We start from the raw sequence: 56,584 nt of genomic DNA, 5'->3' as shown, positions 1-56,584 counted from the left end.
GGACTGCAGCTGGGTGTGCCGGCGGATGCAGTCCTTGACGATGTCGACGAGTTCGGCGGCCCGGCGCTTGTTCTCCGCGTCCTCGATCTCGTCGCGTGCCTTGCGGATGTTGGTGAGGATCGCGTTCTCGTGCCGGTAGCGGTCGGCGACGTGGTCGAGGGCCTCGGCGATCATGTCGGGCACCGCGTTCAGCCAGTCCACCGCGCGCACGTTGCGACGGGTGGCCTCCAGAGCGCGGCGCAGCGTCTCCGAGTACTGCACGGTGCGGTAGCGGGCCTGTTCGGCGGCGAGCTGGGCGTCGGCGAGGCGGCCGCGGCGGACGAGCACCTCCAGCTTGACCTCGGCGGCGATCTGCGCGCTGGTGACGTCCGTGTCGAGGGCGCCGACGAGCACGTTGACCGCTTCGTCGGTGGTGCGCAGATAGACGGCTCCGCCGTATCCGGGGACCTCCTCGATCAGCTTGAAGTCGTAGTCCCGGCGCACATAGGTGCCGTCCGACGCGAACATGCCGTAGACGGCGCGGAAACCGCGGTCGACGCTGCCGACGTTGATCAGGTTCTCCAGCACCCAGCGGGCCACCCGCTCGTGCTCGGCGACGGGTCGCTGCGGGGCCTGAGCGGTGATGCGGGGCAGCAGGCGGGCCACTATCTGGTCGTGGTCGGCGCCGGTGTCGAAGTCCATGTTGAGCGTGACGAGGTCGATGGCCGCAAGGGCGATCTCCGCCATGCCGTAGACCGAGTACTCACCGGCCAGGTTGGCCTTGCGCGCGTCGAGGTCGTGGATCGGCGCCGTGCAGGCGAGCGCGCGCAGCCGCCGCGCCAGCCCCTCGTCGGCGGCCGGGCCCTGAGCGGGGCGCGGCCCCGCGCTGAGCTGGGGCGGAACACGGTCCGTCGAAGCAGGCGAAGTCACGATGCACAGACTAGGTCCTCGGTCTGACATCGACCCAAACGACGCGGATCGCCTCCGGCGGCCGAGCGGGGCGACCACCAGCCGCGTTCCGCCTGCGGGCGGGCGCCGACCGGCCGGGGAGGGCTCGTCGCGCGCTACTGCGTGCTCCTGAGGGCGCGGTCCTCCCCCACCCTTCGCCGGTACGCCTCGACCACCCTTTCCAGGGAGTCGTCGAGGTAGGTCGTGAGCAGTCGCTCGGCCCCTGCCTTGTCGCCGGCCTCGAGGGCCTGGAGGATCTGGCGGTTGCGCTGGAGGTACGGCTCGTGCAGCCGGCGCGGTTCGTCGACGAGGTGGAAGGCCAGGCGCAGCTCGGCGAAGACGCTGCGCATGAGTTCGTCGGTGCGCGCGCTCGCGGCCAGCGCCACCAGTTCCCGGTGGAAGTGGATGTTGGCGGTCCCCAGCTTCTTCCAGTCGTTCTCGACGGCCGCCAGCTGCCCCTCGACGACGCTCGCCCGCAGGCCCTCCAGCGCGTACGGCGGCTCCCCGAGTCCTCGCACGACGGCGCATTCCACGAGGGTGCGGGTGCGGTAGATGTCCTCGACGTCCTCCACGGTCAGCACCCGGACGAAGACGCCCCGGTTCAGCTCGTGGACGAGCAGACGCTCGTGGGTGAGCAGCCGGAACGCCTCGCGCAGGGTGTTGCGCGACACGCCGAGCGCACCGCCGATGCTGTCCTCCGCGAGCCTGGTCCCGGGCGGGAAGTACCCCTCGGCGATACGGCTCCTGAGGATGTCCGCCACCCGCTCGGCCGTGCTCGTGCGGCCCAGGAGGGCGCGGTCGTCGGCCAGTCCCGCCAGCTGCTCTGCCATGCCCGGAATTCAATCGCAGACCTGAGAACGAGACAACGGGGGTATTGAAGGATCGTTCAACGATCCTCTACCTTCGATTCCAGGCGCTGCCCGCCCCCGTCGCGGCGACCCGCCTCCCGCACGCCCACAGCTCACTTCCAGCACCCTCCGTCCTCCCTCAGCGAGGTGCCCATGAGCACTCCTCCTCCACCGCAGGCCCCGACCGCCGAAGACGGCCGGGCTACGACCGGACGCACCCGTGACGACGGGGCGCTGTCCTGGCTGCGCGCCCTCGGACCGCAGGGCCGCCGCGCCTTCGCCGGCGCGTTCGGCGGCTACGCCCTCGACTCCTACGACTACTTCACGCTGCCCCTGAGCATGGTCGCGCTGGCGGCGTACTTCGGCCTGGACAGCGGCCAGACCGGCCTGTTCACCACCGTCACCCTGGTCGCCTCCGCGGTCGGCGGCGCCGTCGCGGGCGTCCTGGCCGACCGGATCGGCCGGGTCAGGGCCCTGATGATCACGGTGATCACCTACGCGGTGTTCACCGTCGCCTGCGGCTTCGCGCCCAGCTACGAGACGCTGCTGGTCCTCCGGTCCCTCCAGGGCCTCGGCTTCGGCGGCGAGTGGGCGGTCGGCGCGATCCTGGTGGCCGAGTACGCGAGCGCGAAGCACCGGGGCCGTACCCTCGGCGCGATCCAGAGCTCGTGGGCCGTCGGCTGGGGCCTCGCCGCCGTCGCCTACACCCTGGTGTTCTCGTTCTTCGGCGACGACATGGCCTGGCGGATCATGTTCTGGACGGGCGCGCTGCCCGCCCTGCTCGTCGTGTGGATGCGACGCCGGGTGCAGGACGCGCCGCAGGCCACGACCGCGCGGGAACAGAGCGCGGAGAAGGGCTCGTTCCCCGCGATCTTCAAGGGCCCGCTGCTGCGGACGACGCTCTTCGCGGGCCTGCTCTCCACCGGCGTGCAGGGCGGCTACTACACCCTCGCCACCTGGGTGCCGACGTACCTGAAGTCGGAGCGCGGCCTGTCCGTGGTCGGCACCGGCGGCTACCTGACCTTCCTGATCTCGGGGGCTTTCCTCGGCTACCTCACCGGCGGGTATCTCACCGACCGGCTGGGGCGGCGCCGCAACATCTGGCTGTTCGCCCTGCTGTCGGCGGTGTGCATCCTGGCGTACGCCAACATCCCGAGCGGCGCGGACACCCTGCTGCTCGTCCTCGGCTTCCCGCTCGGGTTCTGCATGTCGGCCATCTTCAGCGGCTTCGGGTCCTTCCTGAGCGAGCTGTATCCGACGGCCCTGCGGGGCACGGGCCAGGGCTTCACGTACAACACGGGCCGCGCCGTGGGCGCGGTCTTCCCCACCACGGTCGGCTTCCTGGCCGACAGTTGGGGGGTCGGCGGCGCACTGACCTTCGGCGCGATCGGCTACGCGATCGCCGCCCTGGCGCTGCTGGGCCTCCCCGAGACGCGCGGCAAGGAGCTGGAGTGAACCGTCCCGTCCTGAGCCAGGACCGTCGTCCGCCCCTGGGCGAGGACCGTCCCGTCATGCTCGCCGAGCAGCACGCGCACGCGTGGAGCCCCGAAACCGCCCGGACCCGTTTCCGGGCGGGGCTGGCCGGCCCCACGGCCGGGGTCGCGGCGGGCCACACGCAGGTCAACCTCATCTCGGTGCCCGCGGACTGGGCGTACGACATGCTGCTGTTCTGCCAGCGCAACCCGAAGCCCTGTCCCGTCCTCGACGTCACCGACGCGGGCTCCTGGACGACCGTCCTGGCCGAGGGCGCCGACCTGCGCACCGATCTGCCGCGCTACCGCGTGTGGGAGGACGGGGAGCTGGTCGACGAGCCGACGGACGTGCGCGCGCACTGGCGCGAGGACCTGGTGTCGTTCCTGATCGGCTGCAGCTTCACCTTCGAGTGGGCGTTGGCCGGGGCGGGCGTCCCCATCCGTCACCTCGAACAGGGACGCAACGTCCCGATGTACGTGACCGACCGTCAGTGCCGTCCGGCGGGGCGGCTGCACGGGCCGATGGTGGTGTCGATGCGCCCGGTGCCGCCGCGGCACCTGGCGGCCGCCATCCGGGAGAGCAGCCTGCTCCCGGCGGTGCACGGCAGCCCCGTACACTGCGGCGATCCGTCGGGGCTGGGCATCGACGATCTCGGGCGGCCCGACTTCGGCGACCCGGTGGACGCCGAGCCCGACGACATCCCGGTGTTCTGGGCCTGCGGTGTGACTCCGCAGGCCGCGGTGACGGCCTCGCGCCCGCCCTTCGCCCTCACCCACGCCCCGGGACAGATGTTCCTCACCGACGCCCGCGACGAGCAGTACCGCGTGGCCTGAGAAGGAGATGCGAAGAAACCATGACCGCGACGACAGCGATCGACCTGAACGCCGACCTCGGCGAAGGCTTCGGCCGCTGGCGGCTGACGGACGACGAGCACCTGCTGTCCGTCGTCACCAGCGCCAACGTGGCCTGCGGCTTCCACGCCGGGGACGCGGTCACCATGCGGCGGGTGTGCGCGCTGGCGGCCGAGCGGGGTGTGACCATCGGCGCGCAGGTCTCCTACCGGGATCTCGCGGGCTTCGGCCGGCGTGCGATGGACGTGCCGTCCGCGGAGCTGGCCGCCGAGGTGGCCTACCAGATCGGCGCCCTGCAGGTGTTCGCCCGGGCGGCGGGCGCGCGCGTGGCGTACGTGAAGCCGCACGGCGCGCTCTACAACCGGGTCGTGCACGACGAGGAGCAGGCCGGCGCGGTGGTCGCCGGGGTCCTCCTCGCGGACGACGCGCTGTCCGTGCTGGGGCTGCCCGGCTCCCGTCTGCTGGAAGCGGCCCGCGAGGCGGGACTGCCGACCGTGCCGGAGGCGTTCGCGGACCGCGCGTACACCGAGCAGGGCACGCTGGTGCCGCGCGGTCGGCCGGGGGCCGTGGTCAGCGATCCGGACACCGTCGTGGCGCGGTCGGTGAGCCTGGCTCGCCTGGGCCGGGTCGAGACCCACGCGGGGTCGTCCATCGAGGTGCGCGCGCGTTCGCTGTGTCTGCACGGCGACACGCCGGGCGCGGTGGAGCTGGCGCGCCGGGTCCGTCGTCGGCTGGAGGAGTCGGGCGTTCGGGTGGAGGCGTTCGCATGAGCGTCCGGGTGCTGCCCGTCGGCGACGACGCCCTCCTCGTCGAGGTGGCGTCGGGCGCGCAGGCCGAGGCCCTGCACGCGGAGCTGCTGCGCCGCCGCGAGGCGGGGCTGCTGAGGGCGCGCGAGATCGTCCCGGCGGCCCGTACGGTCCTCCTGGACGGCCTCACCGACATCGCACGGGTGGCCTCCGAGCTGGCCGTGGCCGACGTTCCGCCCGCTCCCCCGCGCTCGGGGGAGATCGTCGAGATCCCGACCCGCTACGACGGCCCGGACCTGTCCGAGGTCGCCGCCCACTGGGGCGTGCGGGAGCGCGAGGTGGCCCGCGTCCACGCGGCCGCCGAGTTCCGGGTGGCCTTCTGCGGGTTCGCGCCCGGCTTCGGCTATCTGACGGGCCTGCCCGCCCGCTACGACGTCCCGCGCCGGACGACTCCGCGCACCGCCGTGCCGGCCGGCTCGGTGGCCCTGGCGGGGCCGTACACCGGCGTGTACCCGCGCTCGTCGCCGGGCGGCTGGCAGCTGATCGGCAGTACGGACGCGGTGCTGTTCGACCCGGCGCGCGAGCCGGCGGCGCTGCTGTCGCCGGGCACGCGCGTGCGGTTCGTCCCGGCCGGTCCGGTGGGAACGGCGTGAGCGACCGCGCGCTCGTCGTCGTCCGGGCCGGGGCGCTCACCACCGTGCAGGACCGGGGCCGCCCCGGACACGCCCATCTCGGGGTGCCCCGGTCCGGTGCGCTCGACGGCCCCGCGGCGGCCCTGGTCAACCGGCTGGTGGGCAACTCTGCCGACGCGGCGGTCCTGGAGACCACGCTCGACGGCTGCGCCCTCGGGCCGCGTACGGACGTGACCGTCGCGGTGGGGGGCGCGCCGTGCCGGGTCGCCGTGGACGATCGGCCGGTCGCCTGGGGCGCGCCGGTCCGGGTGCCCGCCGGAGCGGTGCTGAACGTCGGACCGGCCCTGCGCGGAGTGCGCGCCTACGTCGCCGCGGCCGGCGGCATCGCCGTGGAGCCGGTGCTCGGCAGCCGTTCCACGGATCTGCTGTCGGGCCTGGGCCCTGCGCCGCTCGCGAACGGCACGGTTCTGCACCTCGGGCGCGCACGCGCCCGGTACGCGCGCGTGGACATCGCTCCCCAGCCCGCGCCCCCCGCCGAACTCGTCCTCCGGGTGACGCCCGGCCCGCGCGCGGACTGGTTCACCCCCGAGGCCGTCCGCGTGTTCACGTCACGGACGTTCCGTGTCTCCTCGGCGAGCAATCGCATCGGACTGCGCACCGAAGGGCCCGTGCTGGAACGGGAGGTGGACGGGGAGCTGGCGAGCGAGGGCATGGTCCTGGGCGCCGTGCAGGTGCCGCCGGCCGGCCGGCCGGTGGTCTTCCTCGCCGACCACCCGACCACGGGCGGCTACCCGGTGATCGGGGTCGTCCGCGCCACCGACCTCCCGGCGGCCGCGCAGGCCCCACCGGGCACACCGGTCCGTTTCGTGGCCGTACGCAGGCGGTGACGTCCGCCGGACCGGGCAGGCGCGTGGTGCACGGGGCGGCGCGCCTGCCCGGCGAACGACGCGTCTCGTGCGCGGCCGCCGGGCTCGAACGGATCCGCAGGACACCGCACGGGATGCACAGGACCGTCCGGCAGCGGCCGGGACCGTCGGCAGAGGCGGAGGCGGAGGCGGAAGCAGAAGCGGACGCGGAAGCGGACGCGGAGGTGGAGGCGGAAGCAGAAGCGGAAGCAGAAGCGGACGCGGAGCCGTGCAGGTGCAGGTGCCGGTGCCTTTGGCGGGGGCCGCTCCGGGGCCTCGGGCCAAGCCGCCCCGGGTCGTGGGCGCCGCCGCGGGCCGGGACCACCGTCGCGTCGTGCGCCGCGAGGCACGCGTCGACCGCCGTCAGTGAGCGTTGCGCTCTGCGGCCGCAGCCCGGTCCCCGCACATCCCGCAGATCGGACGCTCCGTGCCATCGGCCCCGGCGGCAGCACGCCGCTCCCCGTCGGGGGGCCGCCACCGGGCTGTCCTCGGGCGGCGGCCTGCTCCCCAGGTCACATGGCGGAGGCCGCGTCGGGTCCGATCCGGCTCCGCACGGCCGTCTGGACCTCGGCCTCCTCGGCCGGGTCGGCGGCGAGCCGCCGCAGGCGCTCCACGACCCGGGCGTCACCGGTCTCGGCGTGCCGGGCGGCGATCTCGCGGGTGCCCTCCTCGCAGTCCCAGAGGCACTCGACGGCGAAGCCGGTGGCGTAGGAGGGGTCGGTGGCGGCGAGCGCCCGGGCGCAGCGCCCGCGCAGGTGCGACGAGGCCGTCTCGCGGTAGATATGGCGCAGCACGGGCGCCGCGCAGACGATGCCGAGCCGGCCGGCGCCGTCGACGAGCGTCCACAGGGTCGGCGCGTCGCAGCCTTCGCCGCGCACGGCCTCGCGCAGGGCGGCCAGGACCAGTTCCTTGTCCCTCGCGCCGCCCCGGCAGGCGAGCATGCGGCCGGCGGCGGCGCCCAGGGCGTCGGGCCGGTGGACCCAGCCGCGGGCCCGGTCGACGGCGGCGACGCTGCGCATGCGCTCGAACGCGCCGACGGCGGCCTCGACCACGGTCGTAGAGCCGGCCGCGACGGCCTGTTCGACGAGGAGGAGGGCGTCGGGGTCGTTGCAGTCGGCGAGATAGCGCAGGGCGGTGCACCGGGCGCCCTCGGGCCCGTCCTTGGCCGCCTGCACGATCTCGGGGCGGTCCTCCGGTCCGGCGACGGCGGACAGGCAGCGGGCGGCCGGGACGTGGAGAGCGGCTCCGCGTTCGACCCCCTGCTGGGCCCATGCGAACACCGCCTGCACGCTCCACCCGGGCCGCGGACCGCTGGGACTCAGCTGCCGTTGCCAGCGGTCGAAACAGCCGACTTCCTGAGCGGCACGCACACGCGTGGAGACGTACTCGCGGGGATCCTCGGCCCACAGCCGCCAGGGCCGTGGCTCGAAGGCGTCCCGCACGGCGACGGCGAGTTCGGCCTCGCCCTCGGCGTCCGCGGGGAATCGGGCGAGCACCGGTGCGGCCAGGGCGCGCAGGCCGGCGTCGTCGTCCCGCAGGGCGAGCTCGTCCAGGGCCCAGGCCCAGTTGGCTCCCGAGGCGGCGTATCTGCGCAGCAGTTCGAGGGCGTCCCGCCTGCCGTAGGAGGCGAGGTGGCCGAGGACGGCCAGGGCGAGGCCGGTGCGTGACTCCTCGGTGTCGAAGACGTCCTCGACGTCGAAGAGGTGGGCCTCGATCTCGTCCAGCTCGCCGTTGAGGTCGAGGTAGAGACGGGCGTAGTAAAGGGAGCGGTTCTCCACCTGCCAGTCGTGGCGGGGATCCCGCAGCACACAGTGGTTCAGCGCCGCGAGCGCTTCGGCGCGCGGTGCGGTGAGCGCGTGCAACGTGCCGTCGCCGCGCCCCCTCTGGAGCAGGCCGAGCAGCGTACCGCTGGGCGCTATGACCGGATCGAACATGGGAAACAGCCTCACATCAAGCGTCGACGCAACCGGGGACGTGCATTACCTGGCCGCGTGACAACACGTCGGGGCGCCCGCCGTTTCCTGCTTGCTGTAGACCATCTTCCTCTGCCTCTCGTCGGTGGCCCATGCGGACCGCATCACGGCCCGCGCGGTGCGGCGACACCTGCCCGGCCATCGCGTCCGTGAATCACGACGTCATGATGACCCGGCTGTTCTGCCTGCCGCGACCGAAATTTCCGGCGGCCTGGTACCGCCTCCCCCGTGGTCGTGGATTTACCTGGTCAGGATCTTCAGTGGACCTGCTCAGGACCGTCGGCTCAGTGCGCGCCGAACAGGCCGAGCAGCTCCCTCTTGCCGAACATGCGGGCCGTGTCGACGGCCGACGGCGTGCCCTGGGAAGGGTCGGCGCCGGCCTCCAGCAGGACCCTGACGACGTCCGTCTCACCCTTGAAGACGGCTCCGGCGAGCGGGGTCTGGCCGCGGTCGTTGATCCGGTCGGCCTCGGCGCCACGGGCCAGCAGGGCCCGGACCGCGTCGGCGTGGCCGTGGTACGCGGCGAGCATCACGAGCGAGTCGCCGCGGTCGTTGGTGAGATCGGCCGGGACGCCCGCGTCGACGTACGCCACGAGCTCCTCGGTCTGTCCCTGACGAGCCAGATCGAAGATCTTGGTCGCCAGGTCCACGACCTCGGGGTCGGGGGCTTCGCTCATCGGCCGGACCGCCTCTCGCTACAACCGTTCAGGTGAATCGCCAGCGTACTGGCTCGTCGGTCACGTGGGTGGTGCCGTCCGCGGCAAAGATCACGTACGACCCTGTTCGCCGCGATTCTCCTGCTCGGGCGGCCCACCGGAGCTGCCGCCGACTGGGGGAAAAGAGCCTCTTTTCACCCAGTTGCACCTTTTATCGTATGGATACATCCTGTGAGCCTGGAAGTACTCATGGTGACTGTCCCCCGCGAACCAGGAGAAACCAAATGATCCTGTCCATGTCAGGCGTGGTCCTGCTCGGCATCGTCGTCTTCCTCTTCTTCCGCAAGGACGGGCTGAAGGGGTCCCACGCCATCGTCTCGGCCCTGTTCGGGTTCTACATGGCCAGCACGGCCATCGCCCCGAGCATCAAGGCCGGTGGCGAGAGCCTGGCCAGCCTTCTCGGCGGCATCAAGTTCTGACGCCGCACGTCCCGTCCGCACCACCTCCAGGAGACAGCAGTGGCCCGGCGCCCCCTCCCCCGCATCCTGAGCACAGGCAGCGCGCAGATCGCCCGGAGTCGGGAGCTGGCCCGGACGGCAGCCGACAGCGCCACCGATGTCCTCCATCCGCTGATCACGACGACCCGCGGACTGCGCCGGCTGGCCTCGGCCGGGCGGCGCAGATGGGCCGAGACCCCCAGGGACAGGCGCGGTCCGCTGCTGTTCCTGGCGGCCTCGGTGGTCCTGGTCGTGGTGCTCGTGCCGTACGGCCCGCTGCTCGCCGTCGTCACCCTGATGGCGGCGGCGGCCTGGCAGGGCAGGGACCGCACCCCACCGGATCCCGAAGGCCCTGACGAATCGCAGATCGAGCGACTCCAGGTGCTGTACGACGCCCTCGTCCCGTACTTCTCGGCGGCCGAAGACCCGTCTCCCCTGTACGCCCACGGCGGCGACTGGGAGACGGTCTTCCCCACCCAGGAGTTCGACGACTCGGGCCGCGTGGCCCACCTGGTGATCCGCTATCCGGCGTATTTCCCGGACGGCGAGGCCGCGTCCCGCGCGCGGATCCAGCAGTTGCTCGCCGCCAAGTCCGGCCGCGGCCGGGAGTACCTCTTCGACTGGGACGAGGAGGGCAACGAGCTCACGGTCAGCGTCCTCTCCCCACTGCCGACCGACATCGCGGCCCAGCGCTTCGTCACCGCACCCGGCGAGACGGTCCTGGGCTTCACCGACCCCTCCCGGGTGCGGCGCACGCTCCCGCTCGCCTTCGGCGCGGCCCGGCGCGACGTCCCCCCGGTCGTCTGGCGCACCGGCATCCGCTCCACCGAGCCGCACCTGCTGGCCGTCGGCCAGCCGGGCAGCGGCACCTCGACCCTGCTGCGCTCCATCGCCCTCCAGGCCCTGCCCCACGGCGACGTGCTGATCATCGAGGGCGGCGGGACCGGCGAGTACGCCTGTCTGGCCGGCCGGGACGGTGTCCTGGGCGTCGAGATCGGCCTCGACGGTGCGCTGGCCGCCCTGGAATGGGCGACCGGCGAGACCGAGCGCCGGCTCGTCGCGGCCAACCGGGCCCGCCAGGCCGGCGACCCGGCGCCGGAGGACACCAAGCGCCCGCTGTGGATCCTGCTGGACCGCCCCACCGCCTTCACCCACCTGGCCGAGGCCGACGGCCGCGAGGACCCGCAGTCCCTCCTCCAGATCCCCCTGCGGCACGGTCGCGCCGCCGCGGTCACGGTGGTCGTGGCCGAGCAGTTCGACGCCCTGGACTCGCTGAGCGAGGCGGTGCGCCGGCACACCCGCGCGCGGGTCGCCCTCGGGCCGGCGTCGCCGGCCCAGCTGGAGGCGGTGCTCGGCGCACCCCCGCACACCACCCCGGTCGACGACGTCCCGCCAGGACGCGGATACGCCCGGCTGGGCTCGGCGCCGGTCCACCGTCTCCAGGTGCCGGCCACGCCCGACCCGTACGACGACGCGACGAGCGACGCGCACCGGCAAGCGGTCCTGGACCTGCTGCCGCCGCGCTCCACACCGGCCGACACGCAGACACCGGCCGCCGACGGGGACACACCTGCCGTGGCGGACACCGCGGTCGGCCCCGAGCCCTCGGCCGACGGCGAGACTACGCCGGCGCCGGTCGAAGCCTCCCTCCCGAAGATCGTCCTCACCAAGACCGCGACCCCGCAGGACCCAGGCCGACAGACGGCGACTCCGCAGACCGCGACTCCCCAGGCCGCGTCGCCGCAGACGACGGCCCCGGAGACCGCTCTCCTGGAGAGACCGGTCCTGGAGACGGCGGTGCCGGACGCAGCCGTGGCCGAAGCAGCCGTGGCGAAAGTGGTGGCCGCGGAGTAGGCGGACGCCGCACCCGGCCCGCGGCCGTCGGCTCCGAGGCGGAAGTGGCGGCCGCGGAGCAGGCGGACCCCGCACCCGGCCCACGGCCCCCGCCTCCGAGGCGGAGCGCCACCGGTCCACCGGTCCACCGGTCCACCGGCAGCACGCGACCGGACGGCGACACCCGGCACCCAGCTCACCCAGCACCTAGCACCGCGAGGCCGGACCCGACCGGACGGACGTCACCCGTCCCCCGGTCGGACGGTGGACCGGCGCCCGCCCGCCGTCCGCCACCCCGTCCGACGCCCGACCGGTGCCCAGCCCGACGCACACCGTGCCCAGCCACCGACGGGGAGGCGACCGACTCGGGAACCGAAGCAGGTGACCGACACGGTGACCGAAGCGGACGGCCCCAGGCCGCCCACGGCCGCCCTACGCCACGAACGTGCGCGGCCCCTCGCCGCCCGCCGTGCCCCCGCTCTCCACGATCCGCGCGGCCGCGGCCAGACGCGTGGCCGCCTCCTCCGCCAGGGCGCCGCCCACGGTGAACGGCAGCCGCACATATCCCTCGAAGGCGCCGTCGACGCCGAACCGGGGACCGGACGGCACCCGCAGGCCCACCCGTTCCCCGGCCTCGGCCAGCCGTGACCCGGACAGTCCGCCGGTCCGCACCCACAGGGTCAGCCCGCCCCCGGGGACGGAGAACTCCCACTCCGGCAGCTCCCGCCGCACCGCCGCGACCAGGTCGTCCCGGTTGCCCCGGGCCTGGCGGCGCCGCAACTCCACGGCCTGCTCCCAGCCGCCGGTGCTGAACAGCCAGTTGACGGCCAGCTGCTCCAGCACCGGCGTGCCCAGGTCGGCGTAGGCGCGGGCCGCCACCAGGCTGCGGACGACGTCCGGAGCCGCCCGCACCCATCCGATGCGCATCCCGGCCCAGAAGGCCTTGCTCGCAGAGCCGACCGTGATCACCGTCGAACCGCCGGGGTCGAAGCCGCACACGGGCCGCGGCATCCGGACGTCGTCGAGCCACAGTTCGCTCATGGTCTCGTCGGCCACCAGCACCGTGCCGGCCGAGCGGGCGGCCTCCACGAGCCGGCGGCGCTGGTCGTCGTCGGCGAGCGCGCCGGTCGGATTGTGGAAGTCCGCGACGACGTACGCGATGCGCGGCGCCGCGTCCCGCAGGACCTGACGCCAGCGGTCCATGTCCCAGCCGGCCAGGCCGTCGGCCATCGCGACGGGCACCAGCCGGGCGCCCGCCTCCCGCATGAGCTGAAGGATGTTGGCGTAGGAGGGCGACTCGACGGCGATGCGCTCGCCGCGCCCGCCGAAGAGGTGGCAGATGGCGTCGATGGCCCCCATGGCCCCGGTCGTGACCATGATCTGCTCGGGCATCGTCGGGATCCCGCGCGCGGTGTAGCGCTCGGCGATCATCGCGCGCAGCGCCGGCAGGCCCGCCGGATAGTCGCCGTGCGTGTGGGCGTACGGGGGCAGCTCCTCCAGCGCACCCTGCACGGCGCGGGTGAGCCAGGGTTCGGGAGCGGGCAGGGCCGCACAGCCCAGGTCGATCATGGACCCCAGGGTCTCGGGCGGCAGGGGCTCCAGACCGCGGGCCGGGACCGGGTTGCCCGCCGGCACGGCGGTCCAGCTGCCCGCGCCGCGTCGCGACTCCAGGAAGCCCTCCGCGCGCAGCGCCTCGTAGGCCGCGGCGACGGTCGTACGGCTCACGGAGAGGGAGAGGGCCAGCTCCCGTTCGGCGGGCAGCCGGGCGGCGCCGGGGACCCGGCCTTCGAGCACCAGCAGCCGGATCCCGTCGGCGAGCGCCCGATAGGCGGGGGGACGCCGGGCGCGGGGGCCGGCCGGCCGGTCCTGCTGGGACTTGAGCAGCCGGGCGAGTTGTGCGGCCCCCACCGCAGAGGTCCACTGCGCCATGGATACCAGTCCACCTTCCCCGAATTGGCCATGGATGACGTGCGCTTCCAAGCCACAGAGTGTCACGAGTCAGGCCACTGCCACCACCAGGGGGACACCTTGTCCGAGCCGTCACCGCAGGAACCGTCCTCGCGGGAGCCGAACGGCCGTCTCGTCCGCAGACTGCTCCAGCTCTACGCCGGCCTCGCCCTCTACGGCGCCTCCTCCGCCCTGCTCGTACAGGCGGGCCTGGGCCTGGAGCCCTGGAACGTGCTGCACCAGGGTCTGGCCGAGCTGACCGGGCTGTCGATCGGCGTCGTGTCGATCGGCGTGGGCGCGGCGGTGCTGCTCCTGTGGATCCCGCTGCGCCAGCGCCCGGGCCTCGGCACGGTCTCCAACGTGTTCGTCGTCGGCATCGCCATGGACGGCACCCTGGCGTGCGTCCCGGAGGCGCGCACCCTGGCCGCGCAGGCGCCCCTGCTCGTGGCGGGGCTCGTCCTCAACGGGGCGGCCACCGGCCTGTACATCGCGGCCGGCTTCGGGCCGGGCCCGCGCGACGGGCTGATGACCGGTCTGCACCGGCGCACCGGGCGTTCGGTCCGCCTGATGCGGACGACGGTGGAGGTCGTGGTCGTCGTGACGGGGTTCGCCCTCGGCGGCACCATCGGCGTCGGCACGTTGCTGTACGCGGTGACGATCGGACCGCTCGCCCAGCTCTTCCTGCGGCTGTTCACCGTTCCGGCGGCCTCCGGGGGCGGCACGGTCGTTGCCGGCGGGACACCGCAGGGAGCGATACTGCGTCCGTGACCCGCCTCATACGCCACCCCTACCTCGACCATCCGGGGCCGATCCCGTTCGCGCACCGCGGTGGGGCCGCGGCCGGTCTGGAGAACACCGCGGCGCAGTTCCGGCGCGCGGTGGAGGCGGGGTACCGCTACGTCGAGACGGATGTGCACGCCACGCTGGACGGCCGGCTCGTGGCCTTCCACGACACGACGCTGGACCGGGTGACCGACGGCGCGGGCCGCATCGCCGATCTGCCGTGGTCGCGGGTGCGCCGCGCGCGCGTGGGAGGCAGAGAGCCGGTGCCGCTCTTCGAGGACCTCCTGGAGTCCTTCCCCGAGGTGCGGTGGAACGTCGACCTCAAGGCGGAACCCGCGCTGCACCCCCTGCTCGACCTGATCGCACGCACGGGCGCCTGGAACCGGGTCTGCGTCGGCTCGTTCTCGGAGGCCCGGGTGGTACGCGCCCAGCGGCTGGCCGGGCCGCGCCTGGCGACGTCGTACGGCACCCGGGGTGTGCTCGACCTGCGGCTGAGGTCCTGGGGCCTGCCCGCGAGGCCGCGCCGCTCGGCGATCGCCGCGCAGGTGCCGGAGGCGCGGTCGGGCATCCGGGTCGTGGACGGCCGCTTCGTCCGCGCCGCCCACGCGCGCGGGTTGCAGGTCCACGTGTGGACGATCAACGATCCGGTCCGGATGCACCGGCTCCTGGACCTGGGAGTCGATGGCATCATGACCGATCACATCGACGCGTTGCGCAAGGTCATGGAGGACCGGGGCGTCTGGGTCTGACCCGGTGCCCGCAGCCCGCACGCGGTTCCGGGCACCGGGAGGCGAGGGCGGGTGGGCATCGACACCCTGCGGACGGCGGCGTCCGACGAGGCCGCAGGACGGCGGCGCGAGCAGCGCGGCTGGTACTTCTACGACTGGGCGTGCTCCGTCTACTCGACGAGCGTGCTCACCGTGTTCCTCGGCCCGTACCTGACCTCGGTCGCCCGGCAGGCGGCGGACGCCGACGGGTACGTGCATCCGCTGGGCGTCCCCGTCCGGGCGGGCTCCTTCTTCGCCTACTCGGTGTCCCTGTCGGTGATCGTGGCCGTCCTGGTGATGCCGGTGGTGGGCGCGGCCGCCGACCGTACCGGCCGCAAGAGGCCGCTGCTGGGCGCCGCCGCCTATGCGGGCGCCGCGGCCACGACCGCCATGTTCTTCCTCGGCGGCGACCGCTATCTGCTGGGCGGCGCCCTGCTGATCGTGGCGAACGCCGCCCAGTCGGTGGCGATGATGCTCTACAACTCCTATCTGCCGCAGATCGCGCCGCCCGAGGAACGCGACGCGGTCTCCTCCCGGGGCTGGGCCTTCGGCTACGCGGCGGGCTCGCTGGTCCTCGTGATCAACCTGGTCCTCTATCTGGCCCACGACTCGTTCGGGGTCTCCGAGTCGACGGCCGTGCGCATCTGCCTGGCCTCGGCCGGACTGTGGTGGGGCGGCTTCACCCTGATCCCGCTGCTGCGGTTGCGCGACCGGCCGGCCGCCGCGCGGGAGGGGACGACGACTCCGGGGCTGCGACAGCTCGTCGCGACGGTCCGCGACATGCGCCGCCATCCGCTGACCCTCTCGTTCCTCCTGGCCTACCTCGTCTACAACGACGGCATCCAGACCGTGATCTCCCAGGCGTCCCTCTACGGTTCCGAGGAGCTGGGCCTCGGTCAGTCCACGCTGATCGGGGCGGTCCTGCTGGTGCAGCTGCTCGCGGTCGCGGGAGCGCTGGGCATGGGACGGCTGGCGCGGACGTACGGCGCGAAGCGGACGATCCTCGGCTCGCTGGTGGCCTGGACGCTCACCCTGGGCGCGGGGTATTTCCTGCCGGCCCGGGCGCCGGTGGGCTTCTTCCTGCTGGCGGCCGCGATCGGCCTGGTCCTGGGCGGCAGCCAGGCGCTGTCCCGCTCGTTGTTCTCCCACCTGGTCCCGCCCGGCAAGGAGGCCGAGTACTTCTCGGCATACGAGATGAGCGACCGCGGCATGAGCTGGCTCGGCCCGCTCCTGTTCGGGATGACTTACCAGCTCACCGGCAGTTACCGGGACGCGATCGTGTCCCTGGTGGCCTTCTTCGTGATCGGGTTCGGCCTGCTCGCGCGCGTGCCTGTCCGGCGTGCGATCGGCGACGCGGGGAACCCGGTGCCCGAGAGGATTTAGCGCTCAAGGCGAAAGGGCGGTAGTGTACGCGTTTGGCCTGCCAGGCGTACCGTTACTGCGCGTCAAAGATGCCGAAACGCTGGGTGACATCTCCTTTCAGATGTGACAAACCGGGCGCCGGTGGGTACTGCACTGGTTGACAAGGCTGCGGCTACGACGGCGACGCACGACCCGGAACGGGACTCGGATCGGGAATCTTTACCGCCGCCCGGACGTTGACCGGATGACGACGACAGCGACACCTGTCCTGTGGGCGACAAGCCCGGGAGGCACGATTCATGAGTGAGCGAGCTCTTCGCGGCACGCGCCTCGTGGTGACCAGCTACGAGACGGACCGCGGTATCGACCTGGCCCCGCGCCAGGCCGTGGAGTACGCATGCGAGAAGGGGCATCGGTTTGAAATGCCCTTCTCGGTCGAGGCGGAGATTCCGCCGGAGTGGGAGTGCAAGGTCTGCGGAGCCCCTGCACTCCTGGTCGACGGCGACGGCCCTGAGGAAAAGAAGGCCAAGCCCGCGCGTACCCATTGGGACATGCTGATGGAGCGGCGGACCCGCGAGGAACTGGAAGAGGTCCTCGAGGAGCGTCTGGCCGTTCTGCGGTCCGGGGCGATGAACCTTGCGGTGCATCCCCGCGACAGCCGTAAAAGCGCGTAGCCCCAAGGGGCTGCGACCGGCTTCACAGCGCACGACAAACGACCGCGGGCGCCGTACGTGACACACGTACGGCGCCCGCGGTCGTCGTGCTGCCCGGCGCCCGCCCTGGGCACCGCCCGAGGGACGGCCGCACGAGACTGCCTCCGCGGGTCTCCGGTGCGACTGGGCGACTGGGCGACTGGGCGACGCAGAGAAGCCGGAACACCGAACCGGAACAACCCGCCGGAGCCCGCAGCCCGGACCCGGCGTCAGCCCGTGAGCGCCGCCGGTCGTCCCTGCCCACAGGTCCGACGTCAGGTCACCGCTCGTCCCTGACGACCTCGCCCTGCACCACCTTGCCGTCGGGGCGGTGGATGCGGGCCTGCTGGAAGGCGTCGCCCAGGGTGCCGGGCGCGCCCGCGGCCTGGCGCAGTCTGCGCTCCCCGTAGCCGCTGACCGCCTTCTGGACCGGCGGGAGCAGCAGGAGCAGACCGATCACGTCGGAGGCCAGCCCCGGGATCATCAGGAGCAGGCCGCCGAGCATCATGAGTCCGTTGCCGCCGCCCTTGCGGGGGGCCGTGCCGCGCTGGAGCGCCTCGTTCAGGTTCTGGAAGGCGCGGCGCCCGGCCCGCTTGATCACCACGGCGCCGAGGACGAACCCGGCGACGAGGATCAGCAGGACCGCCGGCCCGCTCGTCGCACCCGCGACCACGGTCATCAGCCAGATCTCCACCACCAGCCAGGCGGCGAGGCCCAGCGGCAGGAACGTCCGCAGGCGGGAACGGCGGGGCTGGGGACGGCGGGACGGGGCGTCGGTCGGGTATGCGCGGATCGGAGAGCCAGGCGTCATGCATCCAGTGTGCCCGCACCCGGCTCAGAGCGGCGTAAGGGGCGGTCAGCCGTCGCTGTGCGGCCTGCCGGCCGACGGGGAGCCGCCGCCGACGTCCGACCCGGCAGCGTCACCGCCCGGCTCCGCTGCGTCACTGCCGGATGCGGCGGTGCCGGCGGCGGGCTCGGCGGTCTCAGGCCCCGGCTCGGCGAGTTCACGGCCCGGCTCGGCGAGTTCACGGCCCGGCCTCACGGTCCCGGCGGCGGGCGCGGCGCCCTCGGGAGCGACAGCGGGCGTCCGCGGAGGCTCCGACTGGCCCGTGCCCCGGCCGGTGATCCTGCCGACCCGCTCCCCCACGCCCCACGCCGTGACCCGCCACAGCGCCTCGACGAGGATGTCGCGGCTCATCTTGGAGTCGCCGAGTTCCCGCTCGACGAAGGTGATGGGCACTTCCACCACATGGAACCCGGCCTTGACGGCGCGACGGGCGAGGTCGACCTGGAAGCAGTAGCCCTGAGAGGCCACCTCGTCCAGACCGAGGCCTTCGAGGGTCTCCCGGCGGAAGGCGCGGTAGCCGCCGGTGATGTCACGCAGCGGGAGGTCGAGGGCGAGGCGGGAGTAGAGGCTGCCGCCGCGGGAGATGACCTCGCGGGAGCGCGGCCAGTTCACGACCCGGCCGCCCGGCACCCAGCGCGATCCCAGGACCAGGTCGGCGCCCTTGAGCGCGGTGAGCAGGCGCGGCAGTTCCTCGGGCTGGTGGGAGCCGTCGGCGTCCATCTCGATCAGTACGCCGTAACCGTGGTCCAGGCCCCAGTGGAAGCCCGCGAGGTAGGCGGCGCCGAGGCCTTCCTTGCCCTTGCGGTGCAGCACCTGGACCTGGTCGTCCCCGGCGGCGAGTTCGTCGGCGAGCTTGCCGGTGCCGTCGGGGCTGTTGTCGTCGGCCACGAGGACGTGAGCCTCGGGGACGGCCTTGCGCACCCGGCCGACGATGCTCTTGATGTTCTCCGCCTCGTTGTAGGTCGGAATGATCACCAAGGCCGTGCCGAGCGGACCGAACCGCCGTCCCCGGTCCTGTGCCGCGCGGGTCACGTCGCCGTCGTTCACTGCTGCCCCTTCAAGTCCGTCCGCAGGGGACCACCATAGTGGCCACGGCCTGCGATGACGTGACAGGACGTTCGAATGGTGGTGTCGGGCCCCCGGAAGTGGGGTAACAACGCGCTTTTGGGCTTGTATGTACGCCCCTACCCCGGGCGGGTCGTGCGCACGCCCGCTGCGGATGGGGGCCCGGCGCTCTTCGGGCCGGCCCGGGATCCGCTGGCTGCGGGTCGACCGAAAGCCGTTGTCTACTGAGCGCCCGGGCCCCACCCGGGTCACACCTCCCCGACCGGCCGGAACGTTCCCCCGCCGCGGCGCGGGCGCTGAGCCTGGCTGCCAGTGGCGGTGCGCCTGCTCGGCACACCGTCCCTGACCCAGCGGCGCCGCGGCGAGTGCGCGGACGTTCCCCGGCGGGGCGTCCGGTGGTGGACTCCGCCGAACCTACCGGCCTCCCGCAGTCGGCTGTCAACAGCCGTTCGACCTGCGGGTCTTTCGTCAATGCCCTGGTCAGGCAGGAGGAGACGGAGATGGCACGACGACGGGCGGACGGGTGATCTTCGCCGCGCCGGCCCGGGAGATCACTCGCTCGGGCGCACGAACACGGTCCGGCCGCCGACCACGGTCCGCAGACACACCGGGAGACCGGCTCCGGGGGTCAGATCGGGCAGTCCCGGGGTGCCGGAGCGGGGGTCGGTGGACCAGCGGGCGACCCGGTCGTCGGGGGCCTGGACGACGAGTTCGTCCGTCCGCCAGACCGCGTAGTCGGCGGGTGCGCCGGGGACCAGGACGCCGGCGTCGTCCCGGCCGATCGCCCGCCAGCCGCCCCGCGTGTGGGCGGTGAACGCGGCCCGTACGGAGACACGGTGCTCGGGGGTGCGGTGGAAGGCGGCGGCGCGGACCGTACCCCACGGGTCGAGCGGGGTGACCGGGCTGTCCGAGCCGAAGGCGAGCGGGACGCCGGTGCGCAGCAGGGCGGCGAAGGGGTTCAGCGTGCGGGCCCGCTCGGCGCCCAGGCGCTGCGCGTACATGCCCTCCTCGCCGCCCCACAGGGCGTCGAAGGCGGGCTGGACGGAGGCGGTGAGACCGAGTTCGGCGAACGCGGCGATCGTCTCCGGCGTGAGCATCTCGGCGTGTTCCACACGGTGGCGGGCGGCGCGGATGCGGGCCAGGCCGATCCTCTCCGCCGCGGCGCGCACCCCCTCGGCGACGGCGGTCACGGCGGCGTCGCCGATGGCGTGGAACCCGGCCTGCAGGCCGGCTTCGGTGCAGGCCACCACGTGCGCGGCCACCTCGGGGGCGCCCAGGTAGGCGGTGCCGGTGTGGTCGGCGTCGGTGTACGGGCCGTGCAGACAGGCGGTGTGGGAGCCGAGCGCGCCGTCGACGAACAGGTCCCCGGCGGCGCCGAGCGCGCCCAGTTCCCGGGCCTTGTCGACGTCCTGCTCCGCCCAGTAGCCGACGACCCGGGGGCCGCTCTCGGCGGCGGCGAGCCGCAGCAGGCCCGTGAAGTCGTCCTCGGAGGAGATCTCCGGACCGCCGCACTCGTGGACGGAACCGATGCCGAGCGAGGCGGCGTGCGCGAGGGCGGCCCGTTGGGCCTCGGCGCGCTGCCCGGGCGTCACGGCTGCGAACGCTGCGGCGCGGACGGCGTGGTGCGCGTCGCGGGTGAGCGGCTCCCCGTCCGCGTGACCGGAGGCGGCGCGCACCGCGGGCGTCAGATCGAGCAGGGCTGTGGTGACCACGGCCGAGTGGACGTCGATCCGGCTGAGGTAGAGCGGCCGGCCGCCGGCGGCCTCGTCCAGTTCGTCGCGCCGGGGAGGACGTGCCTCCGGCCAGCGTGAGGCGTCCCAACCATGCCCGAGCAGCACCTTGTCCTGAGGGCGGGCGGCCGCGAAGTCCCGCACGCGGGCGAGGGCGGCGGCGAGGGAGGGCGCGTCGGACAGGTCGAGTCCGGTCAGCGCGAGGCCGGTGGACGTGGTGTGCACATGGGCGTCGGTGAACGCCGGCGTGACGAGGGCGCCGTCCAGGTCGACGACGTCGTCGACGCCGTCCGCGAAGGCGTCGGCGGCGCCCTCCGAGCCGACCCAGGCGACCTGGCCGCGCTCGACGACCATCGCGGTCGCGAACGGGTCGGCGGGGCTGTGGACCTCTCCGCGGCGGAGCAGGACGGTCTTCGGCTGGGGGGCGCGCTCACTCATGGGGAACAGTCTCGCGCCTCGCCGCCGGCCACGAGGCAGGGGCCCCTCAGATGCGCGGCGGTCGCGCCTCGTACGGGGTGGACAGGGCGACCGTCGTGCGCGTCGACACGCCCGCGAGCGCGCGGAGCCGCCCCAGCAGCTCCTCCAGCTCGTGCGGGGTGGCCACGCGCACCTTGAGGATGTAGTTCTCGTCGCCGGCGACGCTGTGGCAGGCCTCGATCTCCGGCACGCCCGCCAGCCGCTCGGCGATGTCGTCGGGGGCGCTGGGGTCGAACGGTTTCACCGAGATGAAGGCGGTCAGGGGCAGCCCGACGGCCTCCGGGTCGACGACGGCCGCGTACCCGCGGATGACGCCGCGCTGTTCCAGCCGGCGCACTCTCTGGTGCACGGCCGACGTGGACAGGCCCGTGGCCTTGCCCAGATCGGTGTAGCTCATCCGCCCGTCCTTGACGAGCAGCTGCACGATTTGTCGGTCCAGCTCCTCCATGGCGCAAGAACCTACCGTGCGCGCGATCTCCGCGTATACGTATGCAGCCCAGGTCATACCCGGTTTGTGATGTGCCGGGCCGGACCGGGCGCGCGACACCTGCAAACGGCATGTGACGAATGCCACAGCACTTGTCAAGGCTTCGTGAGGGACCCGTGGTTACCGTCCGGACGGGCTGGGAAGTGCTTGCTGTGGTCGAGGCCGCAGTGCCTTCACGGCCCAGCCCGAGGGGGAGAATCCCATGCAGAGTCCTAAGCGCCCTGGTCGCACCGCGCCCAAGCGGCTCCATTCGGTCGCCGAGTTCGAACCGGAGGGCGTCGACCCCTTCGACGCCGACGGTTTCGACGCCGATGACCCCGACCACTTCGACGCGTACGACACCTTCGAGATGTACCGGGTGATCTGCCCGGACTGCGCGCAGCCCATCGCGCTGCTGGCGGACGAGGAGATCCTGCCGGAGCACGCGCTGTGCGCCTCGCCGTGGAACCCGTTCGGGCTCACGGTCTGCGCCGGCACGGGACGCCCCGCGTCCGAGGCGCGCCCCGCGGACGAGTCGGTGGAGCCCCAGGAGCAGGAGACGGCGCTGCTGCTGACGCTCCCTCAGGGACTCGACTGGCGCACACAGCCCTTCTCGCACGTCGGCGGCCCGGGCTCACGCCCGATGCGCGTACCGGTGATGCGCCGCGCCGCGGCCTGACCACGATCCCGCGCCCGACGCGCTCAGCGGGGGCAGGCGGCGCCGGAAGCGGAGCGGGCGGCCGGCCGACGGCGTCGACCGGCGCCCTCGCAAGCCGAGATCACTCGCCGGCCGGGCGCTCGTCCCCGCGGAGCGCTCGCCCGAGCGGCGAGCGACGGCCGCCCGCTGGCGCGTAGCTCCGTCGTGACAACGGGATCTGGCGACGCGTCCGGCCGCTCCCCGGTGGCCGGACCCCCGTCGGGCCGGACCCCTGCGCGTGGCCCGGAGCGGCGCTTCCGCCCGGAACAACGGGGGCACTCCCCGAACTCACGCTCTACTACGGCGGCCGGTGACCTGGCCCGCGCCCTCGCCGTTGCCCTGATATGGCCCCCACCTATTCGGCTGCACCCGGGCGTCACCGCCAGCTCTTCGTTCCGCCGCCCGCGGAACCCGCCCGTGCAGGATCGGTTCCGCGGGCGGCTCCGGCCGCTCAGGACCCGCCCATCTACCGCGACCTGCTGCGCACCTGGGCCGACCGGGGCCGCACCCTGCCGGGCCGCGACGACCCCGAGTGGGTGCGGCTGGCGGCCCCGCAGGTGCGGGCGGGGCAGTTCGGCGGCTCTGTGGAGCCGTTGGGCGACATGCGCTGACCCCCGCCCGGACCGACCGACCCCTCGACCAGGCACCGCTCGGCCTCGTGCCCCGTCCTGCTCGAACCGTAGGCGGCGGTGCGACCGTGTCCGCCGGGCCCCCGCCGCGCCATACGCACGAGCCGTCGGCGATTGGTCCGCACCATTCAACTGGTCTGCTCCTCCTACCGTGGCACTCCGACGCGTTCCCCGCGTTCCTGCCGATCGGTGTGCGGCCGCCTCCCTGACGCCCGCGAGGAGACACCCGATGCACACCCCGCTCCGCCCCGGCGCCCGCGCCCGCTTCCGTGCCGTGCTGTCCGCCGCCTGCTGCGCCTAGCTCGGCGCCGCCCTGCTCGCCGACGCGGGCACCGCGACCGCCGGCGAGACCGACCCCGCCGACGCCCGCGCGACCCCGGCGAAGGGCACGAACGGCTACAACGGCTACAAACGGCGGCACCGCCTACCCCAAGTGCGGGAACGACTGGTGGAGTTACGACACCCCGGCCACCATCGCGCCGAAGCTGACGTACAAGAACCGCCGGGGGCTGGGCGGCACCTTCTTCCGGGACTCGGCGGAGACACCGCCGACGGTGAGCTGATCAAGGCCGTCAAGTAATGCGCGGGCGCGCCGGGGCGGCGGACCACGGGCCTCCCCCGGCGTCCTCGGCCCGCGGGCGCGCCGGGCCGACGGACCACCACGGGTTTCCCCGGCGCCCTCGGCCTCGGATCTCCACCGTCACGCTCGGCGTCAGGTCGACGTCGGCTCGGCGACCTCGCGGCGGGCAGACGCCGGTGCGGGGAAGGCGGGGTCGAGCTCCTCGATGGCGCGCAGACAGCCGCCCAGCGTCTTCACCAGCAGGTCGCCCATGACCTCACGGGAGAGTCCGGGGCGGTCGATCCACTCCAGCGTGGCCCCCTCGACACCGCACACCCAGGACAGCAGGGCCATGCGGGGCAGCGGGGGGACGTCGCCGCGGCCGTACGCGCCTTCGGCGATGGTCGCCACGATCGCCGCGCGTACGCCGTCCCGGACGGCGTGCACCTCGGTGTCGAAGCCGACGCCGCCGCTGACGATCGTGCGGTAGGCGGCCTGGTTGTGCTCGGCGTAGCGCAGATAGCCGTCGATGGTGCGGTGCACCCGGTCCACCTGGGGCAGGTCCATGCCGCTCGCCGCGAACGAGACCAGGTCGGCGACGGAGTCCTGGATGATCGCCAGGTAGTAGCCGCGCTTGGACTGGAAGTAGTAGTAGATCAGCCCCTTGGCGACGTGCGCCTGCCGGGCGATGTCATCCATCGAGAGGGCGTCGTACGACGTGTCGGCGAACAACTTCCGCCCGATGGAGATGAGTTCGGCGCGGCGCGCCAGTGAGCGCTCGGTACCGCGAGCCCGGGGACGGACGACTTCGCGCGGTTCACTGATATTCAAGGTCGACCCTGGTCTCGGGCGGTCGGCAGGACGTCCGCAGTATGTCAGGTCAACCGGGCGTCAGGTCACGCCCGTCACAGCAGCCCGAGCTGGGTGACCAGCATCGCGACGACCGCGACGAGGACCCAGCCCGCGACGTGTTCCAGGACGTTCGGGCCGTCGTCGTCGGGGCCCCCGGTACGGGCTCGGGCGGCGGTGGCTGTCTGTGAGGTCATGATGTCTCGCTGAGGTCGGACGTACTGGTGGATCCCCCCACGATCCGTCCACCTTGCCACCTGTCGGGCCTGCCGGGGCGGAGACGTTGCTCACACGGGGATGCCCACCGCGGTGAGGGCCGCGCGCCGGCGGGCGCTCGGCCGTGCCGGGAAGTAGACGTAGCAGACTCCGCCGGTGCCGGAGGCGACCTTGCCGCCGGCGTTGTAGCGCTTGGTCCTGAGCCAGATGTTCTCGAACTCCCGCCGCCGGTACACCCGCCGCACCGCCGAGTCGTCCACCGAGAACGGGTCGTTGGCGATCACGTCTCCCTGGCCGGTGAAGCCGATCACGGTCATCAGGTGTCCGGAAGTGCCGTAACCCGCCCCCGTGAGCTCCTCCTTGAGGAAGGACTGGGACGTCATGGCCGGGATCCCGGCGGCGATCAACGTCTCCAGGTCGGTGAGGGAGCCGAGCCGGGTCACCACGCCCTGCAGGTCGGGGAAGGTGGCCGCGTAGGCGGCGTTGAACGGCCAGTTGCCGCATCCGCCGTACTGGTAGTCGTACGTGGACCGGGCGGCGTGGCACACCTGCGGGTCGCTGTAGGCGGGGTCGACCCAGGCCAGCTGTTCGGGGGTGAGCCGGCCGCCCCAGTACTCGACGATCATCTGCGAGGAGGTGGGGCTGCACCAGGCCTCGCCGCCGTTGTCGTACTCGGGGTAGCGGCCGCGGTGGATCTCCTGCGAGTAGCGCGGGACGATCAGCTCGCGCGCGAGGCCGGGCACGGAGGCCGGGACGGTGAAGCGGTCCGGGACGTCGGAGCCCGTCGCGCCGAGCCGCCACACGGTCGGGGTGGCCTGGACGCCGGGGCGGCGGTACAGGGTGAGCCGGAGCCGGAAGGCGGCCAGTCGCAGGCCGGTCGAGGCGTCGTCGACGGCCAGGGTGTCGGTCCAGACGGCGCTTCTGCCGTCGGTCTGGCCGTCGACCGAGGTGCGTCTGACGTCCTGGTCGCCGGTCGCCCAGCGGCCCATCACGTACCAGGGGGTGTCCGTGCCGTCGGAGTACGTGCCCTTCAGCTCGACCTGCAGCCAGGTCCCGGCCGGGGTGCTCGCGTTCCAGGAGGCGATCACCTCGGTGGCCGGGACGGCCAGCACCCGGGCCGGGGACGTCCAGGTCGCGTACTCCCAGGCGGCGGTGGTGCCGGTGTGCGGGTCCCGGTAGTCGACGGAGCCGAGCGGGGCGGCGATGACGACACCCGGGCGGACCCCCGGCACGGCACGGGTGCCCTCGGCGGCGCCGGCGCGCCAGTCGGCATAGGAGGTCCAGGCGCGATGGTCGACGGATCGGGCCGGGGCCGACCACCCGGCCTCGCCGGTGTCGGTCCCGCCGGCGTCCGCCGGGGAGGCCGGCGCGGCGGCCGCGGTCGGCGTCGGTCCGCCGGCGACCGCGGCGGCGACCGCGGCGGCGAGAACGGTCCTGCGGGACGGCTGTTCGGCTTGGCTCATGGGCGGAAGGACCCCCGAGGTCTCGGCGCGGCTGTCCGCCCACTATGGACGGCCGCGGGCGTCCCTTCCAGGACCGCCGTCCCGGCCACGCCCACGGACGACGGACCGAACCACCGGTGTGGGCGTACGGACGTAGACTTCCGGGCCGTGCCGACGCCTCAGCCGCCTCCCCCACCGTCTCGCCCGTCGCGCCTCCTCCTCCCGCATCCCCCTCCTCCCCCACCAGGACCCGCCATCCGCCAGCTCGCCTCCCGGCTCCGCCGCCTGCCGCCGTCCTGCGGACCGGTCCGCCTGATCGCCGTCGACGGACACGCCGGCTCGGGGAAGTCCACCTTCGCCGCGGCGCTGGCCGAGGCGCTCGGCGGCGCGCCGGTGCTGCACCTCGACGACTTCGCCTCTCACGACGAGCTGTTCGCGTGGACCGGGCGGCTGCTCGGCCAGGTGATCGAACCGCTCGGCCGCGGCGAGCAGGCGCGCTACACCCCCTACGACTGGCGCGCCCGCCGCTTCGGCCGGCCGCAGCCGTTGCCCGCCGGCCCCGTCGTCCTGCTGGAGGGGGTCGGCGCGGGCCGGCGCGCCCTGCGGCCCGCTCTGGCGTGCCTGCTGTGGATGGACCTTCCGGCGGAGGAGGCGTGGGCGCGCGGCCGATCGCGGGACGGGGAGGAGCAGCGGGAGTTCTGGGACGGATGGGTGCCGGCCGAAGTCGGCCACTTCGCCGAGGACCCGTCGCGCCCCTACGCCGACTTGCTGGTACGACAGCTGCGGGAGGGATACGAGGTGCTGAGGGGGCCGCGGGGAAAGTCTGGTCCGCACCAGGATGTCACCCACCGTGAGGGACCATCCGCCATGTGGTGAACCTGTGAAGGCTCTTGCGCTCGAACTTCGCCAAGTGCTCCAACTCCGCTTGACCGGCGGCCCGTACAGGTCTTACGTTCTCGGTATGCGGCATCGAAGCCGCTCTCGGACGCGAAGCCCCCGGTTGTTCCCCCGTGATCGGGGGCTTCGTTCTGTCCTCTTCCGGTTCCGTTCCCCCTCTTCCCGGGCGCGACGCGGCACCGTTCGCTCACCCTGGGTCACGGTTCGCTGTGCGCCCCGTGTGCTCCCACCTCGTGGAACGGCCCGTGCGGCACCCTACGGCGGGCGACGCCCACGCAGGTACGATGCCTTCGGTGCGACCTGGACGACTGCTGCGCGCACCTTGCAACTCCGGTCCGCGGCACAGCGGTTCGACCAAGGCAGCCGACGGGCGACGGCCCGGCGGCAGACCGACGGGGCACGGTTTGTGGGGGACGTGATGGACTTCGGCACGCAGGGCCCCGAGGCCCCGGCCGACCTGGCCTGGCTGCGAGGCGTGGACGCCTACACCATGGGCGCGTATCCGCAGGCGGAGGAGGAGTTCCGCACCGCGGTGCGGATCGACCCCGGGATGGCCGACGGCTGGCTCGGGCTGCACGCGCTGCGCGTCGACACGACGACCGCACTGCTGCGGATGTTCCGTCACCGCGACCGCTTCGGCGAGCAGCGGACCCGGCACCGCCGCACCCTCAACTCCTGGTACTGGCTGGGCTGGTGGGTGCAGCCGGTGCTGGAGAGCCCGCGCGACCTGCTCCTCGCCCACGCCTCGCACTGGCTGGACGGCCGCCATGTGCCCGAGCTGGACCGGGCGCTCGCCGGACTCCCGCCCGTCGACGCCGACCATCAGGTCCGGTTCCTGCACGCCTGCCGCGCCTACCTGGTCAAGGACTGGGAGCAGCTGGTCCGGCACACCGATCCGCTCCTCGACGACTCCCTGCTGGGCATCGAGGCCGGTCTGTTCGGCGGGATGGCCCGGGTGCGCCTGGAGATGTACGGACAGGCGGAACCGCTGCTGTCGGCGGCCCTGATGCGCTGCCGCAGCGAACAGCCGCAGCGCAAGGAACTGCGCTACTGGCTGGCCCGGGCCCACGAGGGCACCGGCCGTTCGGCGGCCGCCCTCCCGCTGTACCGGGCGGTCCACCGTGTCGACGCCGCCTTCATGGACACCTCCGCCCGGCTCGCCGCGATCTCCGAGGGCGACGGATACGACGACGCGGCCGACCTCGCGGCGATCACGCTCACGGGGATCGGACAGGACGCGGTGGACGGGCCGGACGGCTTCGACCCGTTGTTCGGCACGGAGGGACGCGATCTGCGGCTCACCGAGCCCGTCGATCCGCCTCCTGTCGTCCCGCTGACGCCGGTGGCCGAGCCCGCCGTGCGGGCCACGAACCTCGTTCCCTCCCTACCGTTGCCCGCCGGGCCCACGGACCCCGTCCTCCTGGACGAGGCGCTCGCCGAGCTGGAGCGCATGGTGGGGCTGGAGCCGGTGAAACGCCAGGTCAAGGCGCTGTCCGCCCAGCTCAACATGGCTCGGCTACGGACCGGGCAGGGTCTTCCGGTGCAGCCGCCGAAGCGGCACTTCGTCTTCTCCGGACCGTCGGGCACCGGCAAGACCACGGTGGCGCGCATCCTCGGCCGGGTCTTCTACGCCCTCGGCCTGCTGGGCGGCGACCACCTCGTGGAGGCGCAGCGGGCCGATCTCGTCGGCGAGTACCTCGGCCAGACGGCCGTGAAGGCCAACGAGCTGATCGACTCGGCCCTCGGCGGGGTGCTCTTCGTCGACGAGGCCTACTCGCTGTCCAACTCCGGGTACGGCAAGGGCGACGCCTACGGCGACGAGGCGTTGCAGGTGCTGCTGAAGCGGGCCGAGGACAACCGGGACCACCTGGTGGTGATCCTGGCCGGCTATCCGGAGGGCATGGACCGGCTGCTCGCGGCGAACCCCGGACTGTCCTCCCGGTTCACGACCCGCGTCGACTTCCCTTCCTACCGGCCCCTGGAGCTCACCTCCATCGGAGAGGTGCTGGCCGGGGAGAACGGCGACGCGTGGGACGAGGAGGCGCTGGACGAGCTGCGCTCGATCGCCGGGCACGTCGTCGACCAGGGGTGGATCGACGAGCTCGGCAACGGGCGGTTCCTGCGGACGCTGTACGAGAAGAGCTGCGCCTACCGGGATCTGCGGCTGTCGACCTACCCCGGCGCGCTGACCCGGGACGACCTGTCGACACTGCGGCTTCCGGACCTGATGCAGGCGTACGGCGAGGTGCTGTCGGGGAGGGGCCCGCAGGATCCGTCGGGAAGGTGACGGACCTGCAGGCCCGCTCTCAGCTCACCAGCGCCTGCTCCGCCCCGTCGCTCACGGACGGCTCCGTCAGCCGCACCTCGGCGACATCCCGGTGCGCCGGGTCGGTGACCTCGCCCACCAGGAGTTCCAGCACGTCCTCCAGGGCGACCAGGCCCAGGACCCGGCCGGAGGCGTCGGCGACCTGCGCCAGATGGGTCGCCGCCCGGCGCATCACCGTCAGCGCGTCGTCCAGCGGCAGTTCGGACCGGAGCTTGGTCATCGGACGCCACACCTGCTGGGGCACCGCCCGCTCGGAGTCCTCCAGGTCGAGGACGTCCTTCACGTGCAGGTAGCCCATGTAGGCGCCGTTCTCGGCGGCCACGGGGAAGCGGGAGTAACCGGTGCGGGCGGTCAGCTCCACGATCTCGCCCGGGGTGACCGACGGGCTGACGGTGACCAGGGACTCGCGCCGGAGCAGCACGTCGGTCACCGGTCGGGAGCCCAGCTCCAGCGCGTCCTCCAGCCGTTCGCGCTCCTCGGGGTCGAGCAGGCCGGCCTGACCGGAGTCCTCCAGCAGCCGGTTGAGCTGCTCGCTGGTGACGACCGCCTCGACCTCGTCCTTGGGCTCGACGTGGAAGAGCCGCAGGATGCCCCGGGCGCACGCGCCGAGGGCCACGGTGATCGGCCGGCAGACCCGGGCGAAGGCGACCAGGCCCGGGCTCAGCCACAGCGCGGCCTTCTCGGGGGCCGCCATGGCCAGGTTCTTCGGCACCATCTCGCCGATGACGAGGTGGAAGAAGACCACGGCCGCGAGAGCTATGACATAGCCGAGCGGATGGATCGTCCCGTGCGGGAGGTGGATCCACTCGAACAGCGGCTCCAGCAGTTCGGCGACCGTCGGCTCGGCGACCGCGCCCAGGGTGAGGGAGCAGACGGTGATGCCGAACTGGGCCGCCGCCATCATCTGCGGCAGGCGCTCCAGACCGTAGAGGACCTGGCGGGCCCGCGCGGTGCCCAGGGGCTCGATCTGGCTGCGGCGGACCGAGACGAGGGCGAACTCGGCGCCGACGAAGAAGCCGTTGGCGAGCACGAGCAGCGCGGCGAAGACGAGTTGCAGGGCGCTCATCGGGCGACCTCCACGACCTGGCCGGTGCGCACCAGCCGGACCCGTTCGGCACGGTAGTGGCCGATCCGGCGCACGGAGAGCCGCCAGCCGGGCAGCTCGGCCCGGTCCCCGACGGCCGGGATGCGGCCGAGGAGGTCGGCGACGAGGCCGGCGACCGTCTCGTACGGCCCTTCGGGGACCTCCAGGCCTATGCGCTGCAGGGTGTCGACGCGGCAGCTGCCGTCCACGTCCCAGGCGGGCCGGCCGTCCTCGGGCGGGGCCGCGGCGAGCTCCGGGGCGTCCTGGCCGTCGTGCTCGTCGCGGACCTCGCCGACGATCTCCTCGACGATGTCCTCCAGGGTGACCACTCCGGCCGTGCCGCCGTACTCGTCGACGACGACGGCGATGGGCTGCTCGCTGCGCAGCCGGGCCAGCAGGGGCTGCACGGGCAGGGTCTCGGGGACCAGCAGCGCCGGACGGGCGATCCGGGCCACCGGGGTGCGCAGCCGGTCGTGGACCGGGACCGCCAGGGCGTCCTTGAGGTGCGCCATGCCGACGACCTCGTCGATCCTCTCGCGGTAGACCGGGAACCGGGACAGGCCGGTGGCGCGGGTCAGGTTGACCACGTCCTCGGCGGTGGCCGTCGACTGCAGGGCGCTGACCCTCACGCGGGGGGTCATGACGTGCTGCGCGGTCAGCTCGGCCAGCGACAGGGTCCGCACGAAGAGGTCGGCCGTGTCCTGTTCGAGCGCGCCGGCCTGGGCCGAGTGGCGGGCCAGGGAGACCAGCTCGCCGGGGGTGCGCGCGGAGGCCAGCTCCGCGGTGGGCTCGACGCCCAGGGCACGCACCAGCCGGTTGGCGACGGTGTTCAGGGCCGCGATCACCGGCCGGAAGAGGCGGGAGAAGCCGGCCTGCGGGCCCGCGACGAAGCGCGCGACCTGCAACGGCTTGGACACCGCCCAGTTCTTGGGCACCAGCTCCCCGATCACCATCTGCACGGCGGAGGCCAGCAGCATCCCGACGACCACGGCGACACCGGAGACGGCGCCGCCGGGGACGCCGATCGCGGTGAACGGGCCGTGCAGGAGCTCCGCGAGCGCCGGTTCGGCGAGCATGCCGACGACGAGCGAGGTGATGGTGATGCCGAGCTGGGTGCCGGAGAGCTGGAAGGACAGTTCCTTCAGCGACTCGACGACCGTACGGGCCCGTCGGTCGCCCTCGGCGGCGGCCTTCTCGGCGTCCGGGCGCTCGACCGTGATGAGGCCGAACTCGGCGGCGACGAAGAAGCCGTTGGCGAGGATGAGCAGGAACGCGGCTGCCAGGAGCAGCAGGGGCATGGTCATGATGCCGCCGCCTGCGAACCAGGTCGGACAGGGGCGGCGCAGGTACTACAGGACGAACCGTCCATCGCCGGAGGGAGTCACTCCTCGGGTAGCAGGAACCCCCGTGAGCCCGGCAGGGCACGACAGGGGCGCAGGCGCCGGGGCAGCGCCTCCGTCACCAGATTAATCAAGACAGGGCCTCGAACGGCAGGGCGGCCGGCCCCGAGTCAGCCCCGATCTTGTTCCGGGGGCGTCTCGGGGTCCCGGACCGACCGGGCTTCCGCGAGCGCCCGCAGGCTGCGCGCGTCGGCGATGGCCTGCTGCTTGTCGATGCCGGGCTGGATGCCGAGGGCGGGCAGACTGGTGCCGTCGCTGAGGTCGAGGAAGACCCAGGGATCGCCCGGGCGGAGGTTCACCCGGAGGATCTGCGCCCACTCCAGCCGCCGCCGGCCGGCGATGTTCACGACGGTGACGCCGGCCTCGTCGGCGACGACCCGCACCCGGGCCAGCTGGGCCAGCACCCAGAAGATGAGGGCGCCGGTGAGGATGAAGCTGAGCCGCTCCCCGGGGCCGAGCTGCTCGAGCAGCATCGCCACGGCGGAGATGACGACGAGGATCACCACCCCGGCGGTGAGCAGCACCGCGCGGGTGCGGCCGGGCCGGAAGGTGACGGGGAGGGTGGGCAGGTCGCCGCCCGCGAGATCGGACATGTTCCCTGGGGTGTTCAGAGCCGGCAGGCGTGGATGGCCGTGGTCAGGATGGCACGGGCGCCGATGTCGTACAGGTCGTCCATGATCCGCTGGGCCTCCTTGGCCGGGACCATGGCGCGGACGGCGACCCAGCCCTCGTTGTGCAGCGGGGAGACGGTCGGCGACTCCAGGCCCGGGGTCAGCGCGACGGCCTTCTCCAGCTGCTCGACGCGGCAGTCGTAGTCCATCATCACGTAGGTCCGCGCGACCAGGACGCCCTGGAGGCGGCGCAGGAACTGCTGGACCTTCGGCTCGGCGGCGTCCTCGGCGTCCGCGCCGGTGCGGCGGATGACGACGGCCTCGGACTTCATGATCGGGTCGCCGAAGACCTCCAGGCCGGCGTTGCGCAGCGAGGTGCCGGTCTCCACGACGTCAGCGATGACCTCGGCGACGCCCAGTTCGATGGCCGTCTCGACCGCGCCGTCGAGGTGGACGACGGATGCGTCGACGCCCTGCTCGGCCAGGTGCTTGGCGACGATGCCCTCGTAGGAGGTCGCGATCGTGCGGCCCTTGAGGTCGTCCAGGCCGTTCGCCGTGCCCGGCTTGGCGGCGAAGCGGAAGGTGGAGCGGGCGAAGCCGAGGGGGAGGATCTCCTCGGCTTCGGCGGCGGAGTCGACCAGCAGATCGCGGCCGGTCACGCCGATGTCCAGACGGCCGGAGGAGACGTAGATCGCGATGTCGCGGGGGCGCAGGTAGAAGAACTCGACGTCGTTGACCGGGTCGACGATCCGCAGCTCCTTGGACTCGCGGCGCTGCTGGTAGCCGGCCTCATGCAGCATCTCCCCCGCGGGGCCTGACAGGGAACCCTTGTTGGGGACGGCGATGCGCAGCATGAGGTCGGCTTCCTTCGCGTGGATCGTGCAGACGGGGCGGGTGGGTGCGGGCGGGTCCGGAGAGTGTTCTACAGATGGGCGTAGACGTCGTCCAGCGAGATTCCGCGGGCGACCATCATCACCTGAACGTGGTAGAGCAGCTGCGAGATCTCCTCGGCGGCCGCCTCCTTGCCCTCGTACTCGGCCGCCATCCAGACCTCGGCGGCCTCTTCGACGACCTTTTTGCCGATGGCATGGACGCCCTTCCCGACCAGTTCGGCGGTGCGGGAAGTGGCGGGGTCGCCATTGGCGGCCTTCTGCTGGAGCTCGGTGAAGAGCTCCTCGAAAGTCTTGTTCGACATGGTGAGGTCAGCCTAGCCCGAAGACCGGGCGGGTCAGTGCCAGGGTTCGGATACTGAGCGCAGGATGGCGGCGGTGGCCACCGCCGCCGTCACCGCCTCGTGTCCCTTGTCCTCGTTGGAGCCCTCCAGGCCGGCCCGGTCCAGGGCCTGCTCCTCGGTGTCGCAGGTGAGGACGCCCATGCCGACGGGGACGCCGGTCTCGACGGAGACCTGGGTGAGGCCGTGGGCGACGCCCTGGCACACGTACTCGAAGTGCGGTGTGCCGCCGCGGATGACGACGCCGAGGGCGACGATCGCGTCGTATCCGCGTCCGGCCAGCACCTTGGCCACGACCGGGAGTTCCCAGCTGCCGGGGACCCGCAGCAGGGTCGGCTCGTCGATGCCGAGGTCGTGCAGGGCGCGCAGCGCGCCGTCGACCAGACCGTCCATCACCTTCTCGTGCCACTGCGCCGCGATGACGGCGACCCGGAGGTCACCCACATTGCGTACGGACAGTTCCGGTGCGCCCTTGCCGCTCACGTCTCTCCTCTTGCCTTTCGTGCGGTGCCGACTTGCGTTACTGGTTGCCGCAGGGGGACACGGGGACCGCGTCCAGCCAGGGCAGGTCGTGTCCCATCCGGTCCCGCTTGGTGCGCAGGTAGCGGATGTTGTGCTCGCCCGCCTGCACGGGCATGGGCTCGCGCCGGGTGACCTCGATGCCATGCCGGACGAGCGCCTCGGTCTTCTCGGGGTTGTTCGTCATCAGGCGGACGCTGCGCACGCCGAGGTCGTCGAGGATCTGCGCGCCGGCCCCGTAGTCGCGGGCGTCGGCGGGCAGGCCCAGCTCCAGGTTGGCGTCGAGGGTGTCGTGGCCCTGCTCCTGGAGCTCGTACGCCCGCAGCTTGGACAGCAGGCCGATGCCCCGGCCCTCGTGCCCGCGCAGGTAGACCATCACGCCCCGGCCCTCGCTCTGGATGCGCTGCAGGGACGCGTCGAGCTGGGGGCCGCAGTCACAGCGCTGGGAGGCGAAGATGTCGCCGGTGAGGCACTCGGAGTGGACGCGGACCAGGACGTCCTCGCCGTCGCCGATGTCGCCGTGGACGAGGGCGACGTGCTCGACGCCGTCCACGGTGGAGCGGTAGCCGTAGGCGGTGAACGTGCCGTGGACGGTGGGCAGCCGGGTCTCGGCCTCGCGGCGCACGGTGGGCTCGGAGCCGCGGCGGTAGGCGATCAGGTCCTCGATGGAGATGATCGTCAGCCCGTGCTTGCGGGCGAAGGGGATGAGTTCCGGCAGCCGCAGCATCCGGCCGTCCTCGCCGGCGATCTCGACGATCGCGCCGGCCGGCCGCAGCCCCGCGAGACGGGCCAGGTCGACGGCCGCCTCGGTGTGGCCGTTGCGGGTCAGCACGCCGCCGGGCTGGGCGCGCAGCGGGAAGATGTGGCCGGGCCGGACGAAGTCCGCCGGCTGGGCGTCGCCGCTCGCCAGCAGCCGGAGGGTGGCGGCGCGGTCGGCGGCGGAGATGCCGGTGGTCACTCCGTGGGCCGCGGCGGCGTCCACGGACACCGTGAAGGCGGTCTTCATCGACTCGCTGTTGTCGTCGACCATCTGCGGGAGGCGCAGACGGTCCAGCTCGTCGCCCTCCATGGGGGCGCAGATCAGCCCGCGGCACTCGCTCATCATGAAGGCGACGATCTCGGGGGTGATCTTCTCGGCGGCGACGACGAGGTCGCCCTCGTTCTCGCGGTCCTCGTCGTCGACGACCACGATCGGGCGGCCGGCCGCGATGTCGGCCACGGCCTGCTCGACGGGGTCCAGCGAGAGGTCCTCGAACCCGTCGGGGCTGAAGAGGATGGGCGCTGTGCTCATGCCGGCGCTCCTTCCAGAGCGGGTTGCGAGGCCTTGCGGGAGCGCAGCCACCAGTCACGCATGCCCCACAGGACGAGCGCGCCGTAGATGACGTACACGAAGCCGGAGAAGGCGTAGCCGTTGGCGAAGTTGAGGGGGACGCCGACGACGTCGACGAGGAGCCAGGCGATCCAGAACTCGACCATGCCGCGCGCCTGGGCGTACATGGCCACGACGGTGCCGACGAAGATGTAGGCGTCCGGCCAGGGGTCCCAGGACAGGGACGGGTGGGCCTTGAACAGCAGGGCCACGGCGACCGTTCCGGCGGCGGCGGCGCCGAGCATGGCCGCGCGCTCGGCCCAGGTGGCGAAGCGCGGGGTGATCTGGCCGTCCGCGGACCGCCCCCTGCTGCGGTTCCACTGCCACCAGCCGTACAGGGCGACCACCATCACGACCACCTGCTTGCCGGCGCTGCCGGCCAGATGACCGTAGAAGGCGACGAAGAGGACGAGGCCGGAGAGGAACTGCACGGGCCAGGTCAGCAGCGAGCGGCGCCAGCCGAGCGCCAGCGTGATCAGACCGAGGATGTTGCCGATCATGTCCGACCGGATGATGTGCTGGTCGAACATGACGAAGGCTTCGGAGTTCAGCCAGTTCACCGGGCCGCTCCCGGTGTGCCGGCCGTGCCCTGAGTGCTCGCCAGCAGCCGCTCGACGTACTTGGCGACGATGTCCACTTCGAGGTTGACCGGGTCGCCGGGCTGCTTGAGGCCGAGCGTGGTCAGGGCGAGGGTGGTGGGGATGAGACTGACGGTGAAGTGGTCGGGGCCGGCGTCGACGACCGTCAGGCTGATGCCGTCGACCGTGATGGAGCCCTTCTCGACGACGTACCGGGCGAGGCCGTCGGGCAGGGAGATCTTGACGATCTCCCAGTTCTCGGAGGGCCGGCGCTCCACCACCGTGCCGGTGCCGTCGACATGTCCCTGCACGATGTGCCCGCCGAGGCGGTCGCCGACGGCGGTGGGGCGTTCGAGGTTGACGCGGGAGCCGACACCGAGGGCGCCGAGGCTGGAGCGGTTCAGGGTCTCCGCCATGACGTCGGCGGTGAACTCGTCGCCCTCGTGCTCGACGACGGTGAGACAGACCCCGTTCACGGCGATGGAGTCGCCGTGCTTCGCGCCGTCGGTCACGACGGGGCCGCGCAGCCGGAAGCGGGAGGCGTCGCCGAGATTCTCGACGGCGGTGACCTCACCCAGCTCTTCGACGATTCCGGTGAACACTTCCCGGGTCCTCCTGCCTCTTCGGGCACGGACTCCGGGGCCTGTCGATGACGACAGCAGCTACGGGCAACGGCACCGGGGGCGACGCCGAACGTGCTCGTCCGCGGACGAGCACGAATACGGCGGCGCGCACGAATGCCCGCCCGCCGCGCACTGCCTCCCATCCGGACTTTAACCGTCGGTCCAGGAATTTCACCTGGTCAACCGGCCGCTGGAAGCGGCCGGGTCGCGGACTGTAACCGCCGGTTCGGACTTTCACCGACCCCGGAGTGCGCTGCTTTAGGTACAGGGCCAGTGTGCCACGCCGGATCCAGGTCCATACAGGTGAAGTGTGTGGGGTGGCTCACAGAACGTCGCCGTGCTGTCCATCGGCGTCACCATCTCCGTTGGTCCACCCCTCTTGACGCTTTGGTCTAGTCCTTTCTAGGGTCGACGGGTCGGCCCGGTGGCGGTGACGACGGCCCTTGCCCGCCGCCGGGTCTCCTTTTACGGCCGGCCGCGAGCACCGAAGCGTTCCACGCGTCCGCAGATCACCTGGCGACCCGCATCCGTCGCCGCCCCGGCCCCGGCAGGCCGCGCGCCTCCCGCTCGGCGCCTCCGAAGAGTTCGTCCTGCGCCGACTCGCGGGCCGTGAGCAGGGCCCCGCGCAGGACGGCGCCGCCGCCCAGAGCGCTGGGGCGCACCTCCGTGGGCAGGGGCGCCATCAGGCGGAGCCGCCGCGCCACCCGGAGCGCCAGCTCGCCGCCGCCGGCCTGACCGAGCTCACCGCCGAGCACCACACAGCCGGGGTCGAGGACGGCGACGACGGAGGCGACCCCGACGGCCAGACGGTCGGCCAGGGCGTCGAGGAACCGGTCGGAGGCGGCGGCGGGCAGGCGGTCGGCGGGGGCCGCGCGCACCGCGTCCACCGCCCGGCGCACCAGTTCCGCCGCCACCGGCTCGCCGGCGCGGGCCCGTGCCGTCAGGCCGTGCTCCCCCGCCAGGGCGGTGACCGCCGCCGAGCCGGCCAGGGAGTGGAAGCCGCCCTCGCACCCGGTGGCCGAGGGCAGGCCGTCGGTCCCGGGGACCGGGAGGAAGCCGATCTCGCCGGTGCCGCCGGAGGCCCCCCGGCGCAGGGCGCCGTCCAGGACGACGGCCGCGCCGGTGCCGTGTCCGAGCCAGAGCAGGACGAAGGTGTCGCGGTCCTGGGCGCCGCCCTCGCGCTGTTCGGCCAGGGCGGCGAGGTTGGTCTCGTTCTCGACGTGCGCGCGGGCGTCCGGGAACCGTTGCTGCAGGGCGGCCACCAGCCGGCGGTGCCATGCGGGCAGCCCGCTGGAGTCACGCAGTTCGCCGCTCACCGGGTCGATCAGGCCGGGCGCGCCGACGCACAGGGTGTGCAGCCGGTCGGCCCCCGCCTCGTTCGCCGCCCGTTCGACGAGCGCGACCGCCCGCTCGACGGCCGTCCCGGTGCCGGTGTCGCCGCCGATCGGCACGGCCCCCTCGGCGAGCACCCGCCCGACGAGGTCGGAGACGAGCACCGCGACCCCCTCGGTCCGCACGTCCAGCGCGGCCAGGTGGGCGCGGTCGGCGACGATGCCGTAGAGCTTCGCGTTCGGGCCGCGGCGCTGCTCGCCCGCCTCCCCGGCGACCTCGATCAGTCCGGAGGCGGTGAGGCGTTCGACGAGGTCGGCGACCGTGGGCCGGGAGAGACCGGTGAGCTGTTTCAACTGCCCCGCCGTCAACGGGCCCTGGTGTTGCAGCAGCCGCAGGGCGAGCCGGTCGTTGATGGCCCGGGCGGTGCTCGGGGATGCGGGCATGGCGGGAATCCTCCCACGGCGGAGGGGGACTCGGTCGACGGATCGCGACCAGGCGCCCTATTTATCAGGCAGGGTTCCTGATAGTTTACGACGGCATCGCGGCGGCGCGGTGCGGACCCGGAGAGGGCGGAGCATGAGCGGAGCGGTCGACGTGGTGCACACACCGGCGGATGTACGGCGCGCGCGGTACGCCGTCGGGGCCGTGTTCACCGTGCACGGCGCGGTCACCGGCTCGTTCGCCACCCGGGTGCCGTGGATCCAGGACCACGCCGACGTCTCCACCGGACAGCTCGGGTTCGCCCTCGCGTTCACCGCGTTCGGCGCGGCCTGCGCGATGCCGCTGGCCGGCTCGATCACCCATCGCTTCGGCAGCCGGGCGGCACTGCGCGCCCTGCTCGCCCTGTGGACGCTGGCGCTGGTGCTGCCCGCCCTCGCGCCGAACCTGCCGGTCCTGTGCCTGGCGATGTTCACCTACGGAGCGGCCGCGGGCATGGCGGACGTCGCGATGAACGCCCTCGGCGTCGAGGTGGAACGGCTGCTCGACAGGTCGGTCATGTCGGGGCTGCACGGGATGTGGAGCGCGGGCGCGCTGATCGGCTCGGCCGGCGGGACGCTCGCCGCGCACCTGGGCGCGGACGCGCGTCTGCACCATGTGCTCGCGTCGGCGGTGCTCACCGCGTGCGGACTGGTGGTCTGCCGATGGGTGCTGGACATCAGGCCCAGCGAGGACGAGGAGCCGCCGCCGCGGTTCGCGCTGCCGCCCCGCTCGGCACTGCTGATCGGCGCGGTCGGGTTCTGCGCGGTGTTCGCGGAGGGGGCGAGCCTGGACTGGTCGGCCGTGTACCTGCGCGACCGGCTCGCGTCCTCGGCCGGGGTCGCGGCGGCCTGCACGACCGGCTTCATGTTCACCATGGCGGTGGCCCGGATCGCGGGAGACGCCGTCGTGAACCGGTTCGGGACGGTGCGCACCGTGCGCGCCGGGGGCGTGCTGGCCACGCTCGGCGGGCTCCTGATCGTCGTCTCGGGTCAGCCGGCGGTGGCGATCGGCGGGTTCGCGCTGATGGGGCTGGGCATCGCGGTCGTCGTGCCGCTGTGCTTCGCCGCCGCCGGCCACAGCGGCCCCAACCCCAGCCAGGCCATCGCGGGCGTCGCGACCATCACGTACACCTCGGGACTGATCGCGCCCAGCCTGATCGGCGGGGTGGCGCAGGCGACCAGCCTGACGGTGTCGTTCGTCGTCGTGACGGTGCTCGCGTGCGGGCTGGTGGCCTTCGCCGGGGTGCTGCGCGGCGGTGAGCGCAAGGGAGCGAAGGTCAGTCCGCGGGCCGCAGCAGTGCCCGACCCCCGGTCCTGAAGGTCTCGCTCCACGGCGCGGGGCGCATGGTCGCCGGGTCCAGCCGGACGAGGACCCGTTCGCCGCGCGCGTAGGTCAGCGTCCCGTCCGTCGAGCAGAACCGGAAGCCGTAGGTCAGGCCGGTGGTGCCGAGCCGCTCCAGCCACAGGTGCACGGCGTACGCACCCGGCTTGGTGACCGGGGCCTCGTAGCTGACGCGCAGTTCCCTGACGGCGTTGCAGGCATCGCCGGCCGTGGCCCAGTCGCCCTCGAAGCGGACGCCGTGCTCCTGCCACAGCTCGGTCCAGGCGCGTTCGACCATCAGCGGGTAGCGGGCGTTGTGGAGCAGCCCGAGCGCGTCCAGGTCGTCGAAGTGGACGGTGACCGGGACGAGCCGGCCGTACGACACGGCGGGGGCGGGCGGGGCTTCGGCGGTCACGGCGGGCACTCCTGCGCATGTATGGGGCAACGACCTCCATCCTAAGCCGCCGCTAAGCGGTCGCTCATCGCCGTCCCGCACGGGAGGATGACCGGGACAGCCGCCCCCTCAGGAAAGCGAACCCGCACCATGGATCTTGGCGTCCGCTGGAAACTGCACGGCGACGGACGCACTCCGGCGCCCGGCGCGGTGGTCCGCCCCGACGAACGGCTGTCGTGGCCGCGCACGGCCGGCCTCGGCGCCCAGCACGTGGTGGCGATGTTCGGGGCGAGCTTCGTGGCGCCGGTCCTCATGGGCCTGGACCCCAACCTCGCCATCATGATGTCCGGGGTCGCGACCGTCGTCTTCCTGCTCGCGACCCGCGGCCGGGTGCCCAGCTACCTCGGGTGCTCGCTGTCGTTCGTGGGCGTGGCGGCGGTCATCCGGGCGCAGGGCGGCACGAGCGCCACCGTCACGGGGGCGGTGTTCGTCGTCGGGGTCGCGCTGTTCGGCGTCGGGCTGGCCGTACAGCGCTTCGGGGCCCGGATCATCCACGCCGCGATGCCGCCGATCGTGACGGGCGCGGTGGTGATGCTGATCGGCTTCAACCTGGCCCCGGTCACCGCGTCGACCTACTGGCCGCAGGACCAGTGGACGGCGCTGCTGGTGATGACGTTCACGGCCGCGGCGGTGGTCTGTCTGCGCGGGTTCTGGTCCCGCATCGCCATCTTCCTCGGGCTCGTCCTCGGCTACGCCCTGTCGTGGGCGTTCGACCGGATCTTCGGCCGGATCCACTCCGCCGACGCGAGCGGCAAGGTCACCGACCACTGGCGGCTCGACCTGTCCGGCGTCGGTCACGCCGACTGGATCGGCCTGCCGTCCTTCCACGGCCCGTCCTTCGACTGGTCGGCGATCCTGGTGGCCCTGCCGGTCGTCATCGCGCTGGTCGCGGAGAACGCCGGGCACGTCAAGGCGGTCGGCGAGATGACCGGTGACAACCTCGACGACCGGCTGGGCACGGCGATCTCCGCCGACGGCGTCGGCTCGATGCTGTCCACCGCCCTCGGCGGGCCGCCCAACACGACCTACTCCGAGAACATCGGCGTCATGGCCGCCACCCGCGTCTACTCGACGGCCGCCTACTGGGCCGCCGCCGGGTTCGCCCTGCTGTTCGGCCTGTGTCCGAAGTTCGGCGCGATCGTCGCCGCCATCCCCGGCGGCGTCCTCGGCGGGATCACCGTCATCCTGTACGGCATGATCGGCCTGCTCGGGGCGCAGATCTGGCTCAACGCCGGCGTCGACCTGCGCAACCCGCTGAATCTGGTGCCGGCCGCGGCGGGCATCATCATCGGCGTCGGCAACGTCACGATGACGTTCACCGACACCTTCTCGCTGAGCGGCATCGCGCTCGGCACCGTCGTCGTCGTCACCGGCTACCACGCGCTGCGCGCGTTCGCGCCCGCCCACCTCAGGACGCAGCGGCCGCTGCTGGACGAGGGCACCAGCAGCTACGACGACGCCGGTTCCTAGACGTTGCGACGGCCCGAACCGCCCGCCGGGCCCGCCGGGCCGGTCGCTGCCGCGCCCCTCCTTTGGCGGCCCGGGACGGCGGCCGCCGTTGCGGTCACCCCGCCGAGCCGCGCCGGTCGGCCCCCGGCGCGGGGGCGTCCCCCGTTCCGGGGAAGCCTCGGGCCCGCCGGCACACGGGCGGGTCCAGGACTGCGACCCTGCCCCCATGCCGCAATCGCAACAGTGCAGTCCCCCCGCCGAGCCGGGCGTCGACACGACCGCCGACCCGTTCGGCGCGAGCGTCGACGACGTGCTCGCCCGGATGCGCGCCCTCGACGCGACCCTGCCTCCCCAGGACGGGGTCGCGGTCTTCAACCGCGTCTACCTGGCGGTGACCCAGGAGGTCGACCGGCGCATCGACCGGGGCCGGTTCCCGGACCCGCGAGCCGCGAGCACGCTCGACGTACGGTTCGCGCAGCGCTACCTGGACGCCGTCGACCCGGCGCAGTCGGAGAGGCGCGCACCGGCCTGCTGGCGTCCGCTGCTGGAGTTCCGCCGCCATCCCGGCGTGCGGCCGCTGCAGTTCGCGCTCGCCGGCGTCAACGCCCACATCGGGCACGACCTCGCGCTCGCCGTCGTGGACGCCTGTCGCGCCCTCGGCTGCGAACCGGCCGAGCTGGAGGACGAGTTCGACCGCGTGGGCGATCTCCTCGTCTCGCTGGAGGAACGCGTCCGCGAAGAGCTGATGCCGGGGCCCGACCTGTTGCAGATCGCCGATCCGCTCACCCACCTGCTCGGCTCCTGGAGCCTGGAACGGGCCCGGGACGCCACCTGGACGGCGGCCCGGGCCCTGTGGGTGCTGCGCCGACTCCCGGACGTGGCCCAGGAGTTCACCGAGCGGCTCGACACGGCCGTCGGCTTCGCGGGGCGGATGATGCTCACCCCGCTGTGAGGTTCCGGAGGGGAACCTCAGTCCTCCGGCAGCTCCACCGGCGCGATCTCGTCGTACACGTCGCCCGGCCCCGGGTTGGTCGCGTCGGTCGTCCCGCCGAAGTGGTGCATCACGCCCCAGACCGCGTTCAGCGCGGTCTGGACGGCGCCCTCGGCCCAGCCGGCCGTCCAGGAGATGTCGTCGCCGGCCAGGAAGATGCCCCGCTTGTCCTCGGGCAGCCGGTCCTGCATGAAGTGCGTGAACAGCCGCCGCTGGTAGCGGTAGTGGCCGGGCAGGTTGGCCTTGAACGCGCCCATGAAGTAGGGCTCGTTTTCCCAGGAGACGGTCACCGGGTTGCCGATGACGTGCTTTCTGATGTCGACCTTCGGGTAGATCTCGCCGAGCGACTTCAGCATGACCTCCATCCGCTCGTTCGCGGAGAGCGGCAGCCACTTCAGGCTGTCGTCGCACCAGGTGTAGGACAGGCAGATGACGGCCGGCTTGTCGGGGCCGTCGTCGAGCAGGTAGGTCCCGCGCGTCATCCGGTCGGTGAGCGTCATCGACATGACGTCCCGCCCGGTCTCCTCGTCCTTGTCCAGCCAGAACGGCCGGTCCACGGGAACGAACAGCTTCGAGCTCTCCATGTAGTGGGTGCGCTCGATCGCCGTCCAGTGGTCGATCGGGAAGAGCGAGTCGTCGCAGGCGATCTTCGAGAGCAGCATCCAGGACTGGGCGGTGAAGATCGCCGCCCAGTAGGTGCGGATGTCGCCGACCGCGTCGGTCACCGTGATCCGGTTCCCGGCGGTGCGGTGCAGCCGGGTCACGGCCGGACGGGGCTCGCCGCCCTCGTGCAGGCTCGCCAGCGAGGTGCCGTACGGCCAGTGGACGATCTTCTGCGGCTCGCGCTCCCAGAGCCGCAGCGGGAGCTGCTGGCTGCCGCCGACGATCCCGCGGTGGTGGTCGTCGGCCTCGGTGTAGACGACCCGCAGGATCTCCAGGATGGAGTTGGGGAAGTCGGTGTCCCAGCCGCCCGTGCCGAAGCCGACCTGGCCGAAGATCTCGCGGTGCCGGAAGGACCGGAACGCCTCGGAGTCGCAGAGGAAGCCGTAGAAGGTCTGGTTGTCGAGCTTCTCGACGAGCTTCGCCCAGATCTCGCGGATGCGCGGCACGTCGCGCTCGCGCATGGCCTGGTTCATGTCGGAGAAGTCCGCGCCCTCTTCCAGGCACTTGTTCCAGGCCGCGGCGACGTCGCGGTAGACCTGCGGAAGGTCGTCGATCGTCTCGGCGTAGTGCGACTCGCCCTTGAGGTCGACGACCGTCGAAGGGGTCACCTCGGCGAGCGGGTTGGGGAACGGGCGGGTCCGCAGGCCCACCAGGTCGATGTAGTGCTGCAGCGCCGTGGAGGACGGCGGAAAGCGCATCGCGCCCATCTCCGCGGTGAGCGAGGGGTCGCAGCCGTCGAAGCCGACGGTGCGCAGCCGCCCGCCGATCTCGTCGGCCTCGTAGACGACCGGCTTGAGGCCCATCTTCATCAGCTCGTAGGCGGCCACGACGCCCGACAGCCCGCCGCCGATGACGGCGACCTCGGTGCCGTGCTCGGTCGCGGGGATCTGGCCGAGGCCCGCCGGATGGGCGAGGAAGTCGTCGTACGCGTAGGGGAAGTCCGGGCCGAACATGGTGATCGGCGGCTGCTGCTCGTCTGCGTGCTCGACGGCGTTGGGCACGGTGGACGTCATGGGGTGCGGACTCCTTGCGGCGGGGACGAACGGGGTGGAGGAACGGCGGGGGTTCAGACCAGGGACCCGTAGAGGCCGGGGCGGCGGTCGTGCAGATACGGGTTGGCGGCCCGGGAGGCCGCGAGGGCGACGGGGTCGGCGTCGGCGAACACCAGCTCCTCGTCGCGTCCGGCGCGGGCCCGGGCGACCCCGTCGGGCCCGGCCAGCGCGGACAGCCCGACGAACTCGAACTCCCCTTCCCGTCCGACCCGGTTGACGTAGGCGACGTACATCTGGTTCTCGAAGGCGCGCACCGGGATCACCGACTCGGCGACGAACTGGAAGGGGTGCATCTGCGCGGTCGGCACGACGAGCAGGTCGGTGCCGGCCAGGGCGTGGGCGCGCACGTTCTCCGGGAACTCGACGTCGTAGCAGATCATCAGGCCGACCGTGAGGCCGTTCAGTTCGGCCTGGACCACCGGCTGCCCGCCCGGGCGGAAGTGGTCGCGCTCGAAGCAGCCGAAGAGGTGGGTCTTGCGGTAGTTCGCGAGCCGGACGCCCTCGGCGGAGATCAGCTGGGCGGAGTTGAAGACCGTCTCGCCGTCGCGCTCGGGGTAGCCGTAGGCGAGGGCGAGCCCGTGCCGAGCGGCGATCTCGGCGACCGCGTCCGCGGAGTCCCCGTCGGCGGGCTCGGCGAGACGGGCGACGGCGTCGCCGATCGCGTACCCCGTGAGGAACAGCTCCGGGGAGACGAGCAGCCCGGCGCCCGCCGCGGCGGCGCGCTCCGCGGCCTCGTCGAGGACCTTGAGGTTCTCGACGACGGATCCGGGACGGCCGGAGCTCTGGAGCAGGGCGGTGCGCATGCGTGATCCTCACCGGGTACGAGGGGGCGTGGGGGCCGGGCGAAGGCCGTGGCGGGGCCGTTGTGGGGGCCACCTAGACGGTACGGTCGGCCGCGCGGACCGGACAAGAAGGAGCCGTTGCGCGCCGGTGAGCGGATCGTTGCGTGCGCGGGGGGTACGACGGCGATTCGTTGCGCACGCTCACCGCTTCCCCCTCCGAGCCGCCAGCGCCAGGGCCGTCACCAGGTACGGCAGCGCGCACAGGGCGAACACGGCGCCGTGACCGAAGGCCGGCCCGAGGAGCCCGTACGCGCCGTACACCCCGATGGTCACCAGCTCCGTGCCCAGGCCCGCCACCGAGGTCAGGGTGGCGCGGGCGCCGCCCTCGATGCGGTGCTGGAGCCGGACGTCCGCCAGGACCGTGGCGAGCTGGAAGCCGCCGAAGGCCAGGGCGACGAGGGCGATGCCGGCCGGCCTCCCCGTGAGCGCGCCGGCCGCCAGGGCGAGCGCCGCGCCCGCGAGGAGCGCGGCGAGCCCGGTGCGGCCGAGGCGTCCGGCCGCACCGGACAGCAGGCTGCCGGCCGTGACACCGGCCCAGATCAGCACGAGGAGGTAGGGGACGTCGGCGTCCCGGACGCCGGTCTCCCCCACCAGCAGCGGGGTGTACTCGTCGAGCGCGCCCCACACCGCCGTGACGGCCGGCACGAGCAGCAGGGCGCCCAGGACGGAACGGTCGGCGCGGACGTCGGCGAAGCCGGCCCGCTGGGCGGCCGCCCAGCCGTCGTGCCCGGACGGGGCGGCGGCCGGGGCGCGGTGCTCGGGGAAGCGGGTGGCGGCCACGGCGCACAGCAGGCTCGCCAGCACGCTGGCCGCGCCGACGGCCCGGTAGCCGCCGGCCGAGAGCACCGGCCCGGCCATTGCCGTCGCCGACATCACGGCCGCCTGGCCCAGCGCGTGCGCGCGGCCCATCAGCCGGGCGTACAGGTCCGCCGCGCCGGCCCGTTCCAGCTCCTCGTAGACCAGCGCCTCCAGCGCGCCGGAACCCAGCGCCCCGCGCGCTCCCCACAGGACGAAGCCGGCCGCGAAGGCCCAGTACGACGGGACGAGCACCCACAGCGCGAAGCCGGCCGCGCCCAGCAGCGGGCCGAGCCACAGCAGCAGCCGTCGGGACACGGCGTCGGCCCAGGCCCCGGAGGGGACCTCCAGCAGGACGCCGGTCAGCGACCACAGGACGAACAGGGAGGAGATCCGCCCCACGGACAGCCCGCTGTCGGCGAAGAGCAGCACGTAGACGGGGTAGAGCAGCACGAACTCGTCGAGGAACGCGTAGGCGTGGAGCGCGGCGGTCAGTCGACGGACGTCGGAGCCGGTCGTGGATCAATGTCGCCAGGTCATGGACACGATGCTAGCCGCGGTCCGTCCCGCCGCCCAGTGCGTTTCCCGCTCCCGGCCCCGGGCCCCCGGCGCACCGGCGCGAGGTCGGCCCCTCTTCCCCGGCCGGGCCGGCTCCCCGTGCCGGCGGCTCGTCATCGGCACGGCGGCCGCAGGACCGTCGTCCGGCCGATGCCGTCGGCGCAGGTCCGTCGGCGGGATGGCGAGCGCTGGTCAGGTGGGCGAGCCGGACGAGAAGCGGCGCAGCAGCGGGGAGAGCACCAGCACGGACTTCGTCCGCTCCACGAACGGCTCGCCGGCGATGCGTTCCAGGACGCGCTCGAAGTGGCGCATGTCGGAGGCGAAGACCTGGGCGACGGCGTCCGCCTCGCCGGTGACGGTGGACGCCGCCACGACCTCCTGGTAGCGCTCCAGGCCCCGCTGGATGGTCTCCGGGGAGGTGTTGCGCCGGCAGTAGATCTCGACGAACCCCTCGGTCTCCCAGCCGAGGGCCGCGGGGTCGACCCGTACGGTGAAGCCGGTGATGGCTCCGGTGGCCCGCAGCCGGTCCACGCGCCGTTTCACGGCGGGCGCGGACAGGCCGACCAGGTGCCCGATGTCCGCGTAGGAGCGGCGGGCGTCCTCGGCGAGGGCGTGCACGATGCGTTCGTCGAGATCGTTCAGCACAGTGGGTCGATCACTTCTCAGATGGTGCGGGTGACGCGAGTCGGGAGCGGCGGTGGCCGTAGAGGAAGTACACCACGAGCCCGACCGCCATCCAGACTCCGAAGACCACCCAGGTGACGGCCGACAGGCTGCCCATCATCCACACGCAGAGGCCGAAGCCCACGGCCGGCAGGACCGGGGACAGCGGCACGCGGAAGGTGCGCGGCATCTCCGGCCGGGTCCGGCGCAGCACCACGACCGCGATGTTGACCAGCCCGAACGCGAACAGCGTGCCGATGCTGGTGGCGTCCGCCAGCTGGCCCAGCGGGATCGCGGCGGCCAGGACGCCGCAGAAGAGGGACACGATCACCGTGTTGGCACGCGGCGCGCCGGTCTTCGGGTGGACCTTGGAGAAGACCTTGGGCACCAGGCCGTCGCGGGACATCGCGAAGAGGATGCGGGTCTGGCCGTACAGCACGGTCAGCACGACGCTCGCGATGGCGATGACCGCGCAGAAGGCGAGGAGGGTCCCCCAGAAGGACTCCCCGGTCACCTCGCGCATGATCTGGGCGAGCGCGGCCTCGGAGTCGCCGAACCGCTGCCACGGCTCGGCGCCGACGGCCACGGCCGCGACGAGCACGTACAGGGCGGTCACGATGACCAGGGACAGCATGATGGCCCGGGGCAGGTCGCGCTGCGCGTTCTTCGCCTCCTCGCCGGCGGTGGAGGCGGCGTCGAAGCCGATGTACGAGAAGAACAGGGTCGCCCCGGCCGCGCTGACGCCCGCCATGCCCATGGGCATGAAGTTCTCGTAGTTGCCGGAACGGAATCCCTGGACGCCGATGGCGCAGAACAGCACCAGCGCGGCGATCTTGACGGCCACCATGATCGTGTTGGCGCGCGCCGACTCGCGGGCGCCGCCCAGCAGGAAGGCCATCGCCAGCAGGACGACGATGAGGGCGGGCAGATTGAAGACGCCCCCGTCGCCGGGCGGCGCCGACAGCGCGTCGGGGATGGTGACGCCGATGGTCCCGTCGAGCAGTTCGTTGAGGTACTCGCCCCAGCCGACGGCGACCGCGGCCACCGAGACGCCGTACTCCAGGACCAGACACCAGCCGCAGATCCAGGCGATCAGTTCGCCCATCGTCGCGTACGCGTACGAGTACGAGGACCCGGCGACCGGGATGGTGCCGGCCAGTTCCGCGTAGGAGAGGGCCGAGAAGAGCGCCGTGAGACCGGCGATCACGAACGAGACGGTGACGGCCGGTCCGGCCTTGGGGACGGCCTCGCCGAGGACGACGAAGATGCCGGTGCCGAGGGTGGCGCCGATGCTGATCATGGTGAGCTGCCAGAGCCCGAGTGAGCGGCGCAGGGAGCCGCCCTCTCCCTGGCCGCCCTCGGCGACCAGGCGTTCCACGGGCTTGCGCCGCATGAGGCGCGCGAACGGCCCCGGGGACGCGGGGGCGGTCCGACTGCGCTGGTGCGGGGGTGCGCCTTGGTCGAGCACGCGTGACTCCTTCGTCGCTGCCTCTCGGCGCGACGGGGACCGGCGGCGCACCTGTGCGAGCAGGAACCCACCGAGCGGGGTCCCCGCCACGCTACGTACAGCGCAGAACCCTACGAGCCGGGACGTTGCCGCTGTAATGCAGCAACCTTGCGCATACGCGCATGATCATTGCGTTCATCGCGGCACGGCGGGTGTTCGTTGCGCGGGCGGGGAAGGGTGTTGCACCCGGCCAGGTCAGGCGAATGCCGTGACCAGGAAAGACGCGGTCGTCGGCGTGCCCGCGCAGGGCTCCGTCGGCGTCCCGGCGGCGCCAGGTCCGGCGTCCCGCAGCCGGCGGTCTCCCCGCGTCCGACCGTGGCGGCCGGCGCCGGCGCACGGCCCCCCGTTCGTCCGGGGGGGCCGTGCGGCGGGCGGCTCAGCTCCAGCTGGCGTGCAGCGGCTTGCCCTCCGCGTAGCCGGCCGCGCTCTGGACGCCCACGACGGCCTTCTCGGCGAACTCCTCCAGGGAGGCGGCGCCCGCGTAGGTGCAGGAGGAGCGCACGCCCGCGATGATCGAGTCGACCAGGTCCTCGACGCCCGGGCGGGCCGGGTCGAGGAACATGCGGGAGGTGGAGATGCCCTCCTCGAACAGCGCCTTGCGGGCGCGGTCGTAGGAGGACTCCTCGGAGGTGCGGTTGCGGACGGCCCGCGCGGAGGCCATGCCGAACGACTCCTTGTAGGGGCGGCCGTTCGCGTCGTGCTGAAGGTCGCCCGGGGACTCGAAGGTGCCCGCGAACCAGGACCCGACCATCACGTTGGACGCGCCCGCGGCCAGCGCCATGGCGACGTCGCGGGGGTGGCGGACGCCGCCGTCGGCCCACACGTGCTTGCCGTACTTCCTGGCCTCGGCCGCGCACTCCAGCACGGCCGAGAACTGCGGCCGGCCCACGCCGGTCATCATCCGGGTGGTGCACATGGCGCCGGGGCCGACGCCGACCTTGATGATGTCGGCGCCCGCGTCGATCAGGTCCTTGACGCCCTCGGCGGAGACGATGTTGCCGGCCACGATCGGCACCCGCGGGTCGAGCGCGCGCACCGTGCGGACGGCGCTGATCATCGACTCCTGGTGGCCGTGCGCCGTGTCGATGACGAGCGTGTCCACGCCGGCGTCGAGGAGTTGCTCGGCCTTGCCCGCGACGTCGCCGTTGATGCCGACGGCGGCGGCGACGCGCAGCTTGCCCTGCGCGTCGACGGCGGGCGTGTACAGCGTGGCGCGCAGGGCGCCCTTGCGGGTGAGGATGCCGGCGAGCTTGCCTTCGGCGTCGACGGCGGGGGCGTAGCGCCGGTTGGCCGCGTCGAGGGTGTTGAAGGCCTCGCGCGGGTCGATCCCGGCGTCCAGGAGCAGCAGGTCGCGCGACATGACGACTTCGAGCTGCGTGAAGCGGTCGACGCCGCTGAGGTCCGTGTCAGTGACGACGCCGACCGGGCGGAAGTCCTCGTCGACGACGACGCCCGCGTTGTGCGCGCGCTTGGGCAGCAGGGCCAGGGCGTCGGCCACCGTCTGGTGCGGGGAGAGCACGATCGGGGTGTCCAGCACCAGGTGGCGGCTCTTGACCCAGGTGACGACGTCGGTGACGACGTCGATGGGAATGTCCTGCGGGATCACCACGAGTCCGCCGCGGCGGGCCATGGTCTCGGCCATCCGGCGACCGGCGACGGCGGTCATGTTGGCGACGACCAGCGGGATCGTGGTGCCCGTGCCGTCCGGGGCGCCGAGGTCCACGGCCTGACGCGACCCGACCGCGCTGCGGCTCGGCACCATGAAGACGTCGTCGTAGGTGAGGTCGTAGGCGGGCTGGATGTCGTTGAGGAAACGCACGTGCTGCACATCCCAGTCGATCAGAGGTGACCCCCGGACAGGTCAGCCAGGGGGAGAAGCACGTACTTCATTGTCCCACGACGGCCGCGATGTGCTGCCCGGACGGAACGTCCAAGCAGCTCACGGGGGTGTTAGGAGGATCCTCCGAGAGCGAGCACGACGGACAGCGCGGGCGCCCGGTCCGCCGCGGAGGAGAACACCTCCTGGGCGATCTCCCACTCCTCGGGCCGGGATCTGGCGTACTGCCGCCAGTTCCGCACCACGACCAGCACCGGGCCGGACTCGGGGCCGTCGGGGAGGGCGGCGAGGCCCTCGGCGAGGGCGTCCCAGGTACGGCCGAACCGGTCGGGCAGTTCGAGGTGGCGCACGCAGCGGTCCATCAGGGCCGCCTTGTCCGTGACGTCGTCGAGGTCCAGTTCGAGCATGTGCTCCGTCATCCAGGCACCGTCCTGAGCGAGTCGTGGTCACGGCAGAGGGGGGCGGCCCCGGAAGACCGCCCCCCTCTCTCTGATCATCCGTCAGATCCCGTCGGGGTCCGACCGGTTGAGGGCGGGCTTGGGCGTCGGGCCGGCCGTCATCAGGTAGTCGGCCGCGGACGTGTCCGTCACCAGGCTGGTGACGAGTCCGGACCGCAGCACCGCGTCGATCGCGGCCGCCTTGCGCTGACCGCCGGCGATCGCGACGACCTCGGGGATCCGGCGCAACTGGTCGGCCTTGACCGTGATGCACCGCTCGCCCAGGTCGCGTCCGATCCTGCGCCCCTCGGCGTCGAAGAGGTGCGCGGACATCTCGGCGGCGACCCCGAGCGAGGCGTAGTGGCCGCGCTCCTCGTCGCTGAGCATGTCGTGCACCGTGGAGATGCCCGGCTCCCACGAGCCGATGGAGACACAGGCGACCGTGACCTTGTCGAAGTAGTCGAAGGCCCGGGCGATCCCGGTCTGGTGGCGCAGCGCGATCGCGGTGGCCGCGTCCGGCAGCAGCATCGGCGCGTAGATCGGGTGCGCGTCGCCCCCGGACACCTGGGCGGCGCGGCGCACCGCCTCGACCGAGCCGCGCTCGGCGGTCCCGGCGTCGTACACACCCGTCAACTGCACGACCGTGCACGGCGGCAGCCGGTCCAGCGCCGCCGCCATGTGGATCGTGGACCGGCCCCAGGCCAATCCCAGCACGTCCCCCTCGTCGAGCAGTTCGCCCAGCAGGTCGGCGGCCACTTCTCCCAGGTTCTCGGGATCCGTGGTCTCCTCCGCCTCGGCCGGGGACTCGACCACGACGGCGTGCCTGAGGCCGTAACGGGCGCGGAGCGCGTCGGAGCGCTCGGCGTCCAGTTCGGCCGGCACGCGGATCTCGATGCGTACGAGATCCCGTTCGAGGGCGGTTTCCAGGACCCGGGCCACCTTGAAGCGGCTGACGCCGAACTCCTCCGCGATCTGGATCTTGGACTTGCCCTCAAGGTAGAAGCGGCGGGCCATGGCCGCCGCCTGCACCAGCTCAGCGGGTCCCATCCGCATGGCTGACCGGCCCGCCGACATACCCGACACGGCGATCTCCTCACTGCTGTTCACACTCTGGATACGCCGTTCATCCTCGCAGATCCGGCGCAGTTGATCAGCTCTGATGGGAGCCGTTCACATTCCTGTCGGCAAGTGGTCGGTTCAGTGGGCACAACTCCAGGTGGCGCCGGCGGTCGCCGCCTCGGCCTGAGCCCGCAGGCCACGGACCGCCTCCGCCGGGTCGTCGGCCCCGTAGACGGCCGAGCCTGCCACGAACACGTCCGCGCCCGCCTCGGCGCACCGCTCGATCGTGGCCGCCGAGACCCCGCCGTCGATCTGCAGCCACAGGTCGAGGCCGTGCTTGCTGATCAACTCGCGGGTGCGGCGGATCTTGGGGAGCATGATGTCGAGGAAGGCCTGACCGCCGAAGCCGGGTTCGACCGTCATGATCAGCAGCATGTCGAGCTCGGGCAGCAGGTCCTCGTACGGCTCGATCGGCGTGGCGGGCCTGAGCGCCATCGAGGCACGGGCGCCCTTCGCCCGGATCTCGCGGGCGAGCCGCACGGGCGCGGCGGCCGCCTCGACGTGAAAGGTGACGGACGAGGCCCCCGCCTCGACGTACTGCGGGGCCCAGCGATCAGGGGCCTCGATCATCAGATGGCAGTCCAGCGGAGTGTCCGTCGCACGGGCCAGTGACTCTACGACCGGCACACCGAGCGTGAGGTTCGGGACGAAATGGTTGTCCATGACGTCGACGTGGAGCCAGTCGGCTCCTTCGACCGCCTTCGCCTCGTCCGCGAGGCGGGCGAAATCGGCGGACAGGATGCTGGGGTTGATCTGCACGGCCATGCCCCAAGCCTGCCATGCCCCGCGGGGGTTGGGGGCATCGGTCGGCGGTGGTCGCGTTCCGTCGCCGGGCGCGGGCTGTGTGTGGCCGTGCACGGGGTTCCCGGGCCACTCTCGCGCCTCCTTCCGCGGGACCCGGCGTGAAGGGCGGCCGGGGGGCTGCCCGGCTGGTCTGCGGGCGGCGCGCCAAGTGGGCGGTGCTCGCGCTGTGGGTGGTGGCGCTGTTCCTGACGGCTCCCTTCGCCTCCAGGCTCACCGACGCCCAGGACAACGACGCGGCCTCCTGGCTGCCGGGATCGGCCGAGTCCACGCAGGTCCTGGAGATCTCGCAGGACTTCCGGCCCGAGCAGATCCCCGCGGTCGTCGTCTACGCACGGGACGGCGGCCTGACGGCGCAGGACCGGGCGCGGATCGCCGAGGACGCCGCCGGGCTGCGGCGGCTCACCGCCCACGGCATCCGGGGCGCCGAGACCCGCGGCCCGCTCTACGACCGGCCGGACGCCCCCCGCGCCGCCCAGATCCTCGTGCCGATCACCATGGACGAGAAGGGCTGGCAGCGCATCGTCCCGGCCGTCGACTCGATCCGGCACGTCGTCGGCGACGGCGGCGCCGGGCTCGCCGTGCACATCACCGGGCCCGGCGGCACCTCGGCGGACTTCTCCGAGGCCTTCGACGGCATCGACTCCACCCTGCTGCTGTCGGCGATGGCCGTGGTCGTGGTCATGCTCCTGATCACCTACCGCAGTCCCACCCTCCTGGTCGTCCCGGTGCTCGCCGTGGTCGCCGCCCTGTTCACCGCCCAGGCGCTGATCTACTTCCTGGCCCATCACGCCGGTCTGACGGTGAACGGTCAGAGCGCCGGCATCCTGACGGTGCTGGTGTTCGGCGCGGGGACGGACTACGCCCTGCTGCTCGTCGCGCGCTACCGGGAGGAGCTGCGCCGCCACGAGGACCGGCACGAGGCGATGGCCCGGGCTCTGCGCCGGGCGGGCCCCGCGGTGCTGGCGTCGGGCGCCACGGTCGTCCTGAGCATGCTCGTGCTGACCGTCGCCGAGATGAACTCCACCGCCGGCCTCGGTCCGGTGGCGGCCATCGGCGTGGCGGTGGCGCTGCTCGCGATGACCACCCTGTTCCCCGCGCTGCTGGTGATCTTCGGCCGCTGGATCTTCTGGCCGGTGATCCCGCACGCCGGCTCGGACGACCCCACCGGGCACGGCGTCTGGGCCCGCACGGGCCGGGGCATCGCCCGCCGCCCGCGCATGATCTGGGCCGTGACGACGCTCGCCCTGGCGGTCTGCTCCCTGGGCCTGATCCAGCTGCGCGCCGAGGGCATCTCCAACGCGGACGCCTTCACCGGGAAACCGGACTCGATCACGGGCCAGCAGGTGTCGGAGAAGTACTTCCCGGCGGGCAGCGGCGACCCGCTCGTCATCGTCTCCGACCAGGCCCGGGCCCGGCAGGTGAGCCGGGCGGTGGCGGCCACGGAAGGAGCGTGCCGAGGTCCGTCGGCGTGCCACCCGGCACGAAACCCGTGCACGACGGGAAGGTGCTGTTCGAGGCCACCATGACCGCCCCGGCGGACAGCGACGCGGCGAAGCGCACGGTGGAACGGGTACGGGACGCGGCGCACGCGGTGCCCGACGCCGACGCCCGGGTCGGCGGCGGCACGGCGGCCCTGCTGGACATGGACGCGGCGACCCGGCACGACAACCTCCTCATCATCCCGCTGGTACTGGCGGTGGTCCTGCTCATCCTCTGCGGCCTGCTGCGCGCCCTGATCGCCCCGCTGCTGCTGGTGGGCACGGTCATCCTGTCCTTCGCGGCGGCCCTGGGCATCAGCGCGCTGGCGTTCCGCCACGTCTTCGACTACGCGGGCGAGTCCACCGACTTCCCGCTGTTCGTCTTCGTCTTCCTGGTGGCCCTGGGCATCGACTACAACATCTTCCTGACCACCCGGATCCGCGAGGAGGCCGCCCACCAGGGCACTCGACGGGGCGTGGTGACGGGCCTGGCGGCGACCGGCGCGGTGATCACCTCGGCGGGCCTGGTCCTGGCCGGCACCTTCGCGGCCCTCGGCACCCTGCCCATGGTCGCCTTCGCGGAGATCGGCTTCGCGGTGGCCCTCGGCGTCCTCCTGGACACCTTCATCGTGCGCTCGATCCTGGTCACCTCCCTGTTCCTGGACATCGGACCGAAGGTGTGGTGGCCGCAGCGGCTGAGCCGGGAGAACGGCACGACCGGACCGCCGCGACCTGGGCCGGAGACGGAGCAACCCGAGCCCTTTGCATGACCATGCGAGTTCATGCATAATCTTCCTATGTCCAAGGTCCTCACCTCCCTTCCCGCCGGCGAGCGCGTCGGCATCGCCTTCTCCGGCGGGCTCGACACCTCCGTCGCGGTCGCGTGGATGCGCGACAAGGGCGCCGTCCCGTGCACCTACACCGCCGACATCGGCCAGTACGACGAGCCCGACATCGCCTCGGTGCCCGGCCGCGCGAAGACCTACGGTGCGGAGATCGCGCGCCTGGTCGACTGCCGCGCCGCGCTGGTCGAGGAGGGCCTGGCCGCGCTCACCTGCGGGGCGTTCCACATCCGCTCGGGCGGGCGCGCCTACTTCAACACCACCCCGCTGGGCCGTGCGGTCACCGGCACCCTCCTGGTCCGGGCGATGCTCGAGGACGACGTCCAGATCTGGGGCGACGGCTCGACCTTCAAGGGCAACGACATCGAGCGGTTCTACCGCTACGGTCTGCTCGCCAACCCGCACCTGCGCATCTACAAGCCCTGGCTGGACGCGGACTTCGTGACCGAGCTCGGCGGGCGCAAGGAGATGTCGGAGTGGCTGGTCGCCCACGGCCTGCCCTACCGGGACAGCACCGAGAAGGCGTACTCCACCGACGCCAACATCTGGGGCGCCACCCACGAGGCCAAGACCCTGGAGCACCTGGACACCGGCGTCGAGACCGTCGAGCCCATCATGGGCGTGCGGTTCTGGGACCCGGAGGTGGAGATCGCCGCCGAGGACGTGACGATCGGTTTCGACCAGGGCCGCCCGGTGACCGTCAACGGCAAGGAGTTCGCCTCCCCCGTCGACCTGGTGACGGAGGCCAACGCGATCGGCGGCCGGCACGGCCTGGGCATGTCCGACCAGATCGAGAACCGCATCATCGAGGCCAAGAGCCGCGGCATCTACGAGGCGCCCGGCATGGCCCTGCTGCACGCGGCCTACGAGCGCCTGGTCAACGCGATCCACAACGAGGACACCGTCGCCCAGTACCACAACGAGGGACGGCGGCTGGGCCGCCTCATGTACGAGGGCCGCTGGCTGGACCCGCAGGCGCTGATGATCCGCGAGTCGTTGCAGCGCTGGGTCGGCGCGGCCGTCACCGGCGAGGTCACCCTGCGGCTGCGGCGCGGCGAGGACTACTCGGTCCTCGACACCACCGGCCCCGCGTTCAGCTACCACCCGGACAAGCTGTCCATGGAGCGCACCGAGGACAGCGCGTTCGGCCCGGTGGACCGGATCGGCCAGCTGACCATGCGCAACCTGGACATCGCCGACTCGCGCGCCAAGCTGGAGCAGTACGCCGTGCTCGGTCTGATCGGCACCGGCAGCCCCGCCATCGGCGCGGCCCAAGCGGCCGCGACCGGCCTCATCGGCACCATGCCGGAGATGCCCGAGGGCGGGGCCGAGGCCATCGCCTCGCGCGGCGAGGTCTCCGAGGACGACGCGCTGCTGGACCGCGCCGCGATGGAGTTCGGCACGGACTGACCCCTGCGGGGACGCCCACCCACGACGGAGGCCGGCCGCACACC

The 56,584-nt window shown here is 72.8% G+C and carries 50 protein-coding genes, 3 pseudogenes and 1 riboswitch (1 of these 54 cut by a window edge); of the genes and pseudogenes, 21 read left to right on the top strand and 32 right to left on the bottom strand.

Going from position 1 to position 56,584, the window contains the following annotated elements; all coding sequences use genetic code 11:
* Together ACFVYK_RS18410 and ACFVYK_RS18405 are read right to left on the bottom strand one after the other, a co-directional pair.
* Nucleotides 1-909: the 5' portion of a hypothetical protein gene (locus tag ACFVYK_RS18410; protein WP_389774838.1), read on the bottom strand. 618 nt of this gene lie to the left of the window's left edge; the window shows 909 of its 1,527 coding nt (coding positions 1-909); its start codon is at nt 907-909; its stop codon lies off the left edge, out of view.
* Between the two features lie 134 nt (nt 910-1,043).
* Nucleotides 1,044-1,757, bottom strand: coding sequence for a GntR family transcriptional regulator (locus ACFVYK_RS18405; RefSeq protein WP_389774837.1), 714 nt, complete (start codon nt 1,755-1,757; stop codon nt 1,044-1,046).
* A gap of 171 nt (nt 1,758-1,928) precedes the next feature.
* Between ACFVYK_RS18405 and ACFVYK_RS18400 the strand changes: the two genes are divergently transcribed.
* From ACFVYK_RS18400 to ACFVYK_RS18380, 5 genes are read left to right on the top strand one after another with little or no spacing between them, the layout of a single operon-like run.
* Nucleotides 1,929-3,230 carry an MFS transporter gene (locus tag ACFVYK_RS18400; protein ID WP_389774834.1) on the top strand — a complete coding sequence of 434 codons (1,302 nt, stop codon included), beginning with the start codon at nt 1,929-1,931 and terminating at the stop codon, nt 3,228-3,230.
* A 56-nt stretch (nt 3,231-3,286) separates the two neighbouring features.
* The gene (locus ACFVYK_RS18395) at nt 3,287-4,081 is read left to right on the top strand and encodes a putative hydro-lyase (protein ID WP_389774885.1); all 795 of its coding nucleotides are present in this window, start codon (nt 3,287-3,289) and stop codon (nt 4,079-4,081) included.
* 20 nt (nt 4,082-4,101) lie between these two features.
* Complete coding sequence (locus tag ACFVYK_RS18390; protein ID WP_389774831.1) at nt 4,102-4,869, top strand: LamB/YcsF family protein; 768 nt, start codon at nt 4,102-4,104, stop codon at nt 4,867-4,869.
* Nucleotides 4,866-5,498 (top strand): 5-oxoprolinase subunit PxpB, encoded by a 633-nt coding sequence (gene pxpB, locus ACFVYK_RS18385; protein ID WP_389774828.1) that lies wholly within the window; start codon nt 4,866-4,868, stop codon nt 5,496-5,498. The genes ACFVYK_RS18390 and pxpB overlap by 4 nt, the downstream gene beginning before the upstream one ends.
* Nucleotides 5,495-6,364: a biotin-dependent carboxyltransferase family protein gene (locus tag ACFVYK_RS18380; RefSeq protein ID WP_389774826.1), complete on the top strand. Its 870-nt coding sequence runs from the start codon at nt 5,495-5,497 to the stop codon at nt 6,362-6,364. The genes pxpB and ACFVYK_RS18380 overlap by 4 nt, the downstream gene beginning before the upstream one ends.
* A gap of 530 nt (nt 6,365-6,894) precedes the next feature.
* Here the strand turns inward: ACFVYK_RS18380 and ACFVYK_RS18375 are convergent.
* Together ACFVYK_RS18375 and ACFVYK_RS18370 are read right to left on the bottom strand one after the other, a co-directional pair.
* Entirely contained in the window at nt 6,895-8,316 is a 1,422-nt protein-coding gene (locus ACFVYK_RS18375; RefSeq protein WP_389774824.1) for a HEAT repeat domain-containing protein, read from the bottom strand.
* Between the two features lie 323 nt (nt 8,317-8,639).
* On the bottom strand, nt 8,640-9,032 hold the full coding sequence (locus ACFVYK_RS18370) for an ankyrin repeat domain-containing protein (RefSeq protein ID WP_389774823.1): 393 nt from the start codon (nt 9,030-9,032) through the stop codon (nt 8,640-8,642).
* Nucleotides 9,033-9,295: 263 nt separating this feature from the next.
* Here ACFVYK_RS18370 and ACFVYK_RS18365 point away from each other — a divergent pair, with 263 nt between their 5' ends.
* Together ACFVYK_RS18365 and ACFVYK_RS18360 are read left to right on the top strand one after the other, a co-directional pair.
* Nucleotides 9,296-9,490, top strand: a complete 195-nt coding sequence (locus ACFVYK_RS18365; protein ID WP_069772012.1) for a hypothetical protein — start codon at nt 9,296-9,298, stop codon at nt 9,488-9,490.
* A gap of 39 nt (nt 9,491-9,529) precedes the next feature.
* Entirely contained in the window at nt 9,530-11,362 is a 1,833-nt protein-coding gene (locus ACFVYK_RS18360) for a hypothetical protein (RefSeq protein WP_389774821.1), read from the top strand.
* A gap of 411 nt (nt 11,363-11,773) precedes the next feature.
* Here ACFVYK_RS18360 and ACFVYK_RS18355 read toward each other — a convergent pair whose 3' ends face one another.
* On the bottom strand, nt 11,774-13,270 hold the full coding sequence (locus ACFVYK_RS18355; protein WP_389774818.1) for a PLP-dependent aminotransferase family protein: 1,497 nt from the start codon (nt 13,268-13,270) through the stop codon (nt 11,774-11,776).
* A 99-nt stretch (nt 13,271-13,369) separates the two neighbouring features.
* Between ACFVYK_RS18355 and ACFVYK_RS18350 the strand changes: the two genes are divergently transcribed.
* The 4 genes from ACFVYK_RS18350 (at nt 13,370) to ACFVYK_RS18335 (ending at nt 16,874) form a co-directional block, all read left to right on the top strand.
* A complete protein-coding gene (locus tag ACFVYK_RS18350; protein ID WP_389774815.1) occupies nt 13,370-14,056 on the top strand; it encodes a YitT family protein in 687 nt (228 codons plus the stop codon).
* The gene (locus ACFVYK_RS18345; protein ID WP_389774813.1) at nt 14,053-14,820 is read left to right on the top strand and encodes a glycerophosphodiester phosphodiesterase; all 768 of its coding nucleotides are present in this window, start codon (nt 14,053-14,055) and stop codon (nt 14,818-14,820) included. The genes ACFVYK_RS18350 and ACFVYK_RS18345 overlap by 4 nt, the downstream gene beginning before the upstream one ends.
* 51 nt (nt 14,821-14,871) lie before the next feature.
* Entirely contained in the window at nt 14,872-16,221 is a 1,350-nt protein-coding gene (locus tag ACFVYK_RS18340) for an MFS transporter (RefSeq protein ID WP_389774810.1), read from the top strand.
* A gap of 278 nt (nt 16,222-16,499) precedes the next feature.
* On the top strand, nt 16,500-16,874 hold the full coding sequence (locus ACFVYK_RS18335; protein ID WP_020128921.1) for an RNA polymerase-binding protein RbpA: 375 nt from the start codon (nt 16,500-16,502) through the stop codon (nt 16,872-16,874).
* Between the two features lie 298 nt (nt 16,875-17,172).
* Here ACFVYK_RS18335 and fxsA read toward each other — a convergent pair whose 3' ends face one another.
* The 4 genes and pseudogenes from fxsA to ACFVYK_RS18315 all read right to left on the bottom strand — a co-directional run bounded on the left by fxsA (nt 17,173) and on the right by ACFVYK_RS18315 (nt 21,459).
* Nucleotides 17,173-17,703: an FxsA family membrane protein gene (gene fxsA, locus ACFVYK_RS18330; protein WP_389774808.1), complete on the bottom strand. Its 531-nt coding sequence runs from the start codon at nt 17,701-17,703 to the stop codon at nt 17,173-17,175.
* A gap of 231 nt (nt 17,704-17,934) precedes the next feature.
* A pseudogene (locus ACFVYK_RS18325) lies at nt 17,935-18,786 on the bottom strand (polyprenol monophosphomannose synthase); the annotation flags it as partial.
* Between the two features lie 569 nt (nt 18,787-19,355).
* Entirely contained in the window at nt 19,356-20,972 is a 1,617-nt protein-coding gene (locus ACFVYK_RS18320; RefSeq protein WP_389774806.1) for an amidohydrolase, read from the bottom strand.
* A gap of 46 nt (nt 20,973-21,018) precedes the next feature.
* The gene (locus tag ACFVYK_RS18315) at nt 21,019-21,459 is read right to left on the bottom strand and encodes an Lrp/AsnC family transcriptional regulator (protein WP_389774804.1); all 441 of its coding nucleotides are present in this window, start codon (nt 21,457-21,459) and stop codon (nt 21,019-21,021) included.
* 241 nt (nt 21,460-21,700) lie between these two features.
* Between ACFVYK_RS18315 and ACFVYK_RS18310 the strand changes: the two genes are divergently transcribed.
* From ACFVYK_RS18310 to ACFVYK_RS18300, 3 genes and pseudogenes are all read left to right on the top strand, one after another.
* On the top strand, nt 21,701-22,156 hold the full coding sequence (locus ACFVYK_RS18310; protein ID WP_389774802.1) for a hypothetical protein: 456 nt from the start codon (nt 21,701-21,703) through the stop codon (nt 22,154-22,156).
* 362 nt (nt 22,157-22,518) lie between these two features.
* Nucleotides 22,519-22,785 carry a hypothetical protein gene (locus ACFVYK_RS18305; protein ID WP_389774799.1) on the top strand — a complete coding sequence of 89 codons (267 nt, stop codon included), beginning with the start codon at nt 22,519-22,521 and terminating at the stop codon, nt 22,783-22,785.
* 419 nt (nt 22,786-23,204) lie between these two features.
* A pseudogene (locus ACFVYK_RS18300) lies at nt 23,205-23,383 on the top strand (chitinase); the annotation flags it as partial.
* 132 nt (nt 23,384-23,515) lie between these two features.
* On the opposite strand, the gene ACFVYK_RS18295 reads toward ACFVYK_RS18300, so the two are convergent.
* The 3 genes from ACFVYK_RS18295 to ACFVYK_RS18285 form a co-directional block, all read right to left on the bottom strand.
* The gene (locus ACFVYK_RS18295; RefSeq protein ID WP_389774796.1) at nt 23,516-24,193 is read right to left on the bottom strand and encodes a TetR/AcrR family transcriptional regulator; all 678 of its coding nucleotides are present in this window, start codon (nt 24,191-24,193) and stop codon (nt 23,516-23,518) included.
* Between the two features lie 74 nt (nt 24,194-24,267).
* On the bottom strand, nt 24,268-24,408 hold the full coding sequence (locus ACFVYK_RS18290) for an SCO1431 family membrane protein (protein WP_389774795.1): 141 nt from the start codon (nt 24,406-24,408) through the stop codon (nt 24,268-24,270).
* Between the two features lie 90 nt (nt 24,409-24,498).
* Nucleotides 24,499-25,890: a peptidase C39 family protein gene (locus ACFVYK_RS18285; protein WP_389774792.1), complete on the bottom strand. Its 1,392-nt coding sequence runs from the start codon at nt 25,888-25,890 to the stop codon at nt 24,499-24,501.
* Between the two features lie 234 nt (nt 25,891-26,124).
* On the opposite strand from ACFVYK_RS18285, the gene ACFVYK_RS18280 reads away from it, so the two are divergent.
* Nucleotides 26,125-26,745, top strand: a complete 621-nt coding sequence (locus ACFVYK_RS18280) for a uridine kinase (protein WP_389774882.1) — start codon at nt 26,125-26,127, stop codon at nt 26,743-26,745.
* Nucleotides 26,746-27,184: 439 nt separating this feature from the next.
* Complete coding sequence (locus tag ACFVYK_RS18275) at nt 27,185-29,053, top strand: AAA family ATPase (RefSeq protein ID WP_389774789.1); 1,869 nt, start codon at nt 27,185-27,187, stop codon at nt 29,051-29,053.
* A 19-nt stretch (nt 29,054-29,072) separates the two neighbouring features.
* On the opposite strand, the gene ACFVYK_RS18270 is transcribed toward ACFVYK_RS18275, so the two are convergent.
* The 10 genes from ACFVYK_RS18270 to ACFVYK_RS18225 all read right to left on the bottom strand — a co-directional run bounded on the left by ACFVYK_RS18270 (nt 29,073) and on the right by ACFVYK_RS18225 (nt 38,282).
* Complete coding sequence (locus tag ACFVYK_RS18270; protein ID WP_389774786.1) at nt 29,073-30,158, bottom strand: hemolysin family protein; 1,086 nt, start codon at nt 30,156-30,158, stop codon at nt 29,073-29,075.
* On the bottom strand, nt 30,155-31,480 hold the full coding sequence (locus tag ACFVYK_RS18265; RefSeq protein WP_389774783.1) for a hemolysin family protein: 1,326 nt from the start codon (nt 31,478-31,480) through the stop codon (nt 30,155-30,157). The genes ACFVYK_RS18270 and ACFVYK_RS18265 overlap by 4 nt, the downstream gene beginning before the upstream one ends.
* A 206-nt stretch (nt 31,481-31,686) precedes the next feature.
* The gene (locus ACFVYK_RS18260) at nt 31,687-32,169 is read right to left on the bottom strand and encodes a PH domain-containing protein (protein WP_389774781.1); all 483 of its coding nucleotides are present in this window, start codon (nt 32,167-32,169) and stop codon (nt 31,687-31,689) included.
* A gap of 14 nt (nt 32,170-32,183) precedes the next feature.
* The gene (gene hisG, locus ACFVYK_RS18255) at nt 32,184-33,041 is read right to left on the bottom strand and encodes an ATP phosphoribosyltransferase (protein WP_389774778.1); all 858 of its coding nucleotides are present in this window, start codon (nt 33,039-33,041) and stop codon (nt 32,184-32,186) included.
* Nucleotides 33,042-33,109: 68 nt separating this feature from the next.
* Entirely contained in the window at nt 33,110-33,382 is a 273-nt protein-coding gene (locus tag ACFVYK_RS18250; protein WP_200300558.1) for a phosphoribosyl-ATP diphosphatase, read from the bottom strand.
* A 33-nt stretch (nt 33,383-33,415) separates the two neighbouring features.
* Complete coding sequence (gene ribH, locus ACFVYK_RS18245) at nt 33,416-33,901, bottom strand: 6,7-dimethyl-8-ribityllumazine synthase (RefSeq protein WP_389774775.1); 486 nt, start codon at nt 33,899-33,901, stop codon at nt 33,416-33,418.
* Between the two features lie 37 nt (nt 33,902-33,938).
* The gene (locus tag ACFVYK_RS18240; RefSeq protein WP_389774772.1) at nt 33,939-35,228 is read right to left on the bottom strand and encodes a bifunctional 3,4-dihydroxy-2-butanone-4-phosphate synthase/GTP cyclohydrolase II; all 1,290 of its coding nucleotides are present in this window, start codon (nt 35,226-35,228) and stop codon (nt 33,939-33,941) included.
* Complete coding sequence (gene pnuC, locus ACFVYK_RS18235) at nt 35,225-35,866, bottom strand: nicotinamide riboside transporter PnuC (protein WP_389774770.1); 642 nt, start codon at nt 35,864-35,866, stop codon at nt 35,225-35,227. Before pnuC ends, ACFVYK_RS18240 begins: the two co-directional genes overlap by 4 nt.
* Nucleotides 35,863-36,486, bottom strand: a complete 624-nt coding sequence (locus ACFVYK_RS18230; RefSeq protein WP_389774768.1) for a riboflavin synthase — start codon at nt 36,484-36,486, stop codon at nt 35,863-35,865. Before ACFVYK_RS18230 ends, pnuC begins: the two co-directional genes overlap by 4 nt.
* Nucleotides 36,487-36,632: 146 nt before the next feature.
* Nucleotides 36,633-36,763, bottom strand: a riboswitch (FMN riboswitch).
* A gap of 253 nt (nt 36,764-37,016) precedes the next feature.
* Nucleotides 37,017-38,282, bottom strand: a complete 1,266-nt coding sequence (locus ACFVYK_RS18225) for an ROK family transcriptional regulator (protein ID WP_389774766.1) — start codon at nt 38,280-38,282, stop codon at nt 37,017-37,019.
* A 133-nt stretch (nt 38,283-38,415) separates the two neighbouring features.
* Here ACFVYK_RS18225 and ACFVYK_RS18220 point away from each other — a divergent pair, with 133 nt between their 5' ends.
* The gene (locus tag ACFVYK_RS18220) at nt 38,416-39,636 is read left to right on the top strand and encodes an MFS transporter (protein WP_389774764.1); all 1,221 of its coding nucleotides are present in this window, start codon (nt 38,416-38,418) and stop codon (nt 39,634-39,636) included.
* Here ACFVYK_RS18220 and ACFVYK_RS18215 read toward each other — a convergent pair.
* Nucleotides 39,596-40,054: an acyl-CoA thioesterase gene (locus ACFVYK_RS18215; RefSeq protein WP_389774763.1), complete on the bottom strand. Its 459-nt coding sequence runs from the start codon at nt 40,052-40,054 to the stop codon at nt 39,596-39,598. The genes ACFVYK_RS18220 and ACFVYK_RS18215 overlap by 41 nt on opposite strands.
* 129 nt (nt 40,055-40,183) lie before the next feature.
* On the opposite strand from ACFVYK_RS18215, the gene ACFVYK_RS18210 reads away from it, so the two are divergent.
* Nucleotides 40,184-41,563, top strand: a complete 1,380-nt coding sequence (locus ACFVYK_RS18210; RefSeq protein ID WP_389774761.1) for a uracil-xanthine permease family protein — start codon at nt 40,184-40,186, stop codon at nt 41,561-41,563.
* A gap of 205 nt (nt 41,564-41,768) precedes the next feature.
* On the top strand, nt 41,769-42,494 hold the full coding sequence (locus ACFVYK_RS18205) for a DUF5995 family protein (RefSeq protein WP_389774758.1): 726 nt from the start codon (nt 41,769-41,771) through the stop codon (nt 42,492-42,494).
* Between the two features lie 17 nt (nt 42,495-42,511).
* Here the strand turns inward: ACFVYK_RS18205 and ACFVYK_RS18200 are convergent, their stop codons facing one another.
* From ACFVYK_RS18200 to rpe, 9 genes are all read right to left on the bottom strand, one after another.
* Nucleotides 42,512-44,209 carry a flavin monoamine oxidase family protein gene (locus ACFVYK_RS18200; protein WP_389774755.1) on the bottom strand — a complete coding sequence of 566 codons (1,698 nt, stop codon included), beginning with the start codon at nt 44,207-44,209 and terminating at the stop codon, nt 42,512-42,514.
* Nucleotides 44,210-44,262: 53 nt separating this feature from the next.
* The gene (locus ACFVYK_RS18195; RefSeq protein ID WP_389774754.1) at nt 44,263-45,051 is read right to left on the bottom strand and encodes a carbon-nitrogen hydrolase family protein; all 789 of its coding nucleotides are present in this window, start codon (nt 45,049-45,051) and stop codon (nt 44,263-44,265) included.
* Nucleotides 45,052-45,231: 180 nt separating this feature from the next.
* Complete coding sequence (locus ACFVYK_RS18190) at nt 45,232-46,380, bottom strand: MFS transporter (protein ID WP_389774879.1); 1,149 nt, start codon at nt 46,378-46,380, stop codon at nt 45,232-45,234.
* 255 nt (nt 46,381-46,635) lie between these two features.
* Complete coding sequence (locus tag ACFVYK_RS18185) at nt 46,636-47,088, bottom strand: Lrp/AsnC family transcriptional regulator (protein ID WP_234516885.1); 453 nt, start codon at nt 47,086-47,088, stop codon at nt 46,636-46,638.
* 10 nt (nt 47,089-47,098) lie between these two features.
* Nucleotides 47,099-48,574, bottom strand: a complete 1,476-nt coding sequence (locus ACFVYK_RS18180) for an amino acid permease (protein WP_389774751.1) — start codon at nt 48,572-48,574, stop codon at nt 47,099-47,101.
* Between the two features lie 415 nt (nt 48,575-48,989).
* Nucleotides 48,990-50,432, bottom strand: coding sequence for a GuaB1 family IMP dehydrogenase-related protein (locus ACFVYK_RS18175; protein ID WP_389774877.1), 1,443 nt, complete (start codon nt 50,430-50,432; stop codon nt 48,990-48,992).
* A gap of 131 nt (nt 50,433-50,563) precedes the next feature.
* A complete protein-coding gene (locus tag ACFVYK_RS18170; protein ID WP_389774748.1) occupies nt 50,564-50,869 on the bottom strand; it encodes a barstar family protein in 306 nt (101 codons plus the stop codon).
* Nucleotides 50,870-50,950: 81 nt separating this feature from the next.
* Complete coding sequence (locus tag ACFVYK_RS18165) at nt 50,951-51,994, bottom strand: sugar-binding transcriptional regulator (protein ID WP_389774745.1); 1,044 nt, start codon at nt 51,992-51,994, stop codon at nt 50,951-50,953.
* Nucleotides 51,995-52,084: 90 nt separating this feature from the next.
* On the bottom strand, nt 52,085-52,771 hold the full coding sequence (rpe, locus tag ACFVYK_RS18160; protein WP_389774742.1) for a ribulose-phosphate 3-epimerase: 687 nt from the start codon (nt 52,769-52,771) through the stop codon (nt 52,085-52,087).
* 137 nt (nt 52,772-52,908) lie between these two features.
* On the opposite strand from rpe, the pseudogene ACFVYK_RS18155 reads away from it, so the two are divergent.
* A pseudogene (locus ACFVYK_RS18155) lies at nt 52,909-55,058 on the top strand (MMPL family transporter).
* 27 nt (nt 55,059-55,085) lie between these two features.
* A complete protein-coding gene (gene argG / locus ACFVYK_RS18150) occupies nt 55,086-56,540 on the top strand; it encodes an argininosuccinate synthase (protein ID WP_389774739.1) in 1,455 nt (484 codons plus the stop codon).
* Nucleotides 56,541-56,584: the final 44 nt, after the last annotated feature.

This window comes from Streptomyces sp. NPDC058291, assembly GCF_042880855.1.
Lineage (GTDB): Bacteria > Actinomycetota > Actinomycetes > Streptomycetales > Streptomycetaceae > Streptomyces.
This window is presented reverse-complemented; position numbering and strand designations above follow the sequence as displayed.

Coding starts and splice junctions, on each gene's coding strand:
- ACFVYK_RS18405 (WP_389774837.1), bottom strand. CDS start 1,757: ATGGCAGAGCAGCTGGCGGGACTGGCCGACGACCGCGCCCTCCTGGGC.
- ACFVYK_RS18400 (WP_389774834.1), top strand. CDS start 1,929: ATGAGCACTCCTCCTCCACCGCAGGCCCCGACCGCCGAAGACGGCCGG.
- ACFVYK_RS18395 (WP_389774885.1), top strand. CDS start 3,287: ATGCTCGCCGAGCAGCACGCGCACGCGTGGAGCCCCGAAACCGCCCGG.
- ACFVYK_RS18390 (WP_389774831.1), top strand. CDS start 4,102: ATGACCGCGACGACAGCGATCGACCTGAACGCCGACCTCGGCGAAGGC.
- pxpB (WP_389774828.1), top strand. CDS start 4,866: ATGAGCGTCCGGGTGCTGCCCGTCGGCGACGACGCCCTCCTCGTCGAG.
- ACFVYK_RS18375 (WP_389774824.1), bottom strand. CDS start 8,316: ATGTTCGATCCGGTCATAGCGCCCAGCGGTACGCTGCTCGGCCTGCTC.
- ACFVYK_RS18370 (WP_389774823.1), bottom strand. CDS start 9,032: ATGAGCGAAGCCCCCGACCCCGAGGTCGTGGACCTGGCGACCAAGATC.
- ACFVYK_RS18365 (WP_069772012.1), top strand. CDS start 9,296: ATGATCCTGTCCATGTCAGGCGTGGTCCTGCTCGGCATCGTCGTCTTC.
- ACFVYK_RS18355 (WP_389774818.1), bottom strand. CDS start 13,270: ATGGCGCAGTGGACCTCTGCGGTGGGGGCCGCACAACTCGCCCGGCTG.
- ACFVYK_RS18335 (WP_020128921.1), top strand. CDS start 16,500: ATGAGTGAGCGAGCTCTTCGCGGCACGCGCCTCGTGGTGACCAGCTAC.
- fxsA (WP_389774808.1), bottom strand. CDS start 17,703: ATGACGCCTGGCTCTCCGATCCGCGCATACCCGACCGACGCCCCGTCC.
- ACFVYK_RS18320 (WP_389774806.1), bottom strand. CDS start 20,972: ATGAGTGAGCGCGCCCCCCAGCCGAAGACCGTCCTGCTCCGCCGCGGA.
- ACFVYK_RS18315 (WP_389774804.1), bottom strand. CDS start 21,459: ATGGAGGAGCTGGACCGACAAATCGTGCAGCTGCTCGTCAAGGACGGG.
- ACFVYK_RS18310 (WP_389774802.1), top strand. CDS start 21,701: ATGCAGAGTCCTAAGCGCCCTGGTCGCACCGCGCCCAAGCGGCTCCAT.
- ACFVYK_RS18305 (WP_389774799.1), top strand. CDS start 22,519: ATGGCCCCCACCTATTCGGCTGCACCCGGGCGTCACCGCCAGCTCTTC.
- ACFVYK_RS18290 (WP_389774795.1), bottom strand. CDS start 24,408: ATGACCTCACAGACAGCCACCGCCGCCCGAGCCCGTACCGGGGGCCCC.
- ACFVYK_RS18285 (WP_389774792.1), bottom strand. CDS start 25,890: ATGAGCCAAGCCGAACAGCCGTCCCGCAGGACCGTTCTCGCCGCCGCG.
- ACFVYK_RS18275 (WP_389774789.1), top strand. CDS start 27,185: ATGGACTTCGGCACGCAGGGCCCCGAGGCCCCGGCCGACCTGGCCTGG.
- ACFVYK_RS18270 (WP_389774786.1), bottom strand. CDS start 30,158: ATGAGCGCCCTGCAACTCGTCTTCGCCGCGCTGCTCGTGCTCGCCAAC.
- ACFVYK_RS18265 (WP_389774783.1), bottom strand. CDS start 31,480: ATGACCATGCCCCTGCTGCTCCTGGCAGCCGCGTTCCTGCTCATCCTC.
- ACFVYK_RS18260 (WP_389774781.1), bottom strand. CDS start 32,169: ATGTCCGATCTCGCGGGCGGCGACCTGCCCACCCTCCCCGTCACCTTC.
- hisG (WP_389774778.1), bottom strand. CDS start 33,041: ATGCTGCGCATCGCCGTCCCCAACAAGGGTTCCCTGTCAGGCCCCGCG.
- ACFVYK_RS18250 (WP_200300558.1), bottom strand. CDS start 33,382: ATGTCGAACAAGACTTTCGAGGAGCTCTTCACCGAGCTCCAGCAGAAG.
- ACFVYK_RS18240 (WP_389774772.1), bottom strand. CDS start 35,228: ATGAGCACAGCGCCCATCCTCTTCAGCCCCGACGGGTTCGAGGACCTC.
- ACFVYK_RS18225 (WP_389774766.1), bottom strand. CDS start 38,282: ATGCCCGCATCCCCGAGCACCGCCCGGGCCATCAACGACCGGCTCGCC.
- ACFVYK_RS18220 (WP_389774764.1), top strand. CDS start 38,416: ATGAGCGGAGCGGTCGACGTGGTGCACACACCGGCGGATGTACGGCGC.
- ACFVYK_RS18210 (WP_389774761.1), top strand. CDS start 40,184: ATGGATCTTGGCGTCCGCTGGAAACTGCACGGCGACGGACGCACTCCG.
- ACFVYK_RS18205 (WP_389774758.1), top strand. CDS start 41,769: ATGCCGCAATCGCAACAGTGCAGTCCCCCCGCCGAGCCGGGCGTCGAC.
- ACFVYK_RS18200 (WP_389774755.1), bottom strand. CDS start 44,209: ATGACGTCCACCGTGCCCAACGCCGTCGAGCACGCAGACGAGCAGCAG.
- ACFVYK_RS18195 (WP_389774754.1), bottom strand. CDS start 45,051: ATGCGCACCGCCCTGCTCCAGAGCTCCGGCCGTCCCGGATCCGTCGTC.
- ACFVYK_RS18170 (WP_389774748.1), bottom strand. CDS start 50,869: ATGACGGAGCACATGCTCGAACTGGACCTCGACGACGTCACGGACAAG.
- rpe (WP_389774742.1), bottom strand. CDS start 52,771: ATGGCCGTGCAGATCAACCCCAGCATCCTGTCCGCCGATTTCGCCCGC.
- argG (WP_389774739.1), top strand. CDS start 55,086: ATGTCCAAGGTCCTCACCTCCCTTCCCGCCGGCGAGCGCGTCGGCATC.